The sequence below is a fragment of the Psychrobacter sp. AOP7-C1-14 genome, from assembly GCF_052376135.1.
Classification (GTDB): Bacteria; Pseudomonadota; Gammaproteobacteria; order Pseudomonadales; family Moraxellaceae; genus Psychrobacter.
On sequence record NZ_JBQSVH010000012.1, the window covers coordinates 1 to 57,671 of the forward strand.

Consider the following 57,671-nt stretch of genomic DNA (forward strand, 5'->3'; position numbering starts at 1 on the left):
CTGAACCTAAACCCTAGTTTATAGAATTATTGTATGAAGTCATATTGCTGATGTAGCAGTATGGCTTTTTTATTTTTATTGGTCGATATTTTGTCTAAGAATTAAGAGAGGGGTATTTTATAAACTCACAATCTATGACGCTGCCTGATGACAACTTTTCTTAGTGTTATAAAGGCCTGTGAATGTAGTAAACTGGTTTGTATTCATTTCCCTATATAATTTTATAAGTAGAGATAGTCATGGCTGTCGATTTTAGTAATACGCTTATCGTTGCAATTTCTGCAACAGCACTTTTTGATTTAACGGAGTCAGAAAACTATTTGCTAGAACTGCTAGAGCAACGACCTGCAAGTGCTATAAAAGAATTTAGGGAGTACATGACCGAGCGTGAAAATAATCCCTTAAATATTGGTGCAGGTTACCCGCTGATCAAAGCATTACTAAATCTGAATAAATATTGTGATAATAGCGATGTACAAGATTCAGAAATTGAAACACCATTAGTCGAAGTTGTCATCGTTTCAAAAAGCAGTCCAGATACAGGTATTCAGGTGCTCAATGCAATCTTAGAACATGGTATCAATATCTCTCGTTCAGCCTTTATTTCAGGTAGCCCAGTTGCACCTTATATCAAAGACTTTAACGTCGACCTCTTTTTGACCACTAATCGCGAAGATGCCCAGCAAGTGGCGGATACCAATATATGTGCCTGTGCCATATTGGACGCCACACCTGTCAATACTTATGAGTTGGATACTGAGCAGCTGCGTATTGCCTTTGATGGTGATGCGGTGCTTTTTGATGACTCAGGTGAACTGCTATACAAACAAAAAGGGCTACGAGCCTTTCATGATCGTGAAACACAAATGCGCGATTTACCGATTGAAAAAGGCCCTTATGCTGAATTATTGATTAAATTATCAAATCTACAAGAGCGTCTCCCTGCTGGACTCAAATACTCGCCAATAAAAATTGCGCTTGTGACAGCGCGCAATGCGCCAGCAGATTTGCGTGCTATCAAGACCTTGCGAGAGTGGGGCGTGAACGTTGATATGGCGTTTTTTTTGGGAGGGCTAGAGAAAACAGCAGTACTCAGAACATTTGCACCACATATCTTCTTTGATGACTCAATTAAGCATATTGATGCGGCACGTCGTTTTATTCCTACGGCCTTAGTTCCCTATCATTCGACGTCATTATTGCATGGTGACAACTATCTCACTGCCGATGAAGACGCATCCGTTTTATCGTTCAAACCCGCTATGCGTCCACTGTTTGCTGTAAATCATTAAAGTAGGTATAAAAAGTCTAAGTGATAAGGATAGATAGTATATGAATTGGCAGCAATTGCTTAACTTGATTGTCGTACGAATAAAGCAGGTTATTGGTTTATACGCTTTTGTACTGATACCAATGTGGGGTATGTTTTTTCTGAATGAAGTTGCTTTATTTGGAATGTGGAACATCTTTGGTATCGTGCCGCGTGCTTTAGATGTGGGTAGTATGATAGGGGTATTTGCTTCATGGACCATGCATGGCAATTTGTCACACTTGACTGGCAATACGGTGACGCTGTTACAGATTCTTTTTTTGTTTGGGCTGTTTGAGAAGAATGCTTATCGCACGGTGATTAAACTGGTGGTTGCATCAGGACTGGTCACTTGGGTTATCGGGTCGCCATCTTCTATTCATATTGGTGCATCAGGGCTATGCTTTGCAATGCTAGGTTATATGATAGGTGGGGCTATATTTGCGCGGCGCTGGGGTTACCTGATAGCTTGTATTGTCATGGGAACTGGTTATTGGCTGACAATTAAGCAAGGATTGATGCCGCAACAAGGTATCTCGTTTGCGGCACATTTTGGTGGTTTGTGCGCTGGTCTATTGCTAGGAGCCAATTCAAAACATACGTACTCTGCATCTTCTCAGCGCTACTAACAGCAGTTTATTATCAGTATTCAATGATCCACTATCGTCATACTGAGTGCTATTTCATTAAACGCTCTTATCAGTACATATCTTGATAAATAAAGGATCGTCTGTGGTTAGCTCTCGCCATGCAGTGGTTTGTTTAACGTGTTCATCAACCGTCAGCGTACTACCTTTTTTGGGTATCACGTAGTCTGCTCGGGCAGGAGTAGTACAATCTATTACTTGTAAAATCTTCTGTACACTTCTGCGTCTTTCAAACAAATACAAATTGACTAAGTGCATGTCTGGATTGTCAGCATGCATGCTGGCGTTGCCCGTATCTGCTGCAATAAAGCGTAAGACTTGCGGTTTGATATAAGACCATGGGCGAAACCATTCTGCACTTTCTGCAGTCTTTACAACCTCAACACCATCCGGCAGTTGACGGACTTGTTGACCGTACCAGTTGTATTCTTGATGTATTTGAAACCCAAAAATACCAATCGCAGCAAACAAAGGAATCAACCATTTTGGCGCGCGCTTACCTGACAGCTTACAGAGGTGAGTTATGATCAATGCCAATCCAGCCATTCCAAATGCGGCAGCTATAGTAGCGATAAACTCAAAAAGCATAAAATATTCCTTAATGCGCTAGGCACTTTTAGTCAGGTATGTTCAATTGGATAAAGTAAAAACATAATCTAAATATTATCCTAATAAGCCTTAGATAAAAAATCACTCACCAGCAGTGGCTGCCAGTGAGTGATATATAGTAACAGAAGGCATATCATCATTCGTCAGATTAATGGTCGACTGCACCGCCTGCACCACGTGGTGAGCGAACGCTTTCGACCAATTCTTGAATGTGTAGTGGTGGCGCTTTGGTTGCATAAGAAACAACGAATGCAACGACAAAGTTAAGCAGTGCTCCAACCACACCAAACGATAATGGTGAGATGCCAAATAACCAGTATTCTGCTGTATCAGGGAAGTTGGCAGTACCACTGATAAAGAACCAACCTTTGAAGACGAAGATGTAAATCAAAATAGTAGTCAAACCTGTCAACATACCCGCGATCGCGCCAAGGTTGTTGATACGTTTGGAAAAAATACCCATCATTAATGCAGGGAAGAGCGAGGCACCAGCAATACCAAACGCCAACGCAACTACCTGTGCGGCAAACCCTGGTGGGTTCATACCTAGGTAAGTAGCAACTACAATCGCGACACCCATCGTGATACGCGCGACCTTGAGCTCCCCTTTGTCAGTGATGTTTGGATTCAGGTTCCGTTTGATTAAATCATGACTAATCGCTGACGAGATAGCGAGCAATAGACCAGCAGCAGTTGATAGTGCAGCAGCGAGACCACCTGCGGCGATTAGACCAATAACCCAAGAGGGTAGTTGTGCAATTTCTGGGTTAGCCAATACTAAGATATCAGCGTTGACGTCGAGCTCGTTACCAGCCCAGCCTGCATCTGCAAAGCGGCCATCAAGTTCTAAGTCGTGCGCAGCACGTGCTGTTTCAACTGCAGTCGTTGCAGCGCCTACATCACCACCTTCGGTCTGTGCATTGGTCAATGCTACTTCTGCAGCGCCTAATCCACTATCGTTGTACATCTGAATACGACCATCATTATTGAGGTCGGTATATTTAATTAGGCCAGTATCTTCCCAAGTCTTCATCCAGTCTGGACGTTGGTCATAGTCGATTGCAGGCTCTGCAACACCTTGAGGGTAGATAGTATCGATAAGGTTTAAGCGTGCCATTGCGCCAACAGCAGGTGCTGTGAAGTATAGTAATGAAATAAATACTAACGTCCAACCAGCAGTCCAACGTGCATCGGCAACCTTAGGAACTGTGAAAAAGCGAATAATAACGTGAGGGAGACCCGCTGTACCAATCATGAGTGATAAGGTGAACAGTACCATGTTTAGCTTGTTAGGTACGTCAGCGGTATATGCTGTGAATCCCAAATCGGTCACAACTTGATCAAGCTTGGTGAGGATAGGGATACCAGAATCGATATGGTTTGAAAATAAACCCAAACCTGGAATTGGATTGCCTGTTAATTCAAGTGAGATAAAAACAGCAGGAATGGTATAGGCAATCATCAGAACCACATACTGCGCAACCTGCGTGTAGGTGATCCCTTTCATACCGCCAAGAACCGCGTAAAAGAATACAACAATCGCCGCAATAATAAGACCTGTATCGTTCTCTACTTCTAAGAATCGTGAAAACGCAACACCAGCACCTGTCATCTGACCGATAACATACGTGGTAGAGGCGATAATCAAACAAACCACGGCAATCATTGCAGCGGTTTTTGAATAAAAGCGATCGCCAATAAAATCAGGCACAGTGAACTTGCCAAATTTACGTAAGTACGGAGCCAGTAGCATGGCTAGTAGCACATAGCCACCTGTCCAGCCCATCAAGTAGGTCGATGCGCCATAACCGCCAGCAGCAAGCAAACCTGCCATGGAAATAAAAGATGCTGCACTCATCCAGTCAGCAGCTGTCGCCATACCGTTGACTACGGGATGTACACCACCGCCCGCCACATAGAACTCACTGGTCGTCCCAGCCCGAGCCCAAATCGCAATACCAAAATACAGAGCGAAAGATAGGCCTACGAAAATAATATTAACTAAATACTGACTCATGGTCTATTCCTCATCTACGCCATATTGTTTATCTAATTTATTCATACGCCATGCGTAGAAGAAAATTAAAATGATAAACACCCCGATGGAACCTTGCTGGGCGAACCAAAAGCCCAAGTCAGTGCCCCCGACTTTGATGCCGGCTAACAGAGGACGCAATAAAATAGCAAAACCATAAGAACATAGTGCCCAAACTACTAGGCTACCTAAGATGAGACGGACATTGGCACGCCAATAACCGGATGGATCGTTATGACCTTTCATGGGACAACTCCTTTTGTCTTCCCTAAAAAATACCAACAATATAAAAAGAACTGCAATTATTTTTTATCAAACAAACATAAAAAATAGCCAGATACTGCTTTATATAGTGAAAACGATGATACGTGATAAGACGTTTACTATTCGTTAGTTCTCTACTTCAAATAAAATAACTAACACTTTAAACATCACATTAATCTAAACCATCGAATGGTAAAACAATGTTTCTTGAGGAAGACAGAAGGGTGGACTATCCAGTGTCTTTCTAACAATCTCGTCTTCCTGACAAGAGTTTTAATGTTTGTAACGTTCTAACCTATTGTGCTGACTAATAATATTGATCACTATAAAACAGCATAAGCGGATATAAAATTTATATTAGCACGGTTTAATAAACATTATTGCAAACAACTACGCATGAGTTATAGATAAATTACCAAAAATTAGTTTTTGGCGTATTCATTAAAAAACCAAACGTTACGGAAACAGTACGGCAGCTGTGTAGTTTATGCGGTTAAATTGTCACTTAATCTATTCTATATAATATCAAACATAAGCATTATTTATTTTAAAAATAATTATACGAAGTCGATAAGTAAACGTGATGGTCGCACGTCGCTCAATATCTATATCATGCACATGTCTTTTGGTATCAGGTATTTTGCGTAGAAACTATTACAGTCCATAGCAATCAAAATATGATATCGATATGAAACTTAAGTAATGCATATAAAGAGTGAATAAGGAGCCCATATGAACGAAGGGATAGTAGGTTGGTTTAATAACATCGTAAATTATGGTGTCGGTATTATCTGGGGTAACAATGACTGGCTGATAGCTAGCAACCCTTGGTATGGACTACTGATGTTCTTACTAATTGGTGCGGGTCTTTACTTCACCGTCGCGACACGTTTTATTCAGTTTCGCCACTTTGGTCATATGTGGAAGTTGTTACGTGTGTCTAACCAAGGACGCAAAGATGGTGGTATTAGCTCATTTGAAGCATTGATGACGTCACTAGCAGCGCGTGTCGGTACTGGTAATTTGGCAGGTGTGGCAATTGCAATTTATTTGGGTGGCCCAGGTGCTGTATTTTGGATGTGGATGACGGCACTTGTCGGTATGTCGACCAGTTTTATCGAGTCAACCCTAGCACAGGCATACAAGGTACCACACAATGATAATGTGTACCGCGGTGGCCCTGCTTATTATATCGAAAAAGGTCTAGGCAAACGCTGGCTCGCAGTGTTTTTCTCATTATGTTTGTTAGTAGCCTTTGGTTTGGCGTTCAATGGCGTACAGTCAAATACCATCGCTCAAGCGACTAATGAAGCTTTTGGTGTGCCAACGTGGATGACAGGTTTAGTACTGGTAGTATTAGTAGCACCAGTGGTGTTCGGTGGTTTGCGCTCAGTAGCTCGTATCGCGGGTAAAATCGTACCAGTGATGGCTATCTTGTACATTTTGCTAGCAGTATTTATTATCGTGACTAACTTCAGCCAGTTCCCGGCAGCGATCGCGTTGATTGTAAAATCAGCATTTGGCTTTGAGCAAGCGGCAGGCGGTGTTATTGGTTATGGTATTGCGCAGGCAATGATCAACGGCATTAAACGTGGTTTGTTTTCTAACGAAGCGGGTATGGGGTCAGCGCCGAATGCTGCAGCAACGGCAAAAAGTCATCCTGATCACCCAGCAGTGCAAGGTTTCATGCAGATGCTAGGTGTATTTATGGATACCCTTATCATTTGTACCGCGACGGCATCGATTATTATCTTGTCTGGTGTGGTCGATCCTAACGTCGAGCAAGAAGGTATTCAGCTAACTCAGTTGGCTTTATCACAGTATGTGGGTGACCTAGGTGTGGTGTTCGTGGCGATTGCTATTTTCTTTTTCTCATTTACGTCTATCATCGCCAACTACAGCTATGGTGAGTCAAATCTTGAGTTTATCTCTGGTGCCAAAAATGCCAAAGTAATGATCATGATTTTCCGCTTTCTTGTTTTAGGTATGGTATTTATCGGTGCAGTTGCGAGTCTACCTGCCATATGGAACTTCGCTGATTTGTCTATGGGTATGATGGCGATAGTCAACTTAGTGGCTATCTTAATGTTGTCTCCTGTAGCATTAAGAATACTGCGTGACTATGAGCGTCAGGTGAAAGAAGGTAAAACAGGTGATCAAATTAAGTTTAATCCAGATGACTTTGTAAAACTCAAAGATGAAGCCAATCGTGATGCTTGGACAGACTAAGCAGTATTGATGAGTAAAAATCGTTTGTTTCAAGCATTAAAAAACCGCCTTTCTCTTCATAAGAAAAAGGCGGTTTTTATTGGAGCACAGTTTTAATAATACTAACTGTACCAGTTCAAACCAGCATCATTCTGGTTTACATGTTTGGATAGTTAGGACCGCCGCCACCTTCTGGGGTTACCCAAGTGATGTTTTGTGAAGGGTCTTTGATATCACAAGTTTTACAATGCACACAGTTCTGTGCATTAATGACAAACTTAGCACCTTCAGCGTCTTTGACCACTTCATATACACCCGCTGGGCAATAAAGACGAGCAGGCTCAGCATACAGTGGTAAATTGATGGATACAGGCACTGTTGAATCTGTAAGTTTTAGATGCGTTGGCTGATCTTCTGCGTGGTTGGTATTAGAAATAAATACCGACGACAACTTATCAAACACCAGCTTACCATCAGGCTTAAGGTAGGTTGGTTGATAAGCATGATTCGCACGTTCCAACTGATCGTAGTCTGGAATGTTGTCATGCAAAGTGAGTGGCATTTTACCTTTTAACAAGTTGTGCTCGATAAAGGTGAAAGCGCCGCCCATGAGCAGACCCATACGGTGAATAGCAGGTGAGAAGTTGCGCGACTCATAGTTGTCTTGATACAACCACGATTCTTTATACATTGTGCTATACGCGACCACTTCATCATGCTGACGTTCAGCTTGCAGCGCCTCAAAGATAGCTTCGGCTGCGAGCATGCCTGACTTCATCGAGGTATGAGTACCTTTGATTTTTGCTGGGTTTAGGAAACCAGCGTCATCACCTACCAACACGCCACCTGGGAAGGTGAACTTCGGTAATGAGTTTAGGCCACCTTTGGTCAGAGCACGTGCGCCGTAAGAAATGCGCTTACCGCCTTCTAAAACGTTTTTGATAACAGGGTGCGTTTTCAAGCGCTGCATTTCATCAAATGGCGACATGTAAGGGTTGTGGTAAGACAAATCAGCCACAAGACCAAAGCTTACTTGGTTGTTTTCATCAAAGTACAACCACCAGCCGCCAGTCGAGCCAGTTTCAGTCAATGGCCAGCCAAGACCATGCATAACAACGCCTTGCTCATGCTTTTCAGGCTCAACTTCCCATAGCTCTTTTAGACCGATACCATAATGCTGAGGATCAGAGTCTTTATCTAGATCGAAGCGGCTGATTAAGCGTTTGCCTAAATGCCCACGGCTACCTTCAGCAAAAATAGTGTATTTTGCAAGGAGCTCATAACCAGGCTCAAAACTTGGCTTGGCTTCACCATTGGCGGCTACACCCATATCACCAGTTAACACACCTCGTACCGAACCGTCATCATTGTATAAGATGTCATCAGCAGGGAAGCCTGGGAACATCATGACTTCAAGCTCTTCTGCTTGTACTGCTAACCAACGAACGACATTACCTAGCGAAACAATATAGTTGCCATCGTTATGCATCGGTCCTGGAATTAAAGAGTCAGGCACTTTAGTTGAACGTGTGGCAGAGTTTAGATAATAGAAACGATCTTCTGCCGCTGGCACGTTAAGCGGTGCGCCTTTTTCTTTCCAGTCAGGAATTAGCTCATTTAGAGCGCGTGGCTCAATGACTGCACCAGACAACGTATGGGCACCAAACTCAGAGCCTTTTTCGACCACACAAACCATAAACTCATCATTACCAGCTTCAATAGCGAGCTGGCGCAAGCGTATGGCAGCAGATAGACCTGCAGGTCCACCACCAACGACGATGACATCGAACTCCATTGATTCGCGTTCGATTTCAGGTTCAGCGGCAACTGGCTCTACGACTGGTTCTGCTTTATCTAGCGTTGCAGTCTCTGTTGCTACTGGTGCGTCAGCATTTACAGTATTACCATCAATAACTGGCGTTTGATTGTCTTGCTCTTGCATACCTACTCCTAAACTTTTAGTGGCTTATCTCAGGGCATCATTAGCTTAACAACTGAATAATAGACTTGCGGCGCTAACGTCACTCAGACATATGGCTGCCCGATAAAACTGTCTTTGCGGCATCAATTGACCCGTTATGGTTAATACCAATTTATCTAAGGATATCAACGCATAACGTAAGATGTGTCATCAATACAACACCCACTTGACCATTTCAATAAAAAATCGTTACTCATTATAAAAGAAAAGTCCTACAAACACGATACGCATTTGTGAGTATCGATGCTAAGGTAATGTTAAGAAAATGAAGTTGTTATAACGATAAAGTGTCATCATACCTGAAACAAAAATTTATAGTAATAATAGATAAGCCAAACTTTGGATACTAAATAAAGGAATTAATAATGAATAACGATAATAATAACGTTGAAGACAGTCATGAGAAAGTAACAGAAGCCCCAACCAGTAAGACGTCTCGCCTAGATAACTTAGATAATTTGGATGCACTAAGCCAATATATTAAGTCTGCGAAAGGGACTCGCGAAGGGCGTGCGATACCACCGCTCGAAAGGTGGCATCCTGAAGATATTGCCGATATGGATTTGACTATCAAGGCAAACGGAGAGTGGTGGCATGAAGGCGGTCAAATGACCCGTGAGTCATTGGTCAGCTTGTTTGCCACGATACTATGGAAAGAAGAAAATAATGGCACTACTGAGTACTTTCTAAAAACCCCTGTACAGAAAATCCGTATCCAAGTAGAAGATGCACCACTTCTGATAAATGATGTCGGTATTGTCCATGAAGATGATATGAGTTGGTTGGAGTTTACAACGACGACAGGGGACGTAGTTCGCTTAGACGAGGAGCATCCAGTCGTATTAAAGGCATATAATTCTAATAAGAGCGATTTTAATGATATCAACTCTAATGACAGCGACTTTAATGATAACAGAGCGAATCAGCTGAATACAGCTGACGATGTTGTAGACTCTCAAGATTCAGCGTCTATAGAACAGGTACGCCCCTACATGATGGTTAGAAATGGATTGACTGCGCTTATCGGCCGCAATACTTTTTATCATCTGACTGAAATCGGAGCGTTATCAGAAGACAATGGTAAGACAATATTAACGCTACAAAGTGGCGACCAGTCTTATTTATTATCAATGCCCACTAATTAGGTATTATGTTTATCTATTAATTGCTGTATGCCGATGAGTGCTATAATTTTATAGTGTCGTCTAAGCATGGATTTGAAAAACTCTTATCATCTAAAGACGGCTAATAAACAGCCGAGATAGAGTAATGCCACACAAGCGATATATAGCGCATTTAACTGGACAATAAAATTGATGAACAATATGATAACGGCATTAGCATAAACATGGATATCATGAATAATAAGACCACCAAAAAATTTAGAATATGTGCCGATATATCTGTTGACCAGAGTCTAAAAGCTATTGATCTAGTAAATATCAATAAACATACTGGCAACAAAGTTGTAAGCGATAAAAACCGTAGCGCGCCCATTGGGCTGTTCGATTCTGGTGTTGGTGGTTTGTCTGTTTACTTGCATTTAGCACAGCAACTGCCTACTGAGCGTTACGTATATTATGCTGATACGCTAAATGTACCTTATGGCAATCGTGATAGCGAAGATATTGAAGTACTGACGTTAAAGGCTGTAGAGTGGTTACATCAGCAAGGCTGTAAGCTAATTGTTATTGCTTGCAATAGCGCTTCAGCATATGCGCTAGATACTGCCCGACGCTGCTATCCGAATATACCTATTGTGGGTCTTGTCCCTGCATTAAAGCCTGCGGTATTATTGAGTAAGAGCGGTCACGTAGCGGTGCTAGCGACCAAAGCAACTTTGAACGGTACCTTGTTAAATGACGTTATTCTCAATTTTGCTAAACCTAATAACACAGTAGTCACTAAGTATTTTGATCCACAACTGGTGCCTTGGGTGGAAGCAGGTATGTCAGAACAAGACGAGACAGCCGATAGATTACGTCAACAGGTACGAATATTTGCTAATGAAGGTGTCGATCAGTTAGTGTTAGGGTGTACACATTATCCATTTTTTAAGACATTTTTATTAGCTGAGATTGCACAACAGCAGCTATCAATACAAGTCATTGACTCTGGTCAAGCGATTGCTGAACGGGTTAGACAGCTATTGATTGCAAACAACTTATCTGCATCGTGTATGAGCGAAAGACAGAAAAGTCTGACACCAAAATCTAGTCCGACAAACACCATTACTAGATCACCATTAACTTTTCACGCTACTAAATATAGTGATAGACTATGCGCTTTAGTTGAACGCTTACTTGGTACAGAGATGGCATTACAATACTATTCTGACTAGTTATTATCAAAACTAGTGATATCAATACGCTGTATGCAACGCTGACTCAGTTAAAATAAATTGAGTGCATCTTTTTAAGCTAAGAGTATGCTAGGCTGAGCAAAACAAGATTTTTGTGTTCTATCTCACACCCTATCCTTTTTATGTCACGACATACGCTTAGAGGTAATTGTGCCGAAACGTCGCTATCATATTCATATTATATGCGCTGACAACGACCAGTTGTTGGTTCTAGACAGCTTAGCGATATTCTTTCAGGCACGCGCATTTCTGACCTATGATGTTTCTAGTAAGTTATCTAAAGCCTCTTTTTATGGGCGCCAGTGTATTGACTCTTGTGATTATGCAGTCATGATTGTTGGCGACAGCTACGGGACTGTTCAAAAAAACGGTGTCAGCCAGATGCACTTGAGTTATCTTAATGCTAAAGCAAAGCTTAAGCCACTACTCGTTTTGGTTAAAAACTACTCTCAAGACGCCGTCATCAGCCGACAACTTCAAGAATTTATTAAGTTAGTCACCAATCAAGATAACCAGCTACATTACTATGATACAGAAGAAGATATCGAGCCACTATTGGTACAAGCTCATTATAATGCAGTCGCCAACAATAGAATGGTAGGTGGCTGGGTCAGAGCGAATGATGAAGAGAGTACTATTAGTAAAAAGGTCGTTCATGAGAAGCCAGTCGATGTATTACTTCGTACTACTAAGGTAGAAAAAAATAGTCCTGATGACGAAGACTTTATATCGGATAAAGTTAGTGAGCCACTTGAATTAACAGAGTTTTTTGAGATTCAATATAGTGCTCAAGCTTATGAGGGTGGTAATCTAACGGACGTGACCAGATCCCTCACACTCTCATGGCACGAGATACTCATGACACTCACGAGAATACCGTCTACTTTTTCGAGCTATGGCTTGCAAAATGCTATCAATCGCTTGATTACTTCTAAAGCGGAAATAGATATCAAAAAAGAGATGCCAAACGTTCATGCTGTCTCACGCTGCCAAATCTCTCAAGCTGATATCAATAATTTGCAACGTAAGCTAGTCGGTGCAAATTGGATACAACTGATGACGTATGGCACTCGGGTTTCGCAAGAGCTTTGGAAGCTTACCTTCTACGCAAAAAACCTACTGCAAAATAATACCTCGAGTACGGACGAACAATACTCATAATTATTTGATAGCGTGCTCAATAACACTTATATAAAACGTCCACTTTGGCATCATGGCTACGTTTTGTAATACAAAGCATACGTGCAATGCTTGTGAATATTTCTCAGACCCGTAATAATAAAGTCAGTTAGTTAACTATGTTCACAGCATTAGCTGTTTTAGAATGACAATTAATAATTAGGGAGAGCGTACGATGAGCAATGCTAAAAATGACGAATTAAAAAGAGATATTGATGATCTAGAAAAGTCGATGCATGATGCTGATCAGTTTCATACGTTAGAAGAGCAGGTAGCTGATATGAAACGCCGCGGTATAGATCCTAGCAAAGCCTACAAAGATTTGGATAATAAAGCGGAAGATGAAGACTGGGGTGATGCGACTTGGAAAGAAAACGGTAAGTGGGAGCCAAAAACTGCTGCTGATTTAGACGACAAAGCTCGTGAAAATTGGAATGGCGACAATGGTCAGCCTAAGCCACCACCTATTGTTTAGATACGTTTATTAGGTCAAGTAGATAGGTTGTTTTAGTAACTGTCTATCAAAAAAGCCACGCTAACAATAGCGTGGCTTTTTTGATGCGCTCAAATAGCATTACTTATCTTGCTACTATGAACCTTGGTCTATACGAATAAGTTTGATAGTGCCATCAGCGTCAGTAACGCGGCGATAACGTGTATTGCTAGAAGTTGACGAGCTCACGGATGGTTGAGAGGAGTAGCTACTAGGCGCAGTCGTTTGCTGTTGAATTAACTGTCCCATGCGATCGGCAGGTGTAGGATTCAAGGGTTTACTGTTTGCAGGCTGACCGTATTGAGGTTGACTTGGTGCTGCATTACCAACGATTGCGCGATAGAACTTCTGACCTGCACGTCCGTCAGCTGGGAAAATACCGCGACTAGTCTGGTATTGCTGAATAGCGGTACGAGTATTGTCTCCGATAATGCCATCGACACCACCAATGTCATAACCTGCGTTTAGCAATGCTTGTTGAATGTCTTTAGCCTGCTGGCGGCTGATACCAGGATCGTCTGTTGGCCACGCAGTGATAAAGTCTGTTTTGCTACTGTCTTCACGAGTGATCAAATCTGATAAGTGTGCGATCGCCAGTGCGTAGTTTTCTGAAGCGTTATAAGAGTAAAACGTATCAAAGTTTTTACCTACTAGGAAAGCAGGGCCTTCTATACCAGCTGGTAGTAATAAGCCTGCACTGTTTAAGTCAGAGGGTAACGGACTACCATTAGCCAATGTCAGACCTTGGTTGCGCCAATGGCTTATCGATTTTTTATCTTTACGATTAGAAGCGGCCCAGAACCCATCAGGTAGTTTAACTTCATAACCCCAAGGCTCGCCAGTACGATAGCCGCGATTGTCCAAGAAGTTCGCCGTAGAAGCGAGTGCATCAGGGACGCTATTGACCAAGTCACGACGACCGTCACCATCAAAATCTACGGCCAATTCTAAAAAGGTACTCGGCATAAACTGTGTCTGCCCAAAGGCGCCTGCCCATGAGCCGGTCATATCGTTGGGTGCGATATCGCCATTTTGCACGATTTTTAGCGCATTGGCGTATTCACCTTGGAAATAGCTCTGACGACGATCAAAACAAGACAATGTTGCTAAAGATTCAAATAACGGCTTTTTACCTAACGTTTGACCGAAGTTAGACTCTACGCCCCAGACACCAAGTACATGCTCAGCTTTTACGCCATAACGCGACTCAATTTGACGTAGGGTTGAACCCCATTGACGTTTGGCTCGGATACCATCTTCGACACGCTCTTTATCGACTAGTGCTGATAAATAATCCCAGACATCTTTTTGAAACTCTGGCTGATAGTTAAGCGATTGAATCACGCTAGGATCAGGTTGGCTAGGACGGTAGTTGTTAAAAGTAAAACTATCCACGCCGCGGAATTTACTAGAGTTTTTTAGTCCATCTAGACATTGTTGGAATTCAGCATTAGATAAATTTGGTGCTTCTGGTCGGGCAGCTTGGGCTGTGCTTGCTAAGCTGATGCCGACAGCAACACCAAGCAGCGACAAAGTAGATAAGGAAGTCAAACGCATGAAAATATCCTATAAACGTTAAAATCGTTATTGAGAGATAAAAGACGAAAAATGATATTAACGTAGAGTAACCAATCTAAACAGTAAAGAAAAGCTGTCGAAGTACCAAGGTTATAAATGGTTACGATAAATTGACGCTGCCGTGAGATTAAAAGAGGATTTCACTGAGCTACAATAGACAAACACTCATAGCTCATAAAGTATCTAATTTTAGCTATTGATAGATATTTAATTATTTAGCCAACATGCTATCTAGTTCCTTTATAAAGCTATGAATACGCGCTGCATTTTTACCCATATCGCTCTTACCGATACGTGATTTACTACGGATATCGACTAAGCGTTCGTCACCATTATCGGTTACACGAACCACCACATCATCTTTGAAGCCAAACCAAGTGGTGGTATCTGTGGCTTCAATGATGCCTTTGTCAGCATCAGTATTGACAAGCTCCCAGCCTAAATTTTCAATGGCTTGTTTGGATGCGTCAACCAATTCAGGCTGTGATTGAGAGTAGGTCAACGTCTGCAGGTCAGGATAGGCAGTGCGCTGTTGTTCAGCAATTTCTGCGCCTGCGTACTCGACTGGATTTGATGCATCTGCACGTAGTGGCACAATCGCGACAAACTTAGGTGGATTCACTAGATCGGTTGAAATGTCATGAATCGGCGGTACGCTTTTGGCGTTATTCATCATACCGAGTGGCAGAGCGATAGCAATTGCAGAAAATATAACGGCTATTGCTGCGCTAGCAAAGCTGACCGTTTTACGTTTGAATATAACTTGGATAGCAAGTAGTACGAGAGCTGCAATACCAACAAACAGACCGAACTTAAACCCTGTCATTGCAGTGCCTAAGTCTAAAAACCCGAATTTATGAAGTGGTGCTGGTAGTGCAACCAGCAAAAACGCGATTAAGCTTATCATGCTTACTAAAATTTTCATTAGGACGCTCATTTATTTTTTGATAGATGCGAAGTATATTCTATTTATCACTTAACAACCATACATGCTCTGTCACGGTTAAGTCAGAGGCGGAGCCTATAGAAGCCGATTCGCTAGTGAGTTTGGTAATTTGATAGTGATCGCCATAATATTGCTGTAATTGCTCGCTATTGATAGAAAAAGGCGGTCCGTTTTTTTTACTTTGGTCATAATTAAGCGTGATTAATAATTGTGAAGCTTTGCCGCTAATTTTACGTATCTGCTCGCTATACTGTACGCGCATATCAGCTGGTAGGGCAATCAATGCGGCTTTATCATAAACGGCATCAATACTACCAATATCATCCGCTGTCAGGCCAAAAATATCAGCGACCCATAAAGTGATGGTTTGTCCCGACAACTGACCTTGATAGTATTTAATCGTTGGATTGTCTGCCTGTTGATAGACAGTAGGTTCGATGCTTTGCTCGGCAAAAAATTCTTGTACGGCTGTTTCGACCAACTCAACGCCTACCACGTCACAGCCTTGCGTGGCTAGCCAAACCATGTCGATTGATTTGCCACATAGCGGAACGAAAACACGACTACCAGTCGGTATATCTAAGCGGTTAAAGTACTCAATCAACAATGGGTTGACCGCAGATTGATTGAATCCAATACGGCCTTCTTTCCAACGTTTATGCCAAAACTCAGGGTTCATGCTGTAATCCTTTATCTGCACGTTTTTGATATAAGAGATTCTAATATTAATCTGATATATCAAAGGAGAAAATAATAAAAAGCCAAACACCTATAGTATAAGTGTTTGGCTGGTATCTCACATTAGGCTAAAAAATCTTTTGAGTGAATAATGTCTTATTCAATTTAACTAACCATATATTTACTAAACTCTTGACGCAGCTTGGCTAGCTTTGGTGGGATTGCAAAGTTGCAATAAGCCTGTCCTGGGTTTCTGTTAAAGAAGTCTTGATGTGAGTCTTCTGCTTGATAGAACTCAACGGCAGGATGTACTTCCGTCACCACGTCCACACCCATATCGCGTAACTTATTAATAGTGCGATCTACAGTCGGTTTTTGACCGTCTTCGGTATAAAAGACTACACTGCGATACTGACTACCAACGTCATTACCTTGACGATCCATCGTGGTGGGATCGTGCGTCGCAAAGAAGACATCAAGTATTACTTCTAATGGGACGATGGACTCATCAAATTCGACTTTGATGACTTCGATATGGCCAGTCGTACCACTGCAGACGGCTTCATAATTGGCAGAAACAGCATCACCGCCCATGTAGCCTGAAACGACAGATTGCACGCCCTTTACTGATAAAAATACGGACTCGGTGCACCAAAAGCAGCCGCCGCCTAATACGATCGTTTGCATAATTTTTCCTATTATTATAAATATGGGTAAGTGCTATATTTGGTAGCAATGGTTTCGTTTTTCAATGTTATTTTTCAACATCACGTTTTCAACGTCTCATCACCCTTAGCATTATTTATTCAGTTTCGTAGGTTATTCAGCTTAGCAGGCGAGCCAAAGGCGATAAGTAACAAACAGTAATGTTATAATGGGATTTTGCTACGTCGCTTATTTATCAACTGACAATGATGAGCCAGCTCATCAGCTATTTCTTATTAAGTTCTATTCTAAAAAACGAGTCGTCCTATGAGCCAATCCCAGCCTACTGTCAAACATGACACCCTATTTGACAAACCGTTTACCACACCGCTGGATAAAGCGGCACGCTTTTCCTTTGATGAGCAGGTAGTGGCTTGTTTTCCTGATATGATTCGTCGCAGTGTGCCTGGTTATGGTCAGGTGCTGGCGATGTTGCCAATATTTGCTCGTCGTCACTGCAAGTACCGTCAGCAGAGCGATAGCGGTCAACGTGTTAGCCGTATTTATGATTTAGGTTGTTCATTGGGCGCCGCGAGTATGACATTAGCTGGTGAATTTGAACCACAAGATTTGCAAATCAAAGCCATTGATATCTCACCAGCGATGACGACAGAAGCGACCACGTTACTGAGTGAGAACTATTCTGAGCACGATATCGAAGTAGTCACCGCGGATATTCGAGATGTGGAGCTTGAACCCTGCGATATGGTGATTTTGAACTTAACGCTACAGTTTTTACCAGCGGCTGATAGAGTGGCGGTATTAGAGAAGATTTATGCGGCACTGAGTGAAGGTGGCATATTAGTGTTAACTGAAAAAACTCACGCATTTGACGAGCAGTACGATGCATGGCTGGTGGAGCGTTATTACGATTTTAAACGCGCCAATGGTTATACGGAGATGGAGATTAGTGGTAAGCGTAATGCACTAGAGAATGTATTGATTACTGATACCTTAGACGAGCATCATGCACGTTTGAGTGATGTTGGTTTTAAACGTCACCTGACGTGGTTTCAGTTTTTGAATTTTGTGTCTGTGGTGGCGTTTAAATAATCCTTACTTTTTACACAGTTATTTCTTAATCAATAAGGTAACCTGCTTTTATGCTCAACGACACTATCATCAACGCCGAACGTGAACTATATCTAACCTTGCTAGAGCTGGCACAGCAGCAGCCGAGCGCTTATGAATGGCTTAAGCAATTACCAACGTGGCTAGGTGACATAAAAAACAAAGCGAACTATGCGCACGCGCCTGCCTACCAAGCGTCGGTTGCTCGTTTGCCAAACCTAACCATAAACAACGTCGATCTAAACAGCGATACAGTGACGATTGAGGCAGATCTAAATGAGTCTCAGCGTAAACAAACAACAGCACTGCTAAAGCAACTGATGCCATGGCGCAAAGGACCTTTTCAAATTGGTGGTCAGATCGGTAGTCAAATCGGCGATGGCGAGTCAGGCATTAAGATTGATACCGAGTGGCATAGCGACTGGAAGTGGCAGCGAGTTGCACCGCATTTGAGTAGATTAGATGGTCGCCGTGTGTTAGATGTAGGCGGTGGCTCTGGTTATCACGGTTGGCGTATGGCAGGAGCAGGGGCGGATACGGTCATTATCGTTGATCCTTCTTGCTTGTTTTATCATCAGTTTATGGCGATTCGTCATTTCGTTGGTACAGCAGATGCTTATAAAGCGCATTATATTCCTGTACCGCTCGAAGCGTTACCTGAGCACAGTCAACTGTTTGATACTGTGTTTAGTATGGGTGTGCTGTACCATCGCCAGTCACCGTTTGAACATTTACAACAGCTCAAAGGGCAGTTAGTCAAAGGCGGTGAATTGGTACTAGAAACCTTGGTGATTGAAGGTGATGCCAATACCGTACTGGTGCCACATGACCGTTATGCACAGATGAATAACGTGTATTTCTTGCCATCGGTGGCGGCATTAATTGGTTGGCTAGAAAAAGCAGGGTTCTCAGATGTGCGCTGCGTCGATGTAGCAGTCACCTCGACCGAGGAACAAAGACAAACCGAATGGATGACCTATCATTCGTTAGCAGACTTCTTAGATCCTAATGATTCGACCAAGACCGTCGAAGGGTATCCTGCTCCCATGCGTGCGACTTTGATTGCTAAAAAGTAACATTGATGGTGGTAGCTAACATAAGGAAAGCACTATGAGCACATCAAAGACTTTGATCGTAGCTACTATCAGCTTACTATCGCTACCTGCTATGGCAGGTTATGGGACTGTATCCGAGGGTTGGGGCTTTGTACAAGACGACTGGCAAGTGGTTTGTGATAATACGCGGACTTGCCGAGCTGCTGGATACGCAAGTGAAGCGCTAATAGATGAGCCTGCCTCAATCTTGTTTACAGCATTATCAAAAGCAGCTCTGCCAAAAACGCAAATTCAGTTTATATCAGAGGTGCCGCTAGACGACCTTAAGCGTGTTGAACTTTGGCTGAACAATAAAAGCTATGGTGTGCTGCAATCCAACAAAGAAGACAGTCTATTATATGACTTGTCAGCCAAGCAGACCCAAGCACTGCTTGACCATGCTCGTATCGCGACTAAGATAGCGATTAGAGCAGGCGACAATCAATGGCAGATCAGCGATAAAGGTATGTCGGCAGTACTGCTAAAACTAGACGATGTACAAGGTCGGGTAGGGACGTCGATAGCATTGGTCAGTAAGAATAACCAAAATCGTCAACGTCCTAAAGTAGCTTTGCCAAAACCAATCATTCAAAAAGGATTTACGTATTCAGCAAAAGACAACAAAACACTCGCTCCATCGAAGCTGGCCTATTTTCATAAAAATATTGATAAGTGGGTTGATATTGATGCCGAGCAGCTTATAGGGTCTAAGGACGTAATGGGCGACTGTGAGCTGATTAACCCAAAGACTGAAACATATCAGCGTATGTCAAAATATGGCTCTACGATGCTTGGTTGGGACTTTATACCGGTTGACGATAGCTATACGTTAGCCGCGCATACTTGCTGGCTAGGCGCTTACAATTCTAGTAACGGCTATTGGCTCATTGATAATGCAAGACCTAGCAACCCTACGCTTATCACCACAGCAGGAAATGATTATTTTGATGGTGAGATTTCGGCCACTCACAAAGACCGAGGCCTTGGTGACTGCTGGAACCGTACTACGTGGACATGGAATGGTGAGACATTTGCTAAGAGCGAAGAGTCTAGTACAGGCATGTGCCGAGGTTTTGCTGGTGGAGCGTGGGACCTACCAACTTATGTGAGTCAGGTTATAAAAAATGATGCTAAGGCTCGATAGCTTTTTTGATCCAAAAGACTGTGGTTTAAAAGACTTTAATTTAAAAGGCTAATACCTTATAAAGCGCAGCAGTCATAAGCTATATAGCCTTTGACCTTTCTATTTATATCGCAAGCTGTGCCACAAGATAAACGTTGAGAATGGCTAATTAGATTAACCATTTTTTGAAAGCGACTTCCATGACTATCTTAAGGATAAAACCAACAGAACCTGCGCCTAGGGCTAGGAATATCCAAAAAGTACCAGCACGACCAGCTTCAGACGTTTTAGAGATATCCCACATAATAAAAAACAAGAAAGCGATGAATATTGGTAATAAGACGTACAATCCCCAACTGGTGACAGTACTGGCAGCAATAGCAAACATGGCGTGATCCTATAATAGAGTAGTAATGCGTCTTCTATATTTTAGAAGAGCCGTACAAACCATTATTATAACGTGGAAGCAGTCAGGTATAAACGACTGCCCAGTATTGAGCAACAGTAACGCTACAATTCACGTTATGAGTTATTTATCAGTTTTGCCTCATTGATATTAGTCAGCCTAAATCAAGATAACGATAAGATTTTAGTGCTAATTTTGGCGCAAATGGTGCAATAAAGCGCAAAGATTGTTATATTTACAGGTTACTTGTCTTTTTACATTATTCGATCCCTGCAATGTCGATCGCTATTATAATAAGCAGTTATCGATTGCTCGCATTCGCACCGTTTTTGTTGTTTATTTAATTGAGTTCAAATTCCTATGTCACAAACCCAAATTGATACGCTTGCATCTCTATTTAATGATGCAGTTCAAACCCTACAAGCAGATGGTACGCTACCAAGCGATTGGCAAAACAACAGCCAAATTACCCGTACGAAAGATTTAAGTCACGGTGATTTTGCCAGTAATATCGCGCTAACGGCAGCGAAAGCGGCTAAAGCTAATCCGCGTCAACTTGCTGAAAAAATTGTCAGCGCATTGCCTGACAATCAAGATATCCGCCAAGTAGAAATCGCAGGTCCAGGGTTTATCAATGTATTCTTAAATTCGGAAGCTAAATTTTCTGTATTGGACGATATTTTCACATTGCAAGACCGCTTTGGTTTGAGCAATCAGTTCGACGGTCAAAAAGTCCAAGTTGAATTTGTTTCTGCCAACCCAACGTCAAGTCTGCACGTCGGTCACGGTCGCGGTGCTGCGTTTGGCATGAGCGTCGCTAACTTGCTAGAAGCCATCGGCTATGACGTCACGCGTGAGTATTATGTCAATGACGCTGGTCGTCAAATGGACATCTTAGCAACCAGTACTTATTTGCGTTATTTAGAAGCCAATGGTGAGCAAGTGACTTTTCCTGTCAACGCCTATCAAGGTGACTATGTCAGTGACATCGCCCAGACGCTAAAAACACAACATGGTGATAGTTACGTACACAGCTTTGCAGATGTTGCCAAAGACGTACCAGAAGATGCTCAGTTTGAGATCAATGCTGATGGCGAAAAAACCGTTATCTCAGGTGATAAAGAAGCGCATATTGATGGCTTGATTGCCAATAGTAAAATTTTGCTAGGTGAGAGCTATACACTGTTTTTAAATGCAGCACTAAGCAGCATTTTGGCGGACATCAAAGACGATTTAAACGACTTTGGTGTGAGCTATGAATGCTGGTTTAGCGAAAGATCTATCGATAGCGAAATTGAGCCTGTATTACAGATATTAGATGACAAAGGCTATCTATACGAAAAAGACGGCAACATTTGGTTTAAATCAACCGATTTCGGTGATGAAAAAGACCGTGTTGTACGCCGTGCCAATGGTCAGTCGACGTATTTTGCCTCTGACATCGCTTATCATAAAAACAAGTTCGATCGCGGCTTTGACAAAGTCATTAACGTTTGGGGCGCAGACCACCATGGTTATGTCCCACGCGTAAAAGCCGCTCTATTGGCTCTTGGTATCGATGCCGAGCGTCTAGATGTAGTGCTTGTACAGTTTGTCGCGTTATGGCGCGGTAGTGAAAAAGTACAAATGTCTTCACGCTCAGGTCAGTTTGTGACCTTACGTGAGTTACGCGCAGAAGTCGGTAACGATGCTGCACGATTCTACTATGTGGCGCGCAAGCCTGAAGTGCATGTTGATTTTGACTTAGAACTTGCTAAATCACAAAGCAAGGACAATCAGGTATATTATATTCAATATGCTCATGCGCGTGTTTGCCGTGTGTTAGAAAAACTGGCAACTTATGATTTGACCGTAGATGATGCCGTTGGTTTGGCACATCAAGATTTGTTAAGTGCGCCGAATGAAGACGAGCTAATTAAACTATTAGCAGGCTATCCAGCGACGTTACTTCGCGCAGCAACTGGTTACGAGCCGCATGTTTTGACCAACTACCTAAAAGAACTAGCGGCATTGTTCCACGGTTGGTATGACACCAACCGTATCTTACCAATGAGCCTGACGTCAGGTGAAACGCCAAATCAAGATGAGCTAGACTTAATGCAAGCACGTTTGCGCTTATCCAAAGCCGTTAGACAAGTATTAGTGAATGGTCTTAGTCTACTAGGCTTGTCTGCACCGTCTAGTATGTAGTGTTTTTTACATGTAGAAAGCTATTGTTCGTATAGAAAAATTTCTAACATGTGAAATAAATGTAGGCAGCTGATAGCACTAATTTGATGATAGTTAAATCCAGTAGGGAGAGCGAGATCCATGCTAGCCAAAAAACCTAAAGGCGCAACAGAAAAGCGCAAATCAAGTAGCGTATCAGGCTTATTGTGGATGTTTGTTGGGGCAGTATTGACCCTTATGATCGGGGTGTTTATCTACCTCTCACCATTATTCAACTTCAGTCCTGCTGATGGTAGCGCTGAGAACGATCCTGATCGTCAAGTACAGCCACGTGTGGATACTGATACCGATAATGGCGATTATGAGTTCTACGATATTTTGCCAAATCAGGAAATGGCAACCATCCCTGATGAAGACATTGCTGATATTGAGAATAATCAAATAGACGGTATCGACGCGTTTGAACCAGACGTTGTTGTGACTCAACCAGAGAGCGATACAGCCAGTACAGAAAATACGGGCAGCTTAGATGCTTCGGAAGATGCGACTGTCGAACCAGCTAGTGGTAGCAATACTGGGTCTGGTGGGGATATCGTTGTTGTTGAAGAAAATACCACTTATGATGGTACGCCAACTACCAACACTAACAACGCTACGACTCGTAACAACAATGCAGGGGCGGGTGAGGCAAATGTCCAAGCTGCCACACCTGCGGCGACCTATATTTTGCAGATTAATAGTTTTAGTGATGCAGATGAAGCGGATCGTCGCCGTGCACAAGTACTGATGGCGGGTGTTGATGCTAGAGTGGTCAAGAACACAACGGGTAATGGCTTACCAATCTATCAAGTCATCTCGCGTCCTTTGAATAACCGTCAAGCAGTGACGACGGCGCAGCAACGTCTACAAAATAATGGTATAGACTCCATTATCGTTGAACAGCGTCGCTAGATTAAGTCGTTTACAGTTATTATATTTATTAAAAAAAGCGTCGTAATGGCGCTTTTTTTATCTCTGTATTTTATCAAAAGCTTTTCGACGGTTTTATGCTATTAAACGTTCATTAAGAGTATGGTTATGACAGTATCTAACTCAGTAACACCTCAAGTAGGCATCATTAAAGCGTTCTTTCAAAAATACTTTATCGATGCGTTCACTGGGATGGCTTTAGGGCTATTTGTTACGTTGATTGCAGGTCTCATTATCTCGCAAATCGGTGGCTGGTTAGATTTGCCAGCATTGGTCGCGGTCGGGAAGCTTGCCTCGATATTAATGGGCGCTGGTATTGGGGTAGGTATCGCTTATTATCTCAAAGCGCCAACACTAGTAATGCTCAGCTGTCTCGTGGCAGGTATGCTTGGTGCTCATTCCGAAGCGCTAATGGCAGGTACGCTATTTACGCCACAAGTGGGTGGGCCTGCAACCTTTGTAGCGTTGCCTGGTAATCCGATAGGCGCCTATCTAACATCAGTCTTTGCTTATCGTGCGGGTAGTTGGGTGGCAGGAAGGACCAAGCTTGATATTTTATTGGTTCCGTTATTGGTATGTGCAGTTGCATTGGCTGTCTGTGCGCTACTGAACCCACCTATCGTTGATGCAGTCGCTGCTATCGGTCAAGGTATTCAGGCGGCTACGGAACTTCAACCATTGTTAATGGGTATCGTTATTGCAGTCGTGGTAGGTATTTTACTAACACTGCCAACTTCGAGTGCGGCTATTTGTATTGCTATTGGGCTTGGCGGTGTGGCAGGTGGGGCAGCGGTAGTTGGCTGCGCGGCACATATGATTGGCTTTGCCGTTGCAAGTTTTAAAGACAATGGTGTTAGTGGTGTCGTCTCTCAAGGCTTAGGTACCAGTATGCTACAAATCCCTAATGTGCTCAAAAAGCCTATCGTTTTATTACCAGCTGTGATTGCCAGTGCTATCGTTGGGCCTATCGCGACTGTTGGGTTTGGCTTGGCTTGCACGGCAACAGGAGCAGGCATGGGTACGGCTGGTTTGGTGGGTGTATTTGGGGTGATTGAGGCATCACAGGAGATTATGAATACGGGTCAATTATGGACAGCGATTATTCTGTTGATGTTTGTATTGCCTGCGGTGATTTCAGGGTTAGTGGCTTACATCATGCGCCGTATGGGCTGGTTAGTCACTGGTGATATGAAACTGCCGTAGCGACTTAAAAGAGAGCGAGAAAATCATATCTTACAGTGGGCTAAAACACGCCAAAAAAAAGCGTCTGAGCAGAGTTTGCCAGACGCTTTTTCTAAATGAATAACCATTTATATATAATGAGTTACTAATTGAACGATACATTAAGCAATTTTAGGTACTTTGCCTTCATTGATGACATCTGCATCAACCATCACAGTTTTAGCATTTTCCATAGAAGGCAACTCATACATAGTTTCAAGCAGGGCATTTTCTACGATAGAACGTAGACCACGAGCACCTGTTTTACGTTCCATTGCTTTTTTGGCGATGGCATCTAGTGCTTCTTGAGTAAAGCTAATCTCAGCACCTTCCATATCGAACAAGTACTTGTACTGTTTTACCAGTGCGTTCTTTGGTTCAGTTAGAATTTGTACCAAGGCTTCTTCATCTAGCTCCTGTAAAGCTGCAAGTACAGGCAAACGACCGATTAGCTCAGGAATCAGACCGAACTTGATTAAATCTTCTGGCTCAACCTGCTGTAGCAAGTCTGAGCTACGACGGCTGTCGTCTTTTGAGCTGACATCAGCGTTAAAACCAATACCGCCTTTCTCAGTACGCTGCTGAATGACACTATCAAGACCAGCAAATGCACCACCAACGATGATTAGAATATTGCTGGTATCAACTTGGATGAGCTCTTGCTGTGGATGTTTACGTCCACCGTGCGGCGGGATAGCAGCAACGGTACCTTCGATTAGCTTTAGCAGCGCTTGCTGTACGCCTTCACCTGATACATCACGGGTGATAGATGGATTGTCGCCTTTCTTGCTGATTTTATCAATCTCATCAATATAGATAATACCTTGCTCAGCTTTAGCCACATCATAATCAGAAGCTTGTAATAGCTTTTGTACGATGTTCTCAACGTCTTCACCAACATAACCAGCTTCGGTTAAGGTAGTAGCATCAGCCATCGCAAACGGTACATCAAGCAGACGTGCTAAGGTTTGCGCTAGTAACGTCTTACCAGAACCAGTAGGACCAATTAGCAAAATATTACTTTTTGCCAATTCAACCATCGCATCATCAGCGCCGATCTTAGCTTTTTTGCTATCGTGAGCTAATGTCTGGCTAACTTTTAGGCGTTTATAATGGTTATAGACAGCAACAGCCAATGCTTTTTTGGCGGCGTCCTGACCGATGACATAGTCATCAAGCTTTGCACGCAACTCTTTTGGCGTTGGTAGTTTTTTATTGACCCAGGAAGTATCAACTTCGCTATCGTCATCACCGTGCTCTGCGCTATCTGCGATTAAATCAGTACATAGCTCGATACATTCATTACAAATATTGGCATCGTCAGCAGCAATCAGTTGCTGTACATCGCTTTTGGCTTTACCGCAAAACGAACACTGCGGGGTATTATCTTCTGCCATAAAAGGCGCTCCTAAAATTTAAAACTGGTTAGTTTATTTGCAGTATATCGATTACTCTATCAGTGTCATACCCTTCAAAACAATAGATATGACATTGGTTGTGAGTTGCCGTATAGCAAATAAACTATAAAAGGTCTGATGGTCTTGCTCTCGATCGAGATGCGTCACACTAATGCTGAGGTTACAAAGATTCAGGGCGACGCTCTAATACTTCGTCAACCAAACCGTACTCTTTGGCTTCTTGTGCATCTAACCAATAATCACGCTCAACGTCTTTTTCGATTTTTTCTACTGGTTGACCAGTACGCTCAGCTAAGATGCTATTCAGACGTGCACGAGTTTTAAGGATTTCACGAGCATTAATTTCGATATCAGTTGCCTGACCTTGCGCACCACCTGAAGGCTGGTGAATCATGACACGAGCGTTAGCAAGTGAATAGCGCTTGCCTTTTTGACCAGCAGCCAACAGGAACGAACCCATGCTATAAGCGCCGCCCATACAAATAGTAGATACTTCAGGCTTGATGAAGTTCATGGTGTCAAAAATAGCCAAGCCAGCACTTACTGAACCACCTGGTGAGTTGATATATAAATGGATATCTTTGTCAGGGTTTTCAGCTTCTAAGAATAGTAACTGTGCGACGATAAGGTTCGCCATGTTGTCTTCGACCTGACCGGTCAAAAAGATAACGCGCTCACGTAATAGACGTGAAAAAATATCAAACGAGCGTTCACCGCGTGAGGACTGTTCAACCACCATAGGTACTAATGCAGCTTGTGTAGTTTGTACTTCTTTGTGCGCACTCATCAGCATGTCAAAATGCGGGTTGGTAGTGATGCGATCATAATCTGTCATAGAAAAGTCCTATCGATAAATGTAAAAAATAAAATGGATTGAATGATTTTGTTGTCTAGTAGTTTTTGACTAATGGGTTGTTTATAAGGGGGCTGCGCTCACTATTCAAGCCTATAGAATTGGTTTGTGCATAAAATAGATGAAAAAGTGAGCATACTCTGTTTTTATATTTTTCTGTATGAGCTGAAAAATAACTTTTTAATCAAAAATATTTAAGAGAAATAAGTACTGGCTTAAATATTCCTTTGTTAGGTGATTACTACAATTTCTCATCCCGACACAGACGCCTTGGATCTCATGCTACCCCACTTTTTAACATAGAATACCTGATTAATAGCATGACAATCTACCCATCTTGCTAGTCGATTGTATAAGTAGCCCATCGTTAACAGAAACATTAATTCCACTTCATGATCAAACGTGCTTAGTATTCCAGTAACAATGGACACAATATGTTCAAGCAGTACAAGCTCCAGTCATGATATGTAGGGTAACAGCCGTGCTGAAAAACGGTGCATTTTCTCGATAAAATGCTACGATTTGGTGCAAATATCGCTGACTATCGGTAAAGAATTAACAGCAAGTTTGGGTCAGAAAATAGCCAAACCAATACTACTGTTACCACTAGTGAACATACACAGTAAAAACTAATGCAAAATCACTGTATTAGATATATAGACTGGTTTTTTGCCCTAGTAGGTTTATACAAGTTGGCACAATGATTGTATAAATAGTAGTATTAATGATTTTTTACGTTATGTAACCTAGTTTTTATTTTGATAGCGCTTATTTTACAGCGATTAAGCGTTGATGGTTACGTAAGACGCTAGATCATATTTGACGAGTATATAAGATGAGTTGGGCTTCTTCCTTAGCACTAAGTTTTGACACTGTTCAACGTACGATTACCCAAGGCGAGTCTATTGATAAGACGCGGCTTTATCATCGTAAGCATACTGGTGCCTTGATGGTACAGCGTGCTCTGTATCCTGAGCCCAGCAGCCAGCAAGGTATTTGCCATATCCTGATGTTGTACCCGCCAGCAGGTATCGCGGGTGGTGATACGCTGACCATAGACCTGAATTTAGATAGTGATAGCCATGCTGTCATCACTACGCCAGGGGCAGGTAAGTGGTATGGCAAAGACAGCGTTAGCCAAAAATATAAGGCATCATCGAACAACAACGATACGCATCAAAGCATGGAACAAGATGAGATAGCAGATTACGCTAGTCAAAACGTACAGGCCGTGATGGCAACAGATACTCGCTTAGAATGGTTACCGCAAGAGAGTATCATCTATAACGAAGCCAATATGCATGCGGTCAATCGCTTTGATTTAAAAAAATCTTCTAGCCTACTGACATGGGAAGTTAGTGTGTTTGGGCGGCAAGCATATGATGAGCAGTTTTTGAAAGGGCATTACCATACTGGCTTGAGTATCTACCGAGAGGGCAGGGTTATCGTTGCTGAACGTGTGGCACAGTCGGCAAAAAATCGCTGGTTTACCTCAAATTTAGGATTAGCGAATCAGCATATTTATGGATCGTTTTGGGCAGTGCCAAGTTTGAGTGATGTTCAGGAAAACCTTGCGCTGTCCGCATCGCAAACCACACAATCAACCGAAACTGCCCAAGCAACTATCAAGCAGTCATTAACTCGCTATCTAGATAATACGATAGCAGCATTACGTCAAAGCATTGCACAGGACAAACTGCCTGTCTATTGCACTCATAATGGCCAAGCGATTAATATTCGTTACATTGGCTCAGATGTACGCGGCTGTTTTGAGACTTTTTATCAGCTGAGAGAAGTCTTGCGCGATCATTGGTGGCAGCTTGAGCCTTGCCGTCCTCGTATTTGGGATACTTAAGACAGTGCTAGCTGATGGTGTTTGCCAATAGCTGCGTTGCGATTACGCTTCGAACGTTTTTGGTCGATATCTAACGCTTTGAAAACTTCTAATCTGCTATAAGCATAATTAGCCTCCTATAAATATAGTGATAAATACAATAAGGAATTGTCATGCATTTGACTCCAACTGAGAAAGACAAACTCATGCTATTTACGGCTGGAATGGTTGCTGAGCGCCGTAAAAATCGTGGTGTTAAGCTCAATTATCCTGAAGCCGTTGCTTATATTAGTATGCTGCTTATGGAAGGGGCACGGGATGGCAAAAGAGTGGCTGAGTTGATGAGTGAAGGTGCCACGTATTTGTCTGCTGATGATGTGATGGAAGGTGTGGCAGAGATGGTAGATGAAGTGCAAATCGAGGCGACTTTTCCTGATGGCACCAAACTGGTCACGGTACATAATCCCATCGTATAACGCTGTGTACCATTGTTATAGCACTGAAATGCTCACTATAAAATAAGGCGGCTCTCATGCAAGTAGGCGAATATCATATCCAAGATGGCGATATTATCTTAAACCAAGGGCGACAAGTACAGACCATCAGTGTCAGCAATACTGGCGATCGACCTATCCAAATCGGCTCGCACTATCACTTCTACGAAGTCAATGATGCTTTAAATTTTGAGAGAGAGAAAACTCGCGGCTTTCGTCTAAATATTATTTCTGGAACAGCGGTACGTTTTGAGCCTGGTCAATCTCGGGAAGTAGAGTTGGTCGCTTATGCTGGCAAGCAAAATGTATACGGTTTTGCTGGGCGTGTTATGGGCGCCACTAGCTCAGATGCAGCATCAAACAATACAGATAATGAGAGCCCTACAGCAACATCACAAAAGAAAGTGAGTCGACATATTTACGCTGAGCATTTTGGTCCTACAACGGGCGATAAAGTCCGCCTCGCCGATACCGAGCTTTGGTTACAGGTTGAGGCAGATTTGACCAGTCACAAAGATGCTACTGTTGACCAGACAGAGATGTCACAAAGCGGTGAAAATAGCAGTAAACCCACTGAGATAAAAGGTGAGGAAGTTAAGTTCGGTGGTGGTAAAGTCATTCGTGATGGTATGGGGCAAGGACAACTGCTAGGCGATGAAGTTGCTGATACAGTGATTACCAATGCATTGGTCGTTGACTATACCGGTATTTATAAAGCCGATATCGGTATCAAAGACGGTCGCATTAGTGCCATTGGTAAATCTGGAAATCCTGATATTCAGCCTGCTATCGATATTTCTATCGGCGGCGCTACTGAAATTATTTCTGGTGAAGGTAAAATCCTGACAGCAGGTGGTGTTGATAGTCATATTCACTTTATCGCGCCCCAGCAATGCGAGACCGCGCTTATGTCAGGCGTGACCACGATGCTAGGTGGTGGTACAGGACCAGCTCAGGGTACGCTAGCGACTACCTGTACGCCAGGGGCTTATCATATTGGTTCGATGCTAAAGTCGACCGACAGCATTCCTATGAATATTGGGTTGCTAGGTAAAGGTAACGTCAGTGTGCCAACACCGATTGCTGAGCAAATCGAAGCAGGCGCTGTAGGACTAAAGCTGCATGAAGACTGGGGCACGACACCGCAAGCCATTGATAACTGCTTGAGCGTCGCTGAAGATTATGATGTGCAAGTCGCTATTCATACTGATACTTTAAACGAAAGTGGCTATTTAGAGAGTACGCTAGGTGCTTTTAAAAACCGTTGTATTCATACTTTTCATACTGAAGGTGCGGGTGGCGGCCATGCGCCTGATATTTTAAAGGCAATTGGCGAGTCGCATGTATTACCATCTTCAACCAATCCAACCAGACCATACACCGTCAATACCATTGATGAGCATCTAGATATGCTGATGGTTTGTCATCATCTGAGTCCTGCCATCGCTGAAGATGTAGCGTTTGCTGAAAGCCGTATTCGCCAAGAAACCATTGCGGCAGAAGACATACTGCACGACTTGGGAGCGATATCGATGATGAGTAGTGACTCACAAGCGATGGGGCGAGTGGGTGAAGTTGTTATTCGTACGTGGCAAACGGCGCACAAGATGAAGGTTCAACGCGGTCACCTAGCGCCAGATGCAACGGCCGACAAAGAGCATCAAGAGCAGTGCATTACTTTGACAGACTATGATAAAAGCGCAGACAACGATAATTTCCGCATCAAACGCTATATCGCAAAATACACCATAAATCCTGCCATTACCCATGGTATTAGCGACATGGTTGGCTCAATTGAAGTAGGTAAGTGGGCGGATATGGTGCTATGGTCGCCGAAGTTTTTTGGGGTAAAGCCTGAATGTATCATCAAAGGCGGACTTATCGCTGCAGTACCAATGGGCGATATCAATGCCTCTATACCGACACCTCAGCCTGTGCATTATCGTCCAATGTTTGCCACGTATCCAAAATCGGTTGCCCAAACCAGCATTACCTTTATGTCGCAAGCTGCGATAGACAAAAAAGTTGATAAGCAGCTTGGATTGACCAAAGTCATCCAGCCAGTACACGGTATTCGTAAAATTCGTAAAAGCGATATGCGTTTCAACAGCTATTGCCCAGATATGGATATCAATCCTGAGACCTATGAAGTACGCGCTGATGGTAAGACGCTTACCTGTGAGCCAGCTGATGTACTACCCATGGCGCAGCGTTACTTTTTATTCTAATGCTTATTTTAATGTTTAGATACGCATACACACAGGCGGTATTAAAGAGCGCGCCTTAAACCATATAGCTAGTTTGTGTGGCACGAATTTCTTTCTAGTACTTTTATCATCAATTAAACGATAGTTTGAGCAACAGTAAGCAGAGCAATTTATCTATGAAAATATTTAATACCCGTTTAAGTACACTGAGCGACACTCAAAAAACACAAATAGCAGAACAGTACAAATCCGATAACTATCTACTGTTAGACTTCGATACACGTCAGCATTCTCGCTTTAGAGCCATTACGGTTTCAGGTGAGGCGGTTGGTATTGACCTTCCTCGTACAGGCGTATTAAAAGGCAATGATGTTCTTATCAACGCATCAGGAGAGTTGATGCAGGTCATCGCTAAGCCACAAGCTGTAACAAAGGTAACCGCTGCTGATGATTTTCTATTAATGAAAGGCGCTTATCATTTGGGTAATCGTCACGTGCCATTAATGTTTGAGCACAGTTTGGATCAAGGTGATGCAGGCTATGCGCTATATTTTGAAAACGATCATGTACTGGCACAAATGCTAGAAAACCTTGGTCTACATACCGAGTGTACATCAGTACCATTTGAGCCTGAAACGGGTGCTTATCAAACTGGCCAAGGGCATTCGCATGGCCACTCTCATTCCCACGTCCATGGCCATAGTCACGATGATGCGTCTACAGGTAGTCTAAATGATGACTGAAATCAGTGTCCAGCCTGAGCAGTCTAGACAGCTAGGACAGTTATTGATGCTGGCCTCCAGCAATCTACCTATTGGTAGCTATACCTACTCGCAAGGTGTAGAGTCAGCGATTGAGTCAGGCATTATCTTTGATGAAGCCAGTACTCTTACATTCATGCAGGACTATCTAGCGCTAGCAGTTGTTGGCTACGAGCTGCCTGTGTTAGGACTTATAATGTGTGCGCTTAATCAAGGAAACGAAGCGCTAGCAGCGAATCTAGCACATGATTATCATGCCGGATTGGAGAGTAAAGAGTTTGTATTGGAGTCTCAGCAGTTAGCACAAGCGATGGTCTCTTGGCTCAATGAAGTATTAAGTCTTGGTATACCCACGGAAGTGCTTGAAGATGGGTTTTTGCCACTTTTCGCACATATTGCTCAACATTGGCAACTGCCACTTGCACAATCTATGACCACCTACGGATTTGCTCAAGTAGAGAATATGGTGCTCGCCGCTGTGAAGACAGTACCGCTAGGGCAGATGGCAGGTCAGCGTATTCTATGGCAATTACAAAGCGATTTGGGCGCTCAAATAGATACTCTGAATGTTGATGTACGACAGGCTTTTGAGAGTGTCATTATTTCAAAAGATACACTCGATGATATGGCTATAAGCGCTACGCAGCATAATGAGCAGCTGTGCCAAGATCTCTATGATAGGCTCAATATCTCTAACAACTTACCCAACTTGGCTATCCTCTCGAGTATGCATGAGGAGCAGTACAGTCGGTTGTTCCGCTCATAGCCATACCTTTTCATTTATTTATACTGATTGATATATAAACTGTTTTAGGAAATCAATATGTCTCTAACCCCGCTCAAACCAAAAAACGCTCACGCTGCATCAGAATTACAGACTGATAGCGACAGTCAAAACCAGTCTTCTTTGTCGTGCTTACGCCTTGGTATTGGTGGACCAGTCGGTAGTGGTAAAACTGCTCTGACCCTACAGCTGTGCCAAAACCTGCGTGATACGGTCAATATGGCAGTTGTGACCAATGATATTTATACCAAAGAAGATTCGCAGTTTTTGACTCGCAATAATGCCATGCCAGCTGAACGTATTCGCGGTGTAGAGACGGGCGGTTGCCCGCATACTGCCATTCGTGAAGATGCCTCTATTAATCTGACAACCATTGCTGAGCTACAAGCAACCTTTGAAGGCTTGGAGATGATCATTATCGAGTCAGGTGGTGATAACCTAGCGGCGACGTTTAGCCCAGAGCTGTCTGATTTGACCTTATATGTCATCGATGTTTCTGCAGGCGATAAAATCCCTCGTAAGGGTGGCCCTGGGATTACCAAATCTGACTTGTTAATTATTAATAAAACGGATCTTGCACCGATGGTGGGTGCTTCGCTTGAGGTGATGGAACGTGATGCGAAAAAAATGCGTGGCGACAAGCCTTTTGTTTTTAGCAACATGAAAACAGGTGATGGATTAGCAGAGATCATCGCCTTTATCAAAGAACATGGCATGCTTGCTTAGAGAGTAGGTGAACTTTTACCATCAGAATATAAATAACAAGGAAAAACCACATGACACAGTGTACAAAAGCTCTTCATACCAAAAGCTCTCGTTTCTCACCAGTATTCTCAACTCGTAACATCGTGTCTGGATCAACGGTAATGATGACATCACTGATGCTGCCGTCATTAGCACAGGCACATTCAGGTCATATTCACACCGCCGCATCGCATGCACCTTCGTTTCTAGGGACATTACAAGCTGGTCTGATTCATCCAGTAACTGGGCTTGATCATTTGTTTTTAGCAGTTGGTATGGGCATGTTGTTTTATGGTCTACAAAAGCAGCGTCTAGGGATGATGTCATTGACAGCAGGGTTGTCGCTAGGTGCGGTATTGGGTACGGCTGGTGTGCTGATTGGTGGTATTGGCTTTGCTGCATCATCTGGGCTGATTGAAGTAGCAATATCACTGTCGGTAGTGGTGTTGGCTATGGTCCTGATGAGTCAAAAAAGCAGACAAGAAGCATTTTCAGCGCAAACCCATACAGCAAGCACGCCAAGCATTCAGCAGTTATCATTGTTTGGTTTCGGTGGTTTGGCAGTGTTTCATGGCATGGCGCATGCGATGGAGGTACCAGCAAATATCGGTGCGAGCGGTCAGCTAGGATTCTATGCAGGGATGTTGGTCACGATGCTAGCGCTATATGCAGTTGGTACGCTGATTGGTCAGCAGCTACAGCAGCGTTTAGGTGGCAACTTATGGATACAGCGCGGTCTAGTGCTGCTAGGATTGAGCGCCGTATTTGCACCTGTGTTGGTTTAAGTATTCTTGACGCTACAAACGAAGTGTTTGTATATTCGATAGTTATAGCTAATTTTAGCTATCGAAACTCATAAAAAATGCGCCCCCGATTAAAAGGTCGGGGGCGCATTTTAGTTTTGATAACCGACTAAAGCATATCTAAAAAGACAGCCTGTCGTATCAATTACATTGCTTGCTGCTGTTGTTGCTGAGCGGCTAGCAAGTCTTGGTAGCTAACTTCTTTGTCAGTTACTTTGCCTTGCTCGATCAAGTAATCTACTACTTGGTCTTCTAGTACAACTGACTCAATGTTAGCGCGCTGCTGTTGATCGTTGGTGTAGTACTCGATAACTTCAGCTGGATCTTCGTAGTTTTCAGCGGCTTCTTTAATGAAAGTTTCTACACGCGCTTGATCTACTTCTAAGCCTTTAGTATCGATAACACGGGCAACGATGATACCAAGACGGGCAGCACGTAGCGCTTGCTCTTCAAATAGCTCATTTGGCAGCATGTCTTTATCGAAGCTATCAGCATTGGCGCCGAACTGCTGAGAGAAACGTTGCATCATCATGTTGCGTTGGCGCTCGATTTCTTGCTCTAGCATCGCGTTTGGTACATCAAACTCGTTCTTTTCTAGCAATGCGTCAAAAGTCGCTTGCTTAACTTGGCTACGCGCAGCGTTTTTGATTTCGCGTTCCATGTTTTTGCGTACGTCTTCTTTCAACTTCTCAACGCCGCCTTCTTTTACGCCGAATAGCTCTAGGAACTCTTCATTGATTTCAGGTAGCTTAGATCTTTCAACCAATTTTACGTTGATTTTGAACTGGGCTTCTTTACCAGCTAAGTTCTCAGCTTGGTAGTCTTCTGGGAAAGTAACGTCGATGATTTTTTCTTCGCCAGCTTTCATGCCTTTGATACCAGCTTCAAAACCTGGGATCATCTGGTTGCTACCGATGACCAGTTTGAAGTCTTCGCTAGAGCCGCCTTCGAATTTTTCGCCGTCGATTGAACCTTCAAAGTCAAAAGTTACTTGGTTGTCTTTCGCAGCCATGCCTTTTTTCTCAACGAATTCTTCACGTTGCTTTTGTAGGTTTTCGATCATGGTGTCAACGTCTTCTTCACTAACTTGTGCAGTGTGACGCTCAACTTCAATCTCATCGATACCTTGTACGTCTACTTCTGGGAAGATTTCAACAGTGGCTTGGTATACCAAGAAATCGTCTTCAAGTTTTACGTCATCGATGTTAGGCATGCCAACAGCGCGGATGTCTTCAGATTTGATCGCTTCAAAAACCGTATCACGGATCACGTCGTTGATAACTTCTTGTTGAATGCCAGCACCGTACTGCGAACGGATGTGTGACATAGGGACGTTACCTTTACGGAAACCGTCAATCTTGGCAGTTTTCGCAACTTGGCGGATACGGCCTTCAACTTTGTTTTGGATTTTTTCAACGGGTACTTTAACCGTTAGCTGGGTTTCTTTATTAGATAGCTTGTTGGTTGTGACTTGTAAATCTGTAGCCATGTTAATTACACCTTTAGGATTAAGTAGTACGTTTGATTAATGAAATAGTACTTAGGGTTAAATGGTAATAGACAGACCGCGCCTCAAATTACGGGCATGTACGACGGGCTGCCGTTGAACTAAATAGGGGATAGCGCACAACGTCAAATTCAGTGTCAGTAGCAATTGCTGCTGATACCGAAAGGTGAACTTACTGAGGTTGTCCATGCCATCAAATATCGATAATAAACCGTTAATCCAGCGCATAATAACGCTTTTTGGTGCATTATACAGCCAAATAACGGATTTCAACAAAATTTTAAAAGTAGAACAGTATAATCTATCTGTTTATTAAAGTAAAAATTATCTCTTTGATGGCATGTTTCCTTATGTTGCTTACTTTTATATAGCTTAGTCTTATATAAAAAATTAGCCATATCTATAGTCAATAAATCAGCCAGTGAATGAGAAACAGCGATAAATTTTTAAGCGCATTATGAGCATCAAGCGCACTTATAGAGGTAGCTGTGCCAATAACTGCTGGATTGCCTGACCACGATGACTGATGCTGTTTTTATCAGCAGCGCTTAGACTAGCCGCACTGGCTTGCAAATTAGGCAACCAAAACAATGGATCATAGCCAAAACCACCTTCGCCATGTAGCGAATCCAAGATTTCGCCATGCCATAATCCTTGAGCGACAATCGGTAATGGATCATCAGCATGACGCACCATCGCCAGTACGCAAACAAACAATCCTTTAACGGGAGTATCTGGCTTCGCTGCACGTATAGGCTGCAAGTCAGCGATGAGCTTGGCGTTATTTTTACTATCGTTACCGTGCTCACCAGCATAGCGAGCAGAATAGATACCTGGCGCATTACCTAGTACAGGCACGCACAGTCCTGAATCATCAGCAATTGCAGGCAATCCGCTGATACGGCTCGCATGACGGGCTTTGATAATGGCATTTTCTACAAAGCTTAGACCATCTTCGATGGCGTCTTCGATATCGAGCTGACCTTGCGGGACGATCGTCACGTCCAAGTTCGCTTCAGCAAATAGCCGTTTAAACTCAGCCAACTTGCCTTTATTGTTACTAGCAAGTACCCATTGATTAGCGGTTGTCGGGTGGGTAGCAGTTAACGAGGTATCAGTGGTGCTCATAGAGTTATTCCATAATATAAAGATGATGAAGAGCGATTATTCGAGTAGGTTTTATTTATCTTCTTTAAGGCTAATCGATAAATTATTTGTCGTTTTAAGTGGTTATACTAATAATGATAACGCATGAGTTTGAAGTGAGTGCAATTACTGCTTAATAAATAACCAATCGCTATGCAGATTGTTCGGGCTATAACATTTGGTAACTGATATTATTGGTTGCTATTGCTATAATAGGCGACAAGCTACAGTGAAATATATCTTATGGCTTGTGAATATTAAGTTAATAAAAGCTTATAAAGTCAAACGCTTGGCTTTTGGGCAAAGAATAATAGCAATAAGTAACTGATAGGTTAATTTTGGATTCATAACGATACGTGATATTGTATTGAGCAGTACCGTGTATCAAGCGATAAAGTTCATTTTAAACAATAAACTCAGCCAATTTAGTCCGCTATTTTATAGTGTTTTTTGCGGTGTAAAAATAGCGTAAAATTCAGTTTCTATAAGCAAGTTTTTATAAACTAACGACTAAACAGCAAGGATAAAATAATTATGTCAAACATTACTTTACCAGATCTACCATATGCAAAAGACGCACTAGAGCCACATATCAGTGCTGAAACGCTAGAGTATCATCATGACAAGCATCACAATGCATATGTCACTAAGCTCAACGACTTGCTACCAGGTTCTGGTCTAGAAGACAAAACATTGCCAGAAATCATCGTAGCGACTGCTAAAGATGACAGCAAGCAAGGTATGTTCAACCAAGCAGCTCAAGTATGGAACCACACGTTCTACTGGAACTGCATGACGCCAACAAACGGCGGCGGCGAACCTACTGGCGATCTAAAAGCAAAAATCGAAGAAGATTTCGGTAGCTACGACAAGTTCCGCGAAGAGTTCAAAAACGCAGCATTGACTCAGTTTGGTTCAGGCTGGGCATGGCTAGTCGCTGATAAAGTCGGCGGCAAATTGTCAATCGCCAAAACTGCTAACGCTGACACTCCACTTGCACATGACCAAGTAGCAGTATTGACTTGTGATGTATGGGAACACGCGTACTATGTAGATTACCGTAACCGTCGTCCTGACTATGTTGATACGTTCCTAGACAAGCTAGTGAACTGGGACTACGCAAACGCAAAATATAAAGGTCAAGACGCTGGCGTTGAAGAGTAATCTTTAACGACTAGATGTTTGATTGAAAAAGGACACCGCGAGGTGTCCTTTTTTTTGCTTATGAGTTTTTCTATTTTGATTTCTAGTCAAATTGCGTATATTTAGTTAGGCAGCGATTGGTTAAGCCACACCGCCGTTAGCACCGATATTTTGCCCAGTGATCCAAGCAGCTTCCTCACCCACTAGAAATAATACGACACGGGCGATATCAACTGGTTCGCCGATACGGTTGAACGCTGACATGCTGGCGAGCTTTTCGATGGTTTTGTCCGATTTTCCTTGATTGAATAGCTCGGTATCTGTTGGACCAGGTGACACAGCGTTGACCGTAATTCCTCGCTCACCAATCTCTTTGGCAAAGACTCGGGTCATCTGCTCGACTGCGCCTTTAGTCGCGCAATAAGTACCATAAGTGGGCAGCATCATACGAGTGGTGGTGCTAGATAGGTTGACGATACGGCCGCCGTCATTAAGCTTGGTTGCTGCCTCACGAAGTGTATTAAATGTGCCTTTTGCATTAACGGCAAAGGTACGGTCAAAGTCTTCGTCGGTGGTTTCTGCAATGGGTTTATTATCCATTATACCGGCGCTATTCACTAAGATATCAGGCTTGCCAAACGTATTGATAGTGGCATCAAACAGCGTAGCGACTTGCTGAGAGTCACTGATATCTGCTTGCACAGCGATGGCTTCACCGCCTGCTGCTTTAATCTGACTGACGATATCATTCGCTGCTGCGTCATCATTTGCATAGTTGATGACGGTTTTAGCCCCTGATTCTGCTAGTAGCACGGCTATCTGTGCGCCGATACCTTTTGATGAACCGGTCACAATCGCGACTTTATTTTTTAGTGTTGTCATTGTTATTCTCTCTGTTTTTGTAGATAGATATCAACACGCCTGTGTGGCAAATTGACTGATAATCATTAATTGACGATATAGACATTAGCAGTGTGCAAAGACAATGAGTAGAGAGGTTCTGTAGGCTTGTTTTTAGATAAATGTATGAGCTGGGTTTCTATAGGTTTGAGTGTGTGGTTTTGAGCTGCGAAGGGTTTAAATAGGAAAAGGACATGATGAGTGTCCTTTTCTGGATAATCGTTTATACAGCTATAGTTTCGACATCTAAAGATAAGCGTGTATTACTTTTGATATCATTGACAAATAATTCCCAAGTCCCTTTTTCTACTCTGATTGAACAATAATGAGATGCTGCACGTATGAACCCAAGTGCAACTACATTTAAATCTTTAATTAGTTGCTCAATAGACTCTATATGATTATCACCATAAGATAGAAATATAGAATCTCTATAATGAGCTTTACCTCGGTATCTAAAAGCTTGAATTAAGAAATTTACTTGTCCTTTGTCTAAGGTTTTGTCTCTAAGTTCTCTAGCAATTTTCTTTCGAAAGTTATCGACTTCGAGAGCTTTGAACTCTTTCGTATTTTGAATACGTTCTTCCGATTCTTCTCTTTTATATTTGTGTGTACCTTTTAGATAAGAGACGATACCTCCATGAGCAATATCTAAACCTCCAGCTTTTTGATTTAAATCGAATTTGTTGTCCCCTCGATAAACTGCAATCTCAGCTTCAGCCTTACTAATAACTAAGCTACTTAGATAAAGGTCGAAAGGATAGAGGATAAGTCCCTTTTCTGCTATATCTGCTTGCCATACTCTTGCGGTTGCAGTATGGTTTTCTTGTTTCGAGCCTGAAGACGCAGCAATCATAGCGCTACTAGCAAAATAGATTGCGTAATACCATGATACGATTGCAGAACTACAGATATCGTATTTATCTATAGCTTCATTATCCATAGTATTTAAAGCTGCTAGGTTGTTGTAAGCCATATGCATATTTTTAAAGACCCAGTTATCCGCTTCTGGGTTGACATTCCTTCTTTGAACCTTCTGATATAGATTATTAAGATTCACTTTATCACAAACTCCGCTATCAATCACCTCAGCTAGAGCCCGCATCCAATTAACAGTGCCCTGAAATGCGAATCTTGATTTAGGCTGATCACCAGCATCAAATAACCTATCTAGTAACCAATTTGACATTTGTCATCTTTTTTTTATTTGTCAAAATTACAACACCTCAAACCCAAACTTACCCAACGCTTCTCGCAGCGTCGCAATATTATAATAGGCATGCGCATTGACAGTATTTTGAAAGAAAATATAAAGCGTATCAAAATGCTGACGCTGATTGGCAATCGCCTGCGCCCAGTCCTGCATCTCCGCCTCACTATAACGATAGTCATGACGGTCAGCCGCGCTCATGGCATCCCACCAGTTTAGATTATTGCCGTGCATGCGTAGATAGCCTGTGCGCTCAGTAAATATCAATCGTGACGGTGGTAATCCGCCAGCCTTTGGATAATCGACGCTACACCAGATAAGTCCTTGCTGCACAAAGCTATCGACCACTTGCGGCGTATGCCAGCCGTTATGACGAAACTCAATAGCGAGTGGATATTCTTGAAACCAACTGACAAGATCTGCTAGATATAAACGATGCTCACGAGTACGGTCAAAGCCGTGTGGGAACTGAAGTAATAAAGGCGCTAAAGCGTTTGCTTCGATAAGTGGGGATAGCGCGTTTAGGAATGCCCGTGCATGCTCGGCAGTGCCTTTACGCGCATGAGTAAAGTCTTGATGCAGCTTGACGGCGAACTTCAACTGGCTGTCCGCCTGTACATAAGCTTTATCAACCATCCCAGCAAAGGCTTTTTGCCCGATGGGCGCATAAAATGTGCTGTTGATCTCGACTGCGCCATATTGCTTGGCATATTCACGTAAGAAGTCGGTCTTTTTAGTGCCAGTGGGATACAGCGTACCGAGCAAATCGGTATCGCTATAACCACCTGTGCCAAGATAAATGCGCGGGGTAGGGGAACTGTCCATGTTGACCACTCACTGCCGTTTTGGGTAATAAAGTTTACTACGATATCTTTTATTGTCGCTTATTCGACAAGTTACTTTTTACGTGACCAAAGCCATTCAATCAGTGCTAGTAGCGCGTCATTGTCTGTGCCAATGCTTTTTTTGTCGCTACCAAGCTCACGACGGATTGCTGCGCGTCCATCATTGAATAGCGATTGCGCATAGCTGGTCGCATCATCGACACCCATCAGTTTTACATAGGTTGATTTATCTAGTTTTTCATCGCTACCCGCAGGTTTACCAAGGGTATCAGTCGTCATGGTGACGTCTAGCACATCGTCCTGCACTTGAAAGGCTAGACCGATATGTTGCGCGCACTCTTGTAGTGCCATACGCTGAGGTGCCGTTGCACCAGCACAGACGCCGCCCATCAGCATCGCCGCTTCTATCAACGCCCCTGTCTTGTCACGGTGGATGGCTTCTAGATCATTCTGCGCAATACTGGCACTGGCTTCAGCATTGAGGTCTAGCATTTGACCAGACACCATGCGTCTGGCGCGCGGCGCAAATATTGCTAATAGCTGACTTGCGATGTCTGCATCAAATGGCGCAAAAGTTGGCATTTCTGCGGTTAGTACTTCAAAGGCTAGCGTCTGCAATACATCTCCGGCCAGTAGAGCCGTCGCTTCATCGAAGACAATATGAGCAGTTGGCTGTCCACGGCGCAGCTCATCATCATCCATACATGGCAAGTCATCATGCACCAACGAATAAGTATGCAGCAGCTCTACAGCTAATGCGGCACGGCGCGACATATCGTAGTCTGAGTCGTTTTCTAATAGTGCGTCCAGATCGCCATCGAGAGTATCGATGTCATTATCATGCTCGTCTGTATGTTCATTATTGCTGCTATTGATACTGGCAAAAGCGCTAGCAACCATCAGTGGACGTACCAATTTACCTTGTTCAGTCATTACATAACGGCAAGCATCTACCAGCGGGCTAGGAAGCTTGGCATAAGCAAACAATACCTCGATATCTTGCGCCAGTTGCGCACGCACAGCACCATGAAATTGCTCAGTGCTTTGAAAAGAGACAAAGTCAGAAAGAATAAAGCCAGTAGAGGTAGTACTAGAAGTAAGGGAAACAGTCATAATCCAACCATTTATCAAGGATACAGTAAAACTTATTAGGGATAAGGTAAAAACGCTATTAGTGTAGCATGATCGGTCATATCGCTTATGTGACACACGGTATCAATCGATGTTTTTTTGCACTTTTTTGCCAAAGTCCATTTAAAAGCAAAGCAGTCTTAGCTGCAATACAACGACAAGATTTTGTTACGGATGGATGATGTCACTCTTTGGTTGAATATGTTCTGATAAAAGAGCAAGCTAGACTGGTGCGTGAATCTCATTACAGTAGCTAAGTGGCATTAATTAAATGGCAATTATTAATTAATGCTAATTAACTGTCATTCCAAAGATGGCATGCATTAGGTCAATAACACAAAATAAATCTAAAATAACAATTCAGTATACATTTATTCACTAAAACACTTTTAGCGCAAGGTAAATGCCTGCAAGTGATTTAAGAGTGACTTGCGAGTATGGTATTAGCTTGTGACAGTTAGGGGCATAATCCCCTACACTAATTGACGTGAAAATGGTCTGATGATGACCCTACTGAGTTTCTTCTCAGGAAGCTCAATCGTCGATACTGAGTGCTAGACCAAGTCTCAGTCAGTATTTTGAACATCAGTACCTGCAACAGCAGTATATAAATGAAGCGCTATATGATGTCATGCAAGAGACGAAAAATACGTGCATCATTATGAGTGCTGGATAATAAAGACATATTCACTGGTGAGCTGGTTATATGTTTGTCTTTATAACATGACAAGCGCACAGTGCTATTACCCATTTTACTAACAGTAACTGGCTATTTATTTTAATTAAAAACGTAGCTTTCGTTATATAGAAAGGAGTTTCAAATGGTATACCAAGGAAATCGCATCACGGTGACAATGCTAGAGGATGGCATCGCCAATATGCAGTACAACGCCGAAAATGAGAGCGTGAATAAATTTGATGCCGAAACCAACAAACAGTTTGGTGAAGCAGTTAGTGCCCTAGAAAAAGCCGATGATGTAAAAGGTCTTATCGTTACTTCAGCTAAAGGCGTGTTTATCGCTGGTGCTGATATCACAGAGTTCGTCGGTTCTTTCAAAAAATCAGAAAGCGAGATTAAAGACTGGGTCGTTCATGTTAATGACGCGTTCAATCGTTTTGAAGATTTGCCATTCCCGAAAGTTGCTGCCATTAATGGCGCGGCGATGGGCGGCGGTTGTGAAATGACTTTGGTTTGTGAATACCGTGTCATGAGTGACAAAGCAATCATCGGTCTGCCAGAAACTCAGCTAGGTATCTTCCCAGGTTTCGGCGGTACCGTTCGTAGTACGCGTATCATCGGTATCGATAACGCGCTTGAGCTGATCGCTACTGGTAGCCCAAAGAAAGCGTTGCCAGCATTGAAGCTAGGCTTGGTTGATGCGACTGTACCTGCTGACGATTTGCAAGACGCAGCAATTGACCTAGTCAAAAAATGTATCTCAGGTGAGCTTGATTGGAAAGCAAAACGCGAAGAGAAGCTGGCTCCAGTTAAGCTAAACCAGCTTGAGCAAGCCATGGCGTTCAACAGTGCCAAAGGTGCTATTTTTGCTAAAGCGAACCCTAAGCAATATCCAGCGCCAGCACTAGCGATCGGCGCCATCGAAAAACACGTCAACTTACCACGTGATAAAGCGATCGAAGTAGAAGCTGCTGGTTTTGCTAAAGCGGCTAAGACGCCACAAGCAGAAAGTTTGGTTGGTCTATTCTTGAATGATCAATTGGTTAAAAAGCTAGCGAAGCAACACAGCAAACAAGCACATGAAATCAATGAAGCGGCTGTACTAGGTGCTGGTATCATGGGCGGCGGTATCGCGTATCAAGCAGCCAGCAAAGGCTTGCCAATCATCATGAAAGATATCAAGTCTGAGCAATTAGACCTTGGTATGGGCGAAGCCAGCAAATTGCTTGGTAAAATGGTTGAACGTAAGAAAATGACCCCAGCGAAAATGGGTGAAACGTTGAGTCGTATCCGTCCTACTTTGAACTATGGTGACTTTGCTGAGACTGACATCGTTATCGAAGCGGTCGTAGAAAATCCAAACGTGAAACGTGCGGTACTAAAAGAAGTAGAAGGTCTAGTAAAAGACGATTGTATCCTAGCGTCAAACACCTCGACTATCTCTATTACCTATCTAGCAGAAGCACTTGAGCGTCCAGAAAACTTCGTTGGTATGCATTTCTTTAACCCAGTACACCGTATGCCATTGGTAGAAGTTATCCGCGGTGAGAAATCATCTGAAGAAGCGGTTGCGACTACTGTTGCACTAGCTTCTAAAATGGGTAAAGTGCCAGTAGTAGTTAACGACTGCCCAGGTTTCTTGGTAAACCGTGTATTGTTCCCGTACTTCGGTGCGTTTGACTTGCTAGTTAAGCAAGGCGCTGACTTTGCTCATGTCGATAAAGTCATGGAAAAATTCGGCTGGCCGATGGGTCCTGCTTATCTAATCGACGTGGTCGGTCTAGATACAGGTGTACACGGCGCAGAAGTCATGGCGGATGGTTTCCCAGATCGCATGAAGCCTGACTACAAAGGTGCTATCCAGCATCTATATGACAATGAGCGTCTAGGTCAGAAAAACGGTATCGGCTTCTATAAATACGAAACAGACAAGCGCGGCAAGCCAAAGAAAGTTGCTGACGAAGCCACTTACGAGTTGCTAAAAGCCACGACTGATAGCGAAAAGCAAGAGTTTGACGATCAAGCAATCATCGATCGCACTATGATTGCCTTCTGCAACGAAACGGTTCGCTGCCTAGAAGATAACATCGTAAGCACACCTGCTGAGGCCGATATGGCAATGATTATGGGTGTAGGCTTCCCTCCATTCCGCGGTGGCCCTTGCCGTTATGTCGACCAAATGGGTCTAGATAACTACTTGGCATTGTGTGAAAAATACGCACATCTTGGCAAAGCTTATGAAGCGCCGCAAAAGATTCGCGACATGGCAGCCGCAGGCGAGACTTTTTACGCAACAGCGTAATAGTCAGTCATTACTAGGATGAAGTGCCGTACGTTTGCTATTTTGCATGAAAGCAATTGAGACATGAATCGTCTCCAGTAGTAAACGTACGATTATAGTTGGTTCGGTTTAAGGCTAGTACAAGGAAATCAAGCGCAAATGTACCTATTGTACTTTGAGCAAGATTAATGAAGTAATAGTTGTAAGTTGGGCTGACTACACTGACAATAAAAATTGAAAAGGAAGATAGTATGACAACTTTAAGTCCAAAAGATGTGGTCATCGTAGATGGCGTACGCTCGGCAATGGGCAAGACCAAAAACGGTATGTTCCGTCATGTACGTGCTGACAGCATGTCGGCGGAACTAGTACGTGCGCTAGTAGAACGTAATGACTTTGACACCAATGATATCGAAGATATTATCTGGGGCTGTGTAAACCAGACGCTAGAGCAAGGCTTGAACATCGGTCGTAACATCGGTCTACTAGCTGGTATTCCAAAAACTGCTGGTGGCCAAACGGTTAACCGTCTATGCGGTTCTTCTATGCAGGCGCTACATACTGCGGCTGCTCAAATCATGACCAACCAAGGTGATATCTTCATCATCGGTGGTGTTGAGCATATGGGCCACGTAGGCATGATGCACGGTGTTGATTTGAACCCTGCTGCTTCTAAACATTATGCAAAAGCGTCAAACATGATGGGCTTGACTGCTGAGATGCTAGGCCGTATGAACAACATCACGCGCGAAGAGCAAGACGCGTTTGGTCTTGAGTCACATCGCCGTGCATGGGCTGCAACCACTGAAGGTCGTTTTGACAATGAAATCATCGGTATCGAAGGTCATGATGCTGCTGGCCGTCTACAACTATGTACAGTTGATGAAGTGATTCGTCCAGACGCAACAATGGAGCAAATGCAAAAGCTACGTCCAGCGTTTGATCCAAAAGGTGGTACAGTAACAGCGGCAACCTCATCTGCATTGTCTGACGGTGCATCTGCGATGCTAGTTATGAGCGCACAAAAAGCTAAAGACTTAGGTCTAAAACCACGCGCTCGTATCCGTAGCATGGCAGTTGCTGGTTGTGATGCAGCTATCATGGGTTACGGTCCTGTACCTGCTACCCAAAAAGCGCTAAAACGTGCTGGCATGAGTCTTGATGATATGCAGACCATCGAGCTGAACGAAGCATTTGCTGCTCAAGGTCTATCAGTACTAAAAGGTCTGAACTTGACTGACAAGCAAGACATCGTCAACATCAACGGTGGTGCCATTGCTCTAGGTCATCCACTAGGATGTTCTGGCGCTCGTATCACAGTGACACTACTAAACGCAATGGAACAGTCAGGTACTGAAATCGGTCTAGCGACGATGTGTATTGGTCTTGGCCAAGGTATCGCTACTGTTATTGAACGTGTTTAATATTGAGTATTTCATATAGTCTCATTTGTATGAGTAAGACTATTTAAACATTCAATAAGTAGTTACCTGCTAATAAAAAACCTCTAGTCATAATGGCTGGAGGTTTTTTTATGGGTTAAATTAATATTTAGCCAGTTAGTAAATCATGGATTCGAAAACCAAAGTATTACAGCGATTAAAAATTATCTCCATTGACGCATTCATGAAACTATGACTAAATAAGAGAAAGATGAACCGTGGCAATGTTTATGATAATTCTAAAATAGCTTTTAGTTGAAACTGTCAGCCGTACAAGGAGTGTACTATGTCTACTATGATTAATGATCGTACCTATCGAATCGCTCGTGAGAATACCCAAGCAATGATTGTTGATGTGCAAGAGCGCTTAACGCCGCATATCTATGATCACGAAAATATCATCAAAAAAACCATTACTCTTATTAAAGGGCTACAGGCGCTCAATGTTCCCATCATGCTCAATGAGCAATATAAAAAAGGCTTGGGCGATACCTTGCCAGAGCTACGCGAAGTACTCGAAGAAGATAATGCCAAGAGCTTTGAAAAGGTGACGTTTAGTGCCTGCGATAACAATGATTCATGGCACCATTTGGCCCAGCAAAACCGAAGCACTGTGCTACTTTTTGGTGCTGAGGCGCATGTATGTATCATGCAGACAGCACTAGATTTGTTAGACAATGGGATGCAGCCTGTTATTATCGGTGATGCGGTAGGTTCTCGTTTTCCTTATGACAAGAAGCAAGCAATTCGCCGTATTCGCCGTGCGGGTGGGGTAATCAGCACTGTCGAATCAATATTATTTGAGTTGTGCCGTAGCAGTGAGGATCCTGCATTTAAAACCATTATTAATCTAATTAAGTAGGTGGTTAGGCTTTAGTTGCTTAAAGACTTGGATAAATAGGGACTCAATTTAATAATTTATCTTCTAACTTATAATAGATAGCGCTTGGTAAAATAAGCGCTATTTTTTTGATAACGGTAATAGTCTTTTGGTCATTGTTAGATAACAAACTAACTATAATACCTTGAACAATGGAACTTAAAATCGCTAGAACTTATAAGCATTAAAACCAATAACTAGAGAAAACCAGAGAAAAAATAATGTCGCAAGCCAGCTCTATATCACTCACTAATTCCGAATCTACTTCACATATCAACATCGACGAGGTTACTCATTTCTTATTGGAGTTAGATGCGCTCAAACGCGTGAATCGCCGCAGCTATGTGACACAGACTACTCGCAAAGAAAACTCTGCTGAACATTCTTGGCATTTAGCGATGGCCTGTTGGTCAATTGCTGAATTATTTGCGCTAGACGTCAATCATGAAAAGTTGCTGAAGATGGCATTAGTCCATGATTTGGGTGAAATTGATGCGGGCGATACTTTTTTGTATGCTGATACGCGTACTGATGCACACGTTGAAGAACGTGCAGGCATTGCCAGATTGCAACGTGAGAGAGGCAATGGTATTAGTGATTTGAGTGAGGTTTGGGAAGCGCAGGAAACAGGAAACAGCAAAGAAAGCCAGTTGCTCAGAGTCATTGATCGCTTATTGCCGTTTTTACTTAACCTAAATACCAACGGTAAAACGTGGGTTGAGCTTGGTGTTACGCGCTCGCAGGTGGCGGGTGCTCATGCATTTATCAAAGATAGCTTCCCTCCTATCCATGATTGGCTCTCACGTAATATTAAATATGCCACTCAACAGGGCTGGCTGATTGATGCGTAAATTTATATAAATAGCAGGTATAAAAAAAGCCCAGTTAAGCATGATGAGGTACGCTTAACTGGGCTAATATTTTGATCGTTTTTATATAAGTATGCTATTGAGCGTTTGCCATTCCTAGCAATTGACCCATTTGCACGATGCCATTGGCTTGCATACTCTCTAGCCAATCAGCCTTTGCTGCTTTTGGTAATACCACGATAGCCGTTGAGCCCAAATAGAAGCGTCCAAGCTCTTCGCCTGCTGCAAACTGCATGTCATGATCGGACTCAAATATGTCATCAGTACGAGCAATCTTGCCAGTGGCGACAGTTTCAATACCAGCAACGATCATAGCGCCAACCATCACAACGGCTGCTTTGCCATACTTGGTATCAAACATACAGACCAAACGCTCATTACGCGCAAACAAATCCGGCACATTAGCCGCCGTAGTATTGTTGACCGAAAACAGGGTGCCAGGTACATATCGAGTCTTGGTCAATGTGCCGGTAAATGGCATATGCACACGGTGATAATTACTAGGTGCCAAGTAGATGGTCGCAAAACTACCATCAGCAAAATAACTGCCATCTTCACTATCAGCAAGCAATTGGCCGATATCATAGTGACGACCTTTTGCTTGCAGTAGCTTGTGGTCTTCGATTTGTCCTAGCTGAGAGATAATACCGTCCGCAGGACTCACGATACCGTTTGCAGTGGCGTCGATGGCACGAGCGTCTTCTCTAAGCTCGCGGGTAAAAAAGTCATTAAAACTTTCGTAAGCGTTCAGACTTTGGCGCTCGTACTCGTCTAAGCTTATGTTATAAGCTTTGGCAAAGCTACGAATAAAAGTGCGTTTGACATAAGGGTGGCGACTGGCGGCCAAACGACCAGCGACTTTACTGAGCTTTTGCTGCGGTACAAGCTGTTGTAAGGTGGTAAATACATTCATAATAAGGCTACCAAAATAAGGTGTAATGTAATAAATAATAGTCAAGTTAATGACGGTATTTTATCATGGACAGCATATTATTGTATGGCCATAATCTGTTAAGGAATCAGTAAATGAAAGCACTCATACAACGGGTGAAGCGCGCTAGTGTGGTTGTTGACCAGCAGTGTATTGGTGAGATTGAGCATGGGGTATTGGCGTATATCGGCTTGGGTCACGAAGACGATTTTGCTGCTGCACAGCGTATGATCGATAAAATACTGACTTATCGTATTTTTGAAAATGATGACGATCCTACCAAATTTGGTAAACTGGATAAAAACGTTCAGCAGGTTGGTGGAGGGCTATTATTAGTCTCGCAATTTACCTTGATGGCAAAAACAGACAAAGGTCGTCGACCAGACTTTGGTGGTGCGATGGCACCTGCTGCTGCGCAAGCGCTATTTGAACAACTGGTCGATTATGCCAAAACCAAGCATTCGAACGTAGCAACGGGTCAGTTTGGTGCGGATATGCAAGTGTCGAGCGTCAATGATGGGCCGCTTAATTTTTTGTTAGAAATCTGATTTTAGAGTGTCATCAAGCTGTCATAATTAATCCGTTTAATAGATAGAGACTGGTGAGTATATATCGCCTTTTTACATGCTAGATTTTGTCCGCTAACACCGAGAATGTCCTATGTATAATGAGCAAATTTTGATTGTTGAAGATGAGCCTGCGATTCGTGAAATGGTTGTCATGACGCTAGAGATGGCTGGATTTGATAGCTTGCAAGCAGCTGACGTGTCAGAGGCGCATCAGCAAGTGGTCGATCACAGACCGTCGTTAATACTATTAGATTGGATGTTACCGGGTGACAAGAGCGGTGTGGATTTTTGTCGCATGCTAAAAAACGACGAGCTACTCTCTGAAATACCCGTCATTATGCTAACGGCAAAAAGTGAAGAAGATAGTAAGGTACATGGTCTTGATGCAGGCGCAGATGATTATATGACCAAGCCTTTTTCGACTCGTGAACTGATTTCTAGAATCAAAGCTGTACTACGTCGTAGTAGCGCGATGAGTAGCGACAAACCTATCGAAATTGGACAGTTAAGTTTAGATACCAAAAGCCAGCGAGTGACAGCTGCGGGTAAAATCGTTGATGTGGGACCTACAGAATATCGCCTATTGGCATTTTTCATGAGCCACCCTGAGCGCGCCTATACACGAACGCAGCTACTGGATCAGGTATGGGGTGGTAATGTATATATTGAAGATCGAACCATCGATGTGCATATCAAACGTCTACGTAAATTACTGCGGCCTTATGAGTGTGATACATTGATACAGACGGTACGTGGAACAGGCTATCGATTTTCTAGCCTGATTGAGCCGAGTTAATCTTGTACAAATAATGCCGCAGCAATATTGAGGCAGCGGATAGTAGTAAGGATAAAAAATGGACAAGATAGCGCCAGCACAAAGTGAGCAATCAGCTTTACTAGAGCAAATCTCTACTCAAAGTACAGCAGAGCAACTCAAAAAAATTGGCAGTGCACTACGAGCCTTGCGCGATGCCGTGATTCTGCTCAATAACAATGACGGCCTAGAATGGTGGAATCAAGCAGCACAAGACTTATTACTGCTGCAACCAGAAGATAAAGGTCAGAACATCTTTGACTTTATCGCCGTGCCTGAGTTTCGCCAGTATTATGAAGGCACAACGATACCTAACGATGGCGTCCATATAGAATCATGGCGAGATCCTAGCCGATACCTGAAGTGCGAATTGACCCCTTTCGGCGATGAAAAACTGCTGTTTGTATACGATGTGACCCGCCTGCGGCACTTAGAACAAATGCGTCAGGATTTTGTGGCGAATGTCTCACACGAGCTTAGAACACCCTTAACTGTAATGATGGGCTATCTGGAAAATTTCTCCGATCAGCCAGATATGCCGCCACAATGGCGTCGCGGTTTTGAGTTGATGACGCAGCAAACTGCCCGTATGAACAGAATCGTAAATGACTTACTACTATTGTCTAAAATTGAGATTGAAGAATCGCACGAGCTGCATTACATCGATATGACTAAGCTACTGACCAATATCTACGACGATGCACAAGCGTATAACCAAGCGTACAAACACATTATTCATTTGCATATAGATACCTATGACGGGTTATACGGGTCAGAGATGTACTTGAATAGCGCATTGTCTAACTTGGTGATCAATGCAATAAAATATACGCCAAAGGGTGGCAATATCACTATCAGTTGGACAAGGACGTCTGATGGCTGTCGTTTCGCTGTCGAAGACGATGGCATCGGTATTGCGCCAGAGCATATCGCCCGTTTGACAGAGCGTTTCTATCGTATTGACAAAGGCCGTAGCCGTGCAACAGGCGGTACAGGGTTGGGATTAGCGATTGTAAAACACGTATTGCACCAGCACGAAGCGCAATTGCAAATCGATTCAGTAGAAGGGGAAGGATCAACATTTAGTGTGGTATTTCCTTCAAACTATGTCAGATCTGCTACGGCCAATTAATGTAATTTCTGACCTATATTAAGGATAGTTTTTCGGTAGCAGTTTCTTGATTAATATAAACCTAGCACTACTTTAAATTAGGCTCAACGATATACTTTCAAATATCTATCAATCCTTTTGCAAAAGTGGATAAGGGTTCACCGCACTGCCGTTAATATAGATCCCATAATGCACGTGTGGCGGAGTTCCTTTTGCATTACCGCTATCACCCACATAACCTATCACATCGCCTTGGTTTACCCAGTCATTGGGGGAGATGTCAGCATAGTCTTCTAGATGAGCGTAGTAATGTCCTGCACCGCCTGGTCCTACCACCACGACCACACGTCCACCCAATGTATTCTCACCAACCTTGCTTACCACGCCTTGCGTAGTCGACTGCACGGGAGTATTGCGCGGCGCAAAGATATCGATACCTTCGTGGGAGCGACCTTGGCTACGTGCAGCGCCCCAAGTATCGGTCAGGTTTCGTTCTGGCAGTGGACTAGGTAAGCTGTTTTCTGTTGGCAGTTCTTGTTGCAATAGACTCAATTGCTGCCATTTGGCAACCACAAATGATTGCGTTTGTTGACTGATACTGGGTAGCAGTTTATCGAAGACAAATAATAGTGCTAGCAATACGGTAGCCTTAACCAATAGGCTGATTAAACGACTAAAAAAAGAGGGTCTGGGAGGCTGGTTGTTTCCGTCTGCTAGCATTAACGTCTCTTATATATTTTATGTTGTTTGAGGTTCTATTATAAAAGCTTCGTCTCATAACGTATGTATCACATTGTTATCTATAGCTTTTACCCCCATAGACATCCTTATGATCAAAGACATAGACAGCAAGTATGGTTTTATCTATGTAATACTTTTGCCATGTCTCGACATTGCTACTGATGGTTGATGCTTTATGAATGATGCTTTTAAACCTGCTGATATTTCTGCCACGTGCGAAACGGCACTGGTTATCGATACCGAAACAGATCAAGGCAGTGATCCCAGACCTATCCAAGTTGCTACTATCAATGTAGCAACTGGTTTTGAGTGGATGAAATACTTTAACAGTGGTCGATCTATCTCACCTATTGTCATCAAAGTGCATGGCATTACTGATGATGATGTGGCTGGACTTGAGCGTTTTGAATTGGAACAGTTCGAATTACCAGAGTATTTGATTGGTCATAACGTACGCTTTGATTGGCGTGTGATTGGCAGCCCTTCTGCTAAGCTGATTTGTACGGTAAGACTGGCGCAGGCCGCCTTTCCAGAATGGCGTACTTACGGTCAGTCTAAGTGTATCGAACAGCTATTGGGCAAGGATGAAGCGAGTGCAATGACGATTGCCGCTCATGATGCGCTTGGCGATGCTCGAATGTGCTATCTGCTGTATCAAGCGTGCTGCGAGCGTCTAGAGATTGTGCCGACAGATTTTGCGGCAGCACATGCTATTTCTAATAAAGCCACCCCTGTGAGCAAGATGCCGTTTGGCAAGCATAAAGGCAAGCCGATCAAAGAGGTGCCCATCAGCTATGTTAAATGGATGATGGGCAATATTCATAACATGCAGCCGTCGCTGTATTCGGCACTGACTAAACGCTTAAAACTGGATGAAGCGGAAAACGCAGAAAAGTAACCTACATTATTACGTGTCTACTATATAAAATGTCATATGGCGATAAGCTTATGGTTGGTCATGTAGCCATTTAACCGCCATCTGCCATAGCTGCGGCGCTTTGATATTAGTCTTACTACTAAAATAGCGCATATGACCGATATGATTTAGTCCAAAATCTTCAGGATCTAAGAATCGCTTTTCTATGGGCATTTTTGTAAACACCCTTATCATATCATCCATATTTTCACTGTTGGCGATATCATCATCAATAAAGCCAAGCCACAATGCTGGCATACTGAGCTCATCATAAAAATGCGTTTGTATGCTTTTGCCAAATCCGGTTTTAACATAGCCTGCGCCGTTGCACCATTCACGCCATTGGCGAGCCACACCGCGTGGCAGCGGCTCACCCATACCGATCTTATCTGATGGCGTATAGCCCAGTGTTAAATTAGTCAATGGAATAAACGCATCCATAAATCCCATGGCTTTGAGCTTATAAGGCATGCCCATATTTTTGATGCGACCTGACGAGCAAGCGACATTGAACACCGAGCCAATCGCCTTATAGTTAGGCATCAAGCCAATAAGCTGACCGCCCGCGCTATGACCGATAAGATGATAAGACGCATCAGGAAACTCATCTTGTAAGGCATCCAGAACGGCTGGCATATCATGGCGACCCCAACTGATCAATGAAGCGCTACATTTCGCCAGATCAGTCGATAGTGAATCACCGATTCCTTCATTATCAAAGGTCAGTATCCCAAAGCCGCTTTCTGCTAGGTAGGTCGCAAAATTATGATAAAAGTGACGTTTAATACCTGTGGCTGGTGCCATCATGATTGCTTTTTTTGGCGCATCTTTAGGGCGATAGACTGTGGCAGCCAATGCTTGGTTGCGATCGGTCATAATACTTAATGAGTAAGTATTAATATTGCTTGAGTCATTCATATTACTTCTATTAGTGAGATTGTTATTAACAACGGAGCTTGATGGCTCGGTAGTAGGAGAAGCGTTGTGATTATCCATGGCTATACCTTAGTATTTTTATTAGTAGATAATGAATATTGAGCTATGATGAACAGTAAATGTTCATCTAAAAAGTGTAGTCGTTGCGTAGTGATAAATCGTTGTGACTATGTGGTAGCATTGCTTATGTTAAGATAAATGCTGGTAAGACAGTTGCTCAAATATGACTTCCAAGTTTTGTATGACTTGGTTGGGTTTGTCCTATGAATCATGTGCATGACATTATAAATGATAGGTGTCGGTATGCAGCCTTCACTAATAACAAGCACTCAATAAGAACTGATAGATAATTAAGGAAGCTATATGCAAATGAAAATCAACAATGATACTTATGACGTAATCACAAGCAAAGACATTACAAATATTGAAAAAGCAGTCGATAAGTCAACCTTGTCAATGCCGCTTGTGGCCGTTTATTGCGGTTCGCGCTTGGGCAATGGTGATGTGTATGAGCAGGCAGCACGCGAGCTAGGTAGTGCCTTAGCAAATAATGGCATGGGGCTGGTGTATGGTGGCGCTAGTATCGGTCTGATGGGTGCGGTTGCAGATGAAGTAATCAATGGGGGCGCGCAAGCAGTGGGTGTGATTCCAACCTTTATGCTCAAGCACGAAATCGCTCATGAGCAGCTGACTCGCTTGCATTTGACTGACACTATGCACACGCGTAAGACTGTCATGGCAGAGTATGCCGATGCTTTTATTACGCTACCAGGCGGGCTAGGAACATTAGAAGAAATCATGGAAATCGCTACGTGGCGTCAATTGTATCAGCATGAAAAACCGATGATTATTCTAAACATCAATGGTTTTTATGATCGGATGATTGAGCATTTAAAATATACCACTGAGCAAGGCTTTATGAAGCAGGAAGATTTGGATCGACTAGTGGTATGCAATACCATCAGTGAGGCAATCGATATGTTACAGACAGTGGTGACTATAGATGATGATATAGATACAGAAAAGATGGCTGGCAGCAATCGCTAATCTGGATAGCCTCTATCAATACATAGTGAGCGCTTGAATATTAAGAGCTATTGCAACAAAAGGAGCAGGTAACCAAATCTCAGTTATCTGCTCCTTTTTTGTGTCTACTAAAAAATTATCAATAAAACATGTTAACTAGGCTTCAACAGGCGTGAGATCGTCCAGTGCTATTTCACGAATACTATGATTGACATGAGCCATCGCGATTGGGAATCCACGCTGCTCAGCGAGCTCACGTGCGACTTCATCAACAGCCAGACTATCGTTATGGACAAGGTATGACCACTCATGGGCATAGCGACCACGATTCATAGGCATATCATTCTCTATCAAACCTAGATCTGTTAGCTCATTCACTATTTGATCAGCAGCAATCAAGGTCGAAGATGCTTTGACGTTTTCTGCACGGGCATAGCGTATATTAGAGTATAAACTCACATCGGCAACTCGCAGAGTATCATCCTGTCCAGGAATCTGCTGTCCACCATATAGCGCGTTACCAACAGTACGCGCGCTATTAAATGTCGGTACAAACTCAGCCACGTATTCAATTGCTTGCTGGCTACGTGCTTGGAGAGGTGCTTTATCCCAACCATCTTCAATATAATGCACATATTGTTGTGGCAGTTTGGGCTGCGCACTGTTTTCGTTCGATGCGACAAGACCATCATCAAATAAGGTAATAGCATTACTCATACCGTGAATCTGAAAATATCCGCCAGGGTAGGGAGTAAGCTGCGCCATGCCTTCTGGCGTCCCTCGCTGACCATAGACAATAATCTCTGGTATCTGTCCACCAGCGTCGTCCCAATGGGTCACATAAGAAGATTTAAACTCAACCATACGCGTGACCTCGACACCAACCATATCATCAATGACACCAGTACGGAATCCGCAGGCATTGACTAAGTAATCCACTTCAATAGACTCAAGCTGAGAGTCACTGCTTTGGTTGTGAGCCTGTTGATAGTCGATACGCCATTTGGTGACATGATGGTCAGCGTTAGTACAATTTTCACAGTCTACTGGTACAACTTTTTGCACAGCAGTTTCAGTAAATACATGCGCATTGTCGTATTCTTCAAGCGCAAGCTTTGCAGAAGCTGCTAAACGAAAAATATTCCAGCCATATTCTTGGACAACAATTAACGGAAATTTAACTTTATTCAAGTCCAAATATCTAGCGACTGGAATCATCCACTCATCAACTGTACTCGGTACAGCGACTTGCTCACGTTCCGACAGTTCAATCAGTTGCTCATGGCTGTAAAGCTGATAGTAATCTTCTGGCTCACCTAATACCTTGTTGTTGGCATCTTGCTCGATCAGCTCTTGATAAGCATCGGTCAAAATATCTAAACGCGGTAGTAAATCTTCAGGTAGTCCTTCGTCACGTGTCGGTACGGCAAACACCGTAGGGCGAACGTCAATAGTATGCGGGTATAAGCGCAATATATCGATACATTGCTTAAGTAGTGCTACGCAATCTTCGTCCGGTATTTCACGGTATAGGTTGCCACCTGCATGCAAATGGCACATAGGTGGACCATCAATAAGTGATTTTTTCTTCTCAAATAAGTAGGTCTCTAGACCTAGCGCCGCCAGTCGGATCGCAATCGTTGATCCCG

The 57,671-nt window shown here is 43.1% G+C and carries 52 protein-coding genes (1 of these 52 running past the window's edge); 30 read left to right on the top strand and 22 right to left on the bottom strand.

Going from position 1 to position 57,671, the window contains the following annotated elements; translation table 11 throughout:
* The first annotated feature begins 239 nt into the window (after positions 1 to 239).
* Complete coding sequence (locus tag ACT3QN_RS08915) at positions 240 to 1,292, top strand: 5'-nucleotidase (protein ID WP_444523084.1); 1,053 nt, start codon at positions 240 to 242, stop codon at positions 1,290 to 1,292.
* A gap of 40 nt (positions 1,293 to 1,332) precedes the next feature.
* A complete protein-coding gene (locus ACT3QN_RS08920) occupies positions 1,333 to 1,938 on the top strand; it encodes a rhomboid family intramembrane serine protease (RefSeq protein WP_444523085.1) in 606 nt (201 codons plus the stop codon).
* 57 nt (positions 1,939 to 1,995) lie between these two features.
* Here ACT3QN_RS08920 and ACT3QN_RS08925 read toward each other — a convergent pair whose 3' ends face one another.
* The 3 genes from ACT3QN_RS08925 to ACT3QN_RS08935 form a co-directional block, all read right to left on the bottom strand.
* Positions 1,996 to 2,544, bottom strand: a complete 549-nt coding sequence (locus tag ACT3QN_RS08925; protein WP_444523086.1) for a hypothetical protein — start codon at positions 2,542 to 2,544, stop codon at positions 1,996 to 1,998.
* Positions 2,545 to 2,713: 169 nt separating this feature from the next.
* Positions 2,714 to 4,582, bottom strand: a complete 1,869-nt coding sequence (locus tag ACT3QN_RS08930; RefSeq protein WP_444523087.1) for a sodium:solute symporter family protein — start codon at positions 4,580 to 4,582, stop codon at positions 2,714 to 2,716.
* A 3-nt stretch (positions 4,583 to 4,585) separates the two neighbouring features.
* On the bottom strand, positions 4,586 to 4,846 hold the full coding sequence (locus ACT3QN_RS08935; RefSeq protein WP_444523088.1) for a DUF4212 domain-containing protein: 261 nt from the start codon (positions 4,844 to 4,846) through the stop codon (positions 4,586 to 4,588).
* Positions 4,847 to 5,596: 750 nt separating this feature from the next.
* Here ACT3QN_RS08935 and ACT3QN_RS08940 point away from each other — a divergent pair.
* On the top strand, positions 5,597 to 7,093 hold the full coding sequence (locus ACT3QN_RS08940) for an alanine/glycine:cation symporter family protein (RefSeq protein WP_444521267.1): 1,497 nt from the start codon (positions 5,597 to 5,599) through the stop codon (positions 7,091 to 7,093).
* A 136-nt stretch (positions 7,094 to 7,229) separates the two neighbouring features.
* Here ACT3QN_RS08940 and ACT3QN_RS08945 read toward each other — a convergent pair whose 3' ends face one another.
* On the bottom strand, positions 7,230 to 8,867 hold the full coding sequence (locus ACT3QN_RS08945; RefSeq protein ID WP_444523140.1) for an electron transfer flavoprotein-ubiquinone oxidoreductase: 1,638 nt from the start codon (positions 8,865 to 8,867) through the stop codon (positions 7,230 to 7,232).
* 551 nt (positions 8,868 to 9,418) lie between these two features.
* On the opposite strand from ACT3QN_RS08945, the gene ACT3QN_RS08950 reads away from it, so the two are divergent.
* The 4 genes from ACT3QN_RS08950 (at position 9,419) to ACT3QN_RS08965 (ending at position 13,069) form a co-directional block, all read left to right on the top strand.
* On the top strand, positions 9,419 to 10,198 hold the full coding sequence (locus ACT3QN_RS08950; RefSeq protein WP_444523089.1) for a DUF1285 domain-containing protein: 780 nt from the start codon (positions 9,419 to 9,421) through the stop codon (positions 10,196 to 10,198).
* Between the two features lie 212 nt (positions 10,199 to 10,410).
* Positions 10,411 to 11,394 carry a glutamate racemase gene (gene murI, locus ACT3QN_RS08955; RefSeq protein ID WP_444523090.1) on the top strand — a complete coding sequence of 328 codons (984 nt, stop codon included), beginning with the start codon at positions 10,411 to 10,413 and terminating at the stop codon, positions 11,392 to 11,394.
* A 171-nt stretch (positions 11,395 to 11,565) separates the two neighbouring features.
* Positions 11,566 to 12,576 carry a DUF4062 domain-containing protein gene (locus tag ACT3QN_RS08960; RefSeq protein ID WP_444523091.1) on the top strand — a complete coding sequence of 337 codons (1,011 nt, stop codon included), beginning with the start codon at positions 11,566 to 11,568 and terminating at the stop codon, positions 12,574 to 12,576.
* A gap of 193 nt (positions 12,577 to 12,769) precedes the next feature.
* Positions 12,770 to 13,069: a hypothetical protein gene (locus ACT3QN_RS08965; protein WP_444523092.1), complete on the top strand. Its 300-nt coding sequence runs from the start codon at positions 12,770 to 12,772 to the stop codon at positions 13,067 to 13,069.
* A 114-nt stretch (positions 13,070 to 13,183) separates the two neighbouring features.
* Here ACT3QN_RS08965 and ACT3QN_RS08970 read toward each other — a convergent pair whose 3' ends face one another.
* From ACT3QN_RS08970 to msrA, 4 genes are all read right to left on the bottom strand, one after another.
* The gene (locus ACT3QN_RS08970; RefSeq protein ID WP_444523093.1) at positions 13,184 to 14,644 is read right to left on the bottom strand and encodes a lytic murein transglycosylase; all 1,461 of its coding nucleotides are present in this window, start codon (positions 14,642 to 14,644) and stop codon (positions 13,184 to 13,186) included.
* 232 nt (positions 14,645 to 14,876) lie between these two features.
* A complete protein-coding gene (locus ACT3QN_RS08975) occupies positions 14,877 to 15,590 on the bottom strand; it encodes a DUF1499 domain-containing protein (protein WP_444523094.1) in 714 nt (237 codons plus the stop codon).
* A 40-nt stretch (positions 15,591 to 15,630) separates the two neighbouring features.
* On the bottom strand, positions 15,631 to 16,290 hold the full coding sequence (gene tmpT / locus ACT3QN_RS08980) for a thiopurine S-methyltransferase (RefSeq protein ID WP_444523095.1): 660 nt from the start codon (positions 16,288 to 16,290) through the stop codon (positions 15,631 to 15,633).
* A 164-nt stretch (positions 16,291 to 16,454) separates the two neighbouring features.
* Entirely contained in the window at positions 16,455 to 16,976 is a 522-nt protein-coding gene (msrA, locus tag ACT3QN_RS08985) for a peptide-methionine (S)-S-oxide reductase MsrA (protein WP_444523096.1), read from the bottom strand.
* Between the two features lie 285 nt (positions 16,977 to 17,261).
* Between msrA and cmoA the strand changes: the two genes are divergently transcribed.
* The 3 genes from cmoA to ACT3QN_RS09000 are packed head-to-tail and all read left to right on the top strand — an operon-like array spanning position 17,262 to position 20,303.
* Complete coding sequence (gene cmoA / locus ACT3QN_RS08990; RefSeq protein ID WP_444523097.1) at positions 17,262 to 18,047, top strand: carboxy-S-adenosyl-L-methionine synthase CmoA; 786 nt, start codon at positions 17,262 to 17,264, stop codon at positions 18,045 to 18,047.
* Positions 18,048 to 18,097: 50 nt separating this feature from the next.
* A complete protein-coding gene (gene cmoB, locus ACT3QN_RS08995) occupies positions 18,098 to 19,141 on the top strand; it encodes a tRNA 5-methoxyuridine(34)/uridine 5-oxyacetic acid(34) synthase CmoB (protein ID WP_444523098.1) in 1,044 nt (347 codons plus the stop codon).
* 34 nt (positions 19,142 to 19,175) lie between these two features.
* Positions 19,176 to 20,303 carry a DUF1176 domain-containing protein gene (locus ACT3QN_RS09000; RefSeq protein ID WP_444523099.1) on the top strand — a complete coding sequence of 376 codons (1,128 nt, stop codon included), beginning with the start codon at positions 19,176 to 19,178 and terminating at the stop codon, positions 20,301 to 20,303.
* A gap of 148 nt (positions 20,304 to 20,451) precedes the next feature.
* Here ACT3QN_RS09000 and ACT3QN_RS09005 read toward each other — a convergent pair whose 3' ends face one another.
* Positions 20,452 to 20,670 (bottom strand): DUF2788 domain-containing protein, encoded by a 219-nt coding sequence (locus tag ACT3QN_RS09005; RefSeq protein ID WP_101205310.1) that lies wholly within the window; start codon positions 20,668 to 20,670, stop codon positions 20,452 to 20,454.
* 378 nt (positions 20,671 to 21,048) lie between these two features.
* Here ACT3QN_RS09005 and argS point away from each other — a divergent pair, with 378 nt between their 5' ends.
* The 3 genes from argS (at position 21,049) to ACT3QN_RS09020 (ending at position 25,029) form a co-directional block, all read left to right on the top strand.
* A complete protein-coding gene (gene argS, locus ACT3QN_RS09010) occupies positions 21,049 to 22,878 on the top strand; it encodes an arginine--tRNA ligase (protein WP_444523100.1) in 1,830 nt (609 codons plus the stop codon).
* Positions 22,879 to 22,998: 120 nt separating this feature from the next.
* On the top strand, positions 22,999 to 23,808 hold the full coding sequence (locus ACT3QN_RS09015; protein ID WP_444523101.1) for an SPOR domain-containing protein: 810 nt from the start codon (positions 22,999 to 23,001) through the stop codon (positions 23,806 to 23,808).
* 126 nt (positions 23,809 to 23,934) lie between these two features.
* Positions 23,935 to 25,029: a PTS transporter subunit IIC gene (locus ACT3QN_RS09020; protein WP_444523102.1), complete on the top strand. Its 1,095-nt coding sequence runs from the start codon at positions 23,935 to 23,937 to the stop codon at positions 25,027 to 25,029.
* 140 nt (positions 25,030 to 25,169) lie between these two features.
* Here ACT3QN_RS09020 and clpX read toward each other — a convergent pair whose 3' ends face one another.
* Positions 25,170 to 26,444, bottom strand: coding sequence for an ATP-dependent protease ATP-binding subunit ClpX (gene clpX / locus ACT3QN_RS09025; protein ID WP_444521252.1), 1,275 nt, complete (start codon positions 26,442 to 26,444; stop codon positions 25,170 to 25,172).
* 181 nt (positions 26,445 to 26,625) lie between these two features.
* A complete protein-coding gene (gene clpP / locus ACT3QN_RS09030) occupies positions 26,626 to 27,252 on the bottom strand; it encodes an ATP-dependent Clp endopeptidase proteolytic subunit ClpP (protein ID WP_197411852.1) in 627 nt (208 codons plus the stop codon).
* A 901-nt stretch (positions 27,253 to 28,153) separates the two neighbouring features.
* On the opposite strand from clpP, the gene ACT3QN_RS09035 reads away from it, so the two are divergent.
* The 7 genes from ACT3QN_RS09035 to ACT3QN_RS09065 all read left to right on the top strand — a co-directional run bounded on the left by ACT3QN_RS09035 (position 28,154) and on the right by ACT3QN_RS09065 (position 34,927).
* On the top strand, positions 28,154 to 29,173 hold the full coding sequence (locus tag ACT3QN_RS09035; RefSeq protein ID WP_444523103.1) for an urease accessory protein UreD: 1,020 nt from the start codon (positions 28,154 to 28,156) through the stop codon (positions 29,171 to 29,173).
* Between the two features lie 152 nt (positions 29,174 to 29,325).
* A complete protein-coding gene (ureA, locus tag ACT3QN_RS09040) occupies positions 29,326 to 29,628 on the top strand; it encodes an urease subunit gamma (RefSeq protein ID WP_444521250.1) in 303 nt (100 codons plus the stop codon).
* Positions 29,629 to 29,684: 56 nt separating this feature from the next.
* Positions 29,685 to 31,874: an urease subunit alpha gene (ureC, locus tag ACT3QN_RS09045; protein ID WP_444523104.1), complete on the top strand. Its 2,190-nt coding sequence runs from the start codon at positions 29,685 to 29,687 to the stop codon at positions 31,872 to 31,874.
* Positions 31,875 to 32,029: 155 nt separating this feature from the next.
* Positions 32,030 to 32,596 carry an urease accessory protein UreE gene (ureE, locus tag ACT3QN_RS09050; protein ID WP_444523105.1) on the top strand — a complete coding sequence of 189 codons (567 nt, stop codon included), beginning with the start codon at positions 32,030 to 32,032 and terminating at the stop codon, positions 32,594 to 32,596.
* The gene (locus tag ACT3QN_RS09055; protein WP_444523106.1) at positions 32,586 to 33,380 is read left to right on the top strand and encodes an urease accessory protein UreF; all 795 of its coding nucleotides are present in this window, start codon (positions 32,586 to 32,588) and stop codon (positions 33,378 to 33,380) included. The genes ureE and ACT3QN_RS09055 overlap by 11 nt, the downstream gene beginning before the upstream one ends.
* 57 nt (positions 33,381 to 33,437) lie before the next feature.
* Entirely contained in the window at positions 33,438 to 34,124 is a 687-nt protein-coding gene (gene ureG / locus ACT3QN_RS09060; RefSeq protein ID WP_444521246.1) for an urease accessory protein UreG, read from the top strand.
* 50 nt (positions 34,125 to 34,174) lie between these two features.
* Positions 34,175 to 34,927 carry a HupE/UreJ family protein gene (locus tag ACT3QN_RS09065; protein ID WP_444523107.1) on the top strand — a complete coding sequence of 251 codons (753 nt, stop codon included), beginning with the start codon at positions 34,175 to 34,177 and terminating at the stop codon, positions 34,925 to 34,927.
* A 163-nt stretch (positions 34,928 to 35,090) separates the two neighbouring features.
* Here the strand turns inward: ACT3QN_RS09065 and tig are convergent, their stop codons facing one another.
* The 3 genes from tig to rdgB all read right to left on the bottom strand — a co-directional run bounded on the left by tig (position 35,091) and on the right by rdgB (position 37,580).
* The gene (gene tig, locus ACT3QN_RS09070) at positions 35,091 to 36,434 is read right to left on the bottom strand and encodes a trigger factor (protein WP_444521244.1); all 1,344 of its coding nucleotides are present in this window, start codon (positions 36,432 to 36,434) and stop codon (positions 35,091 to 35,093) included.
* 57 nt (positions 36,435 to 36,491) lie between these two features.
* Positions 36,492 to 36,680, bottom strand: a complete 189-nt coding sequence (locus tag ACT3QN_RS09075) for a hypothetical protein (protein ID WP_444523108.1) — start codon at positions 36,678 to 36,680, stop codon at positions 36,492 to 36,494.
* Positions 36,681 to 36,926: 246 nt separating this feature from the next.
* Complete coding sequence (gene rdgB / locus ACT3QN_RS09080; RefSeq protein ID WP_444523109.1) at positions 36,927 to 37,580, bottom strand: RdgB/HAM1 family non-canonical purine NTP pyrophosphatase; 654 nt, start codon at positions 37,578 to 37,580, stop codon at positions 36,927 to 36,929.
* Positions 37,581 to 38,132: 552 nt separating this feature from the next.
* On the opposite strand from rdgB, the gene ACT3QN_RS09085 reads away from it, so the two are divergent.
* On the top strand, positions 38,133 to 38,762 hold the full coding sequence (locus ACT3QN_RS09085; protein WP_179799490.1) for a superoxide dismutase: 630 nt from the start codon (positions 38,133 to 38,135) through the stop codon (positions 38,760 to 38,762).
* Between the two features lie 120 nt (positions 38,763 to 38,882).
* Here the strand turns inward: ACT3QN_RS09085 and ACT3QN_RS09090 are convergent, their stop codons facing one another.
* The 4 genes from ACT3QN_RS09090 to ACT3QN_RS09105 all read right to left on the bottom strand — a co-directional run bounded on the left by ACT3QN_RS09090 (position 38,883) and on the right by ACT3QN_RS09105 (position 42,809).
* Positions 38,883 to 39,623 carry an SDR family oxidoreductase gene (locus ACT3QN_RS09090; RefSeq protein WP_444523110.1) on the bottom strand — a complete coding sequence of 247 codons (741 nt, stop codon included), beginning with the start codon at positions 39,621 to 39,623 and terminating at the stop codon, positions 38,883 to 38,885.
* Positions 39,624 to 39,864: 241 nt separating this feature from the next.
* Positions 39,865 to 40,830 (bottom strand): hypothetical protein, encoded by a 966-nt coding sequence (locus ACT3QN_RS09095; RefSeq protein WP_444523111.1) that lies wholly within the window; start codon positions 40,828 to 40,830, stop codon positions 39,865 to 39,867.
* Between the two features lie 27 nt (positions 40,831 to 40,857).
* Positions 40,858 to 41,676, bottom strand: coding sequence for a DUF72 domain-containing protein (locus tag ACT3QN_RS09100; protein ID WP_444523112.1), 819 nt, complete (start codon positions 41,674 to 41,676; stop codon positions 40,858 to 40,860).
* 71 nt (positions 41,677 to 41,747) lie between these two features.
* The gene (locus ACT3QN_RS09105; RefSeq protein ID WP_444523113.1) at positions 41,748 to 42,809 is read right to left on the bottom strand and encodes a polyprenyl synthetase family protein; all 1,062 of its coding nucleotides are present in this window, start codon (positions 42,807 to 42,809) and stop codon (positions 41,748 to 41,750) included.
* A gap of 839 nt (positions 42,810 to 43,648) precedes the next feature.
* Here ACT3QN_RS09105 and fadB point away from each other — a divergent pair.
* The 4 genes from fadB (at position 43,649) to ACT3QN_RS09125 (ending at position 48,960) form a co-directional block, all read left to right on the top strand.
* Entirely contained in the window at positions 43,649 to 45,808 is a 2,160-nt protein-coding gene (fadB, locus tag ACT3QN_RS09110; protein WP_444521236.1) for a fatty acid oxidation complex subunit alpha FadB, read from the top strand.
* Between the two features lie 230 nt (positions 45,809 to 46,038).
* Entirely contained in the window at positions 46,039 to 47,211 is a 1,173-nt protein-coding gene (gene fadA / locus ACT3QN_RS09115; protein WP_444523114.1) for an acetyl-CoA C-acyltransferase FadA, read from the top strand.
* Between the two features lie 304 nt (positions 47,212 to 47,515).
* Positions 47,516 to 48,091, top strand: a complete 576-nt coding sequence (locus ACT3QN_RS09120; protein ID WP_444523115.1) for an isochorismatase family protein — start codon at positions 47,516 to 47,518, stop codon at positions 48,089 to 48,091.
* A gap of 239 nt (positions 48,092 to 48,330) precedes the next feature.
* Positions 48,331 to 48,960: an HD domain-containing protein gene (locus ACT3QN_RS09125; protein ID WP_444523116.1), complete on the top strand. Its 630-nt coding sequence runs from the start codon at positions 48,331 to 48,333 to the stop codon at positions 48,958 to 48,960.
* Between the two features lie 94 nt (positions 48,961 to 49,054).
* Here ACT3QN_RS09125 and asd read toward each other — a convergent pair whose 3' ends face one another.
* Positions 49,055 to 49,891 (bottom strand): archaetidylserine decarboxylase, encoded by an 837-nt coding sequence (asd, locus tag ACT3QN_RS09130; protein ID WP_444521232.1) that lies wholly within the window; start codon positions 49,889 to 49,891, stop codon positions 49,055 to 49,057.
* Positions 49,892 to 50,004: 113 nt separating this feature from the next.
* Here asd and dtd point away from each other — a divergent pair, with 113 nt between their 5' ends.
* The 3 genes from dtd to phoR all read left to right on the top strand — a co-directional run bounded on the left by dtd (position 50,005) and on the right by phoR (position 52,424).
* The gene (gene dtd / locus ACT3QN_RS09135) at positions 50,005 to 50,457 is read left to right on the top strand and encodes a D-aminoacyl-tRNA deacylase (protein ID WP_444523117.1); all 453 of its coding nucleotides are present in this window, start codon (positions 50,005 to 50,007) and stop codon (positions 50,455 to 50,457) included.
* A 112-nt stretch (positions 50,458 to 50,569) separates the two neighbouring features.
* Entirely contained in the window at positions 50,570 to 51,274 is a 705-nt protein-coding gene (gene phoB / locus ACT3QN_RS09140) for a phosphate regulon transcriptional regulator PhoB (protein ID WP_444521230.1), read from the top strand.
* Between the two features lie 58 nt (positions 51,275 to 51,332).
* Positions 51,333 to 52,424: a phosphate regulon sensor histidine kinase PhoR gene (gene phoR / locus ACT3QN_RS09145; protein WP_444523118.1), complete on the top strand. Its 1,092-nt coding sequence runs from the start codon at positions 51,333 to 51,335 to the stop codon at positions 52,422 to 52,424.
* Positions 52,425 to 52,532: 108 nt separating this feature from the next.
* Here phoR and ACT3QN_RS09150 read toward each other — a convergent pair whose 3' ends face one another.
* On the bottom strand, positions 52,533 to 53,123 hold the full coding sequence (locus ACT3QN_RS09150) for a M23 family metallopeptidase (protein ID WP_444523119.1): 591 nt from the start codon (positions 53,121 to 53,123) through the stop codon (positions 52,533 to 52,535).
* A gap of 196 nt (positions 53,124 to 53,319) precedes the next feature.
* Between ACT3QN_RS09150 and ACT3QN_RS09155 the strand changes: the two genes are divergently transcribed.
* Entirely contained in the window at positions 53,320 to 54,042 is a 723-nt protein-coding gene (locus ACT3QN_RS09155; protein ID WP_444523120.1) for a putative quorum-sensing-regulated virulence factor, read from the top strand.
* Positions 54,043 to 54,090: 48 nt separating this feature from the next.
* Here ACT3QN_RS09155 and ACT3QN_RS09160 read toward each other — a convergent pair whose 3' ends face one another.
* Positions 54,091 to 55,056 (bottom strand): alpha/beta hydrolase family protein, encoded by a 966-nt coding sequence (locus ACT3QN_RS09160; RefSeq protein ID WP_444523121.1) that lies wholly within the window; start codon positions 55,054 to 55,056, stop codon positions 54,091 to 54,093.
* Positions 55,057 to 55,359: 303 nt separating this feature from the next.
* Here ACT3QN_RS09160 and ACT3QN_RS09165 point away from each other — a divergent pair, with 303 nt between their 5' ends.
* Entirely contained in the window at positions 55,360 to 56,043 is a 684-nt protein-coding gene (locus tag ACT3QN_RS09165) for a TIGR00730 family Rossman fold protein (protein ID WP_444523122.1), read from the top strand.
* Between the two features lie 135 nt (positions 56,044 to 56,178).
* Here ACT3QN_RS09165 and ACT3QN_RS09170 read toward each other — a convergent pair whose 3' ends face one another.
* A protein-coding gene (locus ACT3QN_RS09170) for an FAD-dependent oxidoreductase (RefSeq protein ID WP_444523123.1) crosses the window boundary here: on the bottom strand, positions 56,179 to 57,671 show its 3' portion. The gene runs 136 nt beyond the window's last position; the window shows 1,493 of its 1,629 coding nt (coding positions 137–1,629); the start codon falls outside the window, past its right edge — the gene reads right to left on this strand; it ends in the stop codon at positions 56,179 to 56,181.

What these genes read in the sequence shown, in the direction of transcription:
- ACT3QN_RS08915 (WP_444523084.1), top strand. Translation starts at nt 240, where the DNA reads ATGGCTGTCGATTTTAGTAATACGCTTATCGTTGCAATTTCTGCAACA.
- ACT3QN_RS08920 (WP_444523085.1), top strand. Translation starts at nt 1,333, where the DNA reads ATGAATTGGCAGCAATTGCTTAACTTGATTGTCGTACGAATAAAGCAG.
- ACT3QN_RS08925 (WP_444523086.1), bottom strand. Translation starts at nt 2,544, where the DNA reads ATGCTTTTTGAGTTTATCGCTACTATAGCTGCCGCATTTGGAATGGCT.
- ACT3QN_RS08930 (WP_444523087.1), bottom strand. Translation starts at nt 4,582, where the DNA reads ATGAGTCAGTATTTAGTTAATATTATTTTCGTAGGCCTATCTTTCGCT.
- ACT3QN_RS08935 (WP_444523088.1), bottom strand. Translation starts at nt 4,846, where the DNA reads ATGAAAGGTCATAACGATCCATCCGGTTATTGGCGTGCCAATGTCCGT.
- ACT3QN_RS08940 (WP_444521267.1), top strand. Translation starts at nt 5,597, where the DNA reads ATGAACGAAGGGATAGTAGGTTGGTTTAATAACATCGTAAATTATGGT.
- ACT3QN_RS08945 (WP_444523140.1), bottom strand. Translation starts at nt 8,867, where the DNA reads ATGGAGTTCGATGTCATCGTCGTTGGTGGTGGACCTGCAGGTCTATCT.
- ACT3QN_RS08950 (WP_444523089.1), top strand. Translation starts at nt 9,419, where the DNA reads ATGAATAACGATAATAATAACGTTGAAGACAGTCATGAGAAAGTAACA.
- murI (WP_444523090.1), top strand. Translation starts at nt 10,411, where the DNA reads ATGAATAATAAGACCACCAAAAAATTTAGAATATGTGCCGATATATCT.
- ACT3QN_RS08965 (WP_444523092.1), top strand. Translation starts at nt 12,770, where the DNA reads ATGAGCAATGCTAAAAATGACGAATTAAAAAGAGATATTGATGATCTA.
- ACT3QN_RS08970 (WP_444523093.1), bottom strand. Translation starts at nt 14,644, where the DNA reads ATGCGTTTGACTTCCTTATCTACTTTGTCGCTGCTTGGTGTTGCTGTC.
- ACT3QN_RS08975 (WP_444523094.1), bottom strand. Translation starts at nt 15,590, where the DNA reads ATGAAAATTTTAGTAAGCATGATAAGCTTAATCGCGTTTTTGCTGGTT.
- tmpT (WP_444523095.1), bottom strand. Translation starts at nt 16,290, where the DNA reads ATGAACCCTGAGTTTTGGCATAAACGTTGGAAAGAAGGCCGTATTGGA.
- msrA (WP_444523096.1), bottom strand. Translation starts at nt 16,976, where the DNA reads ATGCAAACGATCGTATTAGGCGGCGGCTGCTTTTGGTGCACCGAGTCC.
- cmoA (WP_444523097.1), top strand. Translation starts at nt 17,262, where the DNA reads ATGAGCCAATCCCAGCCTACTGTCAAACATGACACCCTATTTGACAAA.
- cmoB (WP_444523098.1), top strand. Translation starts at nt 18,098, where the DNA reads ATGCTCAACGACACTATCATCAACGCCGAACGTGAACTATATCTAACC.
- ACT3QN_RS09000 (WP_444523099.1), top strand. Translation starts at nt 19,176, where the DNA reads ATGAGCACATCAAAGACTTTGATCGTAGCTACTATCAGCTTACTATCG.
- ACT3QN_RS09005 (WP_101205310.1), bottom strand. Translation starts at nt 20,670, where the DNA reads ATGTTTGCTATTGCTGCCAGTACTGTCACCAGTTGGGGATTGTACGTC.
- argS (WP_444523100.1), top strand. Translation starts at nt 21,049, where the DNA reads ATGTCACAAACCCAAATTGATACGCTTGCATCTCTATTTAATGATGCA.
- ACT3QN_RS09015 (WP_444523101.1), top strand. Translation starts at nt 22,999, where the DNA reads ATGCTAGCCAAAAAACCTAAAGGCGCAACAGAAAAGCGCAAATCAAGT.
- ACT3QN_RS09020 (WP_444523102.1), top strand. Translation starts at nt 23,935, where the DNA reads ATGACAGTATCTAACTCAGTAACACCTCAAGTAGGCATCATTAAAGCG.
- clpX (WP_444521252.1), bottom strand. Translation starts at nt 26,444, where the DNA reads ATGGCAGAAGATAATACCCCGCAGTGTTCGTTTTGCGGTAAAGCCAAA.
- clpP (WP_197411852.1), bottom strand. Translation starts at nt 27,252, where the DNA reads ATGAGTGCGCACAAAGAAGTACAAACTACACAAGCTGCATTAGTACCT.
- ACT3QN_RS09035 (WP_444523103.1), top strand. Translation starts at nt 28,154, where the DNA reads ATGAGTTGGGCTTCTTCCTTAGCACTAAGTTTTGACACTGTTCAACGT.
- ureA (WP_444521250.1), top strand. Translation starts at nt 29,326, where the DNA reads ATGCATTTGACTCCAACTGAGAAAGACAAACTCATGCTATTTACGGCT.
- ureC (WP_444523104.1), top strand. Translation starts at nt 29,685, where the DNA reads ATGCAAGTAGGCGAATATCATATCCAAGATGGCGATATTATCTTAAAC.
- ureE (WP_444523105.1), top strand. Translation starts at nt 32,030, where the DNA reads ATGAAAATATTTAATACCCGTTTAAGTACACTGAGCGACACTCAAAAA.
- ACT3QN_RS09055 (WP_444523106.1), top strand. Translation starts at nt 32,586, where the DNA reads ATGATGACTGAAATCAGTGTCCAGCCTGAGCAGTCTAGACAGCTAGGA.
- ureG (WP_444521246.1), top strand. Translation starts at nt 33,438, where the DNA reads ATGTCTCTAACCCCGCTCAAACCAAAAAACGCTCACGCTGCATCAGAA.
- ACT3QN_RS09065 (WP_444523107.1), top strand. Translation starts at nt 34,175, where the DNA reads ATGACACAGTGTACAAAAGCTCTTCATACCAAAAGCTCTCGTTTCTCA.
- tig (WP_444521244.1), bottom strand. Translation starts at nt 36,434, where the DNA reads ATGGCTACAGATTTACAAGTCACAACCAACAAGCTATCTAATAAAGAA.
- ACT3QN_RS09075 (WP_444523108.1), bottom strand. Translation starts at nt 36,680, where the DNA reads ATGCGCTGGATTAACGGTTTATTATCGATATTTGATGGCATGGACAAC.
- rdgB (WP_444523109.1), bottom strand. Translation starts at nt 37,580, where the DNA reads ATGAGCACCACTGATACCTCGTTAACTGCTACCCACCCGACAACCGCT.
- ACT3QN_RS09085 (WP_179799490.1), top strand. Translation starts at nt 38,133, where the DNA reads ATGTCAAACATTACTTTACCAGATCTACCATATGCAAAAGACGCACTA.
- ACT3QN_RS09090 (WP_444523110.1), bottom strand. Translation starts at nt 39,623, where the DNA reads ATGACAACACTAAAAAATAAAGTCGCGATTGTGACCGGTTCATCAAAA.
- ACT3QN_RS09095 (WP_444523111.1), bottom strand. Translation starts at nt 40,830, where the DNA reads ATGTCAAATTGGTTACTAGATAGGTTATTTGATGCTGGTGATCAGCCT.
- ACT3QN_RS09100 (WP_444523112.1), bottom strand. Translation starts at nt 41,676, where the DNA reads ATGGACAGTTCCCCTACCCCGCGCATTTATCTTGGCACAGGTGGTTAT.
- ACT3QN_RS09105 (WP_444523113.1), bottom strand. Translation starts at nt 42,809, where the DNA reads ATGACTGTTTCCCTTACTTCTAGTACTACCTCTACTGGCTTTATTCTT.
- fadB (WP_444521236.1), top strand. Translation starts at nt 43,649, where the DNA reads ATGGTATACCAAGGAAATCGCATCACGGTGACAATGCTAGAGGATGGC.
- fadA (WP_444523114.1), top strand. Translation starts at nt 46,039, where the DNA reads ATGACAACTTTAAGTCCAAAAGATGTGGTCATCGTAGATGGCGTACGC.
- ACT3QN_RS09120 (WP_444523115.1), top strand. Translation starts at nt 47,516, where the DNA reads ATGTCTACTATGATTAATGATCGTACCTATCGAATCGCTCGTGAGAAT.
- ACT3QN_RS09125 (WP_444523116.1), top strand. Translation starts at nt 48,331, where the DNA reads ATGTCGCAAGCCAGCTCTATATCACTCACTAATTCCGAATCTACTTCA.
- asd (WP_444521232.1), bottom strand. Translation starts at nt 49,891, where the DNA reads ATGAATGTATTTACCACCTTACAACAGCTTGTACCGCAGCAAAAGCTC.
- dtd (WP_444523117.1), top strand. Translation starts at nt 50,005, where the DNA reads ATGAAAGCACTCATACAACGGGTGAAGCGCGCTAGTGTGGTTGTTGAC.
- phoB (WP_444521230.1), top strand. Translation starts at nt 50,570, where the DNA reads ATGTATAATGAGCAAATTTTGATTGTTGAAGATGAGCCTGCGATTCGT.
- phoR (WP_444523118.1), top strand. Translation starts at nt 51,333, where the DNA reads ATGGACAAGATAGCGCCAGCACAAAGTGAGCAATCAGCTTTACTAGAG.
- ACT3QN_RS09150 (WP_444523119.1), bottom strand. Translation starts at nt 53,123, where the DNA reads ATGCTAGCAGACGGAAACAACCAGCCTCCCAGACCCTCTTTTTTTAGT.
- ACT3QN_RS09155 (WP_444523120.1), top strand. Translation starts at nt 53,320, where the DNA reads ATGAATGATGCTTTTAAACCTGCTGATATTTCTGCCACGTGCGAAACG.
- ACT3QN_RS09160 (WP_444523121.1), bottom strand. Translation starts at nt 55,056, where the DNA reads ATGGATAATCACAACGCTTCTCCTACTACCGAGCCATCAAGCTCCGTT.
- ACT3QN_RS09165 (WP_444523122.1), top strand. Translation starts at nt 55,360, where the DNA reads ATGCAAATGAAAATCAACAATGATACTTATGACGTAATCACAAGCAAA.